The organism is Aphanothece stagnina RSMan2012 (assembly GCF_046764815.1).
Lineage (GTDB): Bacteria > Cyanobacteriota > Cyanobacteriia > PCC-6307 > Cyanobiaceae > NIES-981.
On record NZ_JBKOUC010000007.1, the window covers coordinates 53,797 to 107,968 of the forward strand.

Annotated in this window: 58 protein-coding genes, 1 tRNA gene and 1 pseudogene (2 of these 60 running past the window's edge); 28 read left to right on the forward strand and 32 right to left on the reverse strand. The window is 69.2% G+C overall.

What is annotated here, in order from left to right; genetic code table 11:
• A protein-coding gene (locus ACLNEE_RS06305; RefSeq protein ID WP_411421696.1) for an apolipoprotein N-acyltransferase crosses the window boundary here: on the reverse strand, window positions 1-560 show its beginning. It extends 1,036 nt beyond the left edge of the window; only the first 560 of its 1,596 coding nucleotides appear in the window; the start codon lies at window positions 558-560; its stop codon lies off the left edge, out of view.
• A 52-nt stretch (window positions 561-612) separates the two neighbouring features.
• Between ACLNEE_RS06305 and ACLNEE_RS06310 the strand changes: the two genes are divergently transcribed.
• The 3 genes from ACLNEE_RS06310 (at window position 613) to ACLNEE_RS06320 (ending at window position 2,313) form a co-directional block, all read left to right on the forward strand.
• On the forward strand, window positions 613-951 hold the full coding sequence (locus ACLNEE_RS06310; protein ID WP_411421695.1) for a phasin family protein: 339 nt from the start codon (window positions 613-615) through the stop codon (window positions 949-951).
• Between the two features lie 28 nt (window positions 952-979).
• Entirely contained in the window at window positions 980-1,606 is a 627-nt protein-coding gene (locus ACLNEE_RS06315) for an FKBP-type peptidyl-prolyl cis-trans isomerase (RefSeq protein WP_411421694.1), read from the forward strand.
• Between the two features lie 107 nt (window positions 1,607-1,713).
• Window positions 1,714-2,313, forward strand: a complete 600-nt coding sequence (locus tag ACLNEE_RS06320) for a superoxide dismutase (RefSeq protein WP_411421693.1) — start codon at window positions 1,714-1,716, stop codon at window positions 2,311-2,313.
• A 100-nt stretch (window positions 2,314-2,413) separates the two neighbouring features.
• Here the strand turns inward: ACLNEE_RS06320 and queA are convergent, their stop codons facing one another.
• From queA to lipB, 5 genes are all read right to left on the reverse strand, one after another.
• On the reverse strand, window positions 2,414-3,583 hold the full coding sequence (gene queA, locus ACLNEE_RS06325; RefSeq protein WP_411421692.1) for a tRNA preQ1(34) S-adenosylmethionine ribosyltransferase-isomerase QueA: 1,170 nt from the start codon (window positions 3,581-3,583) through the stop codon (window positions 2,414-2,416).
• Window positions 3,584-3,667: 84 nt separating this feature from the next.
• Window positions 3,668-5,035 carry a dihydrolipoamide acetyltransferase family protein gene (locus ACLNEE_RS06330; protein ID WP_411421744.1) on the reverse strand — a complete coding sequence of 456 codons (1,368 nt, stop codon included), beginning with the start codon at window positions 5,033-5,035 and terminating at the stop codon, window positions 3,668-3,670.
• Window positions 5,036-5,111: 76 nt separating this feature from the next.
• Entirely contained in the window at window positions 5,112-5,555 is a 444-nt protein-coding gene (locus tag ACLNEE_RS06335) for a YlqD family protein (RefSeq protein WP_411421691.1), read from the reverse strand.
• Between the two features lie 104 nt (window positions 5,556-5,659).
• Window positions 5,660-7,654, reverse strand: coding sequence for an AMP-binding protein (locus ACLNEE_RS06340; RefSeq protein WP_411421690.1), 1,995 nt, complete (start codon window positions 7,652-7,654; stop codon window positions 5,660-5,662).
• Between the two features lie 2 nt (window positions 7,655-7,656).
• Window positions 7,657-8,337, reverse strand: coding sequence for a lipoyl(octanoyl) transferase LipB (lipB, locus tag ACLNEE_RS06345; protein WP_411421689.1), 681 nt, complete (start codon window positions 8,335-8,337; stop codon window positions 7,657-7,659).
• A 54-nt stretch (window positions 8,338-8,391) separates the two neighbouring features.
• Here lipB and hpf point away from each other — a divergent pair, with 54 nt between their 5' ends.
• Genes hpf through ACLNEE_RS06370 form a run of 5 tightly spaced genes read left to right on the forward strand, consistent with a single transcriptional unit; the run spans window position 8,392 to window position 13,163 of the window.
• The gene (hpf, locus tag ACLNEE_RS06350) at window positions 8,392-8,979 is read left to right on the forward strand and encodes a ribosome hibernation-promoting factor, HPF/YfiA family (protein ID WP_411421688.1); all 588 of its coding nucleotides are present in this window, start codon (window positions 8,392-8,394) and stop codon (window positions 8,977-8,979) included.
• A complete protein-coding gene (deoC, locus tag ACLNEE_RS06355; RefSeq protein WP_411421687.1) occupies window positions 8,976-9,650 on the forward strand; it encodes a deoxyribose-phosphate aldolase in 675 nt (224 codons plus the stop codon). Before hpf ends, deoC begins: the two co-directional genes overlap by 4 nt.
• Window positions 9,651-9,657: 7 nt before the next feature.
• Window positions 9,658-10,452: a DNA repair protein RecO gene (recO, locus tag ACLNEE_RS06360; protein ID WP_411421686.1), complete on the forward strand. Its 795-nt coding sequence runs from the start codon at window positions 9,658-9,660 to the stop codon at window positions 10,450-10,452.
• On the forward strand, window positions 10,449-11,855 hold the full coding sequence (locus ACLNEE_RS06365; protein WP_411421685.1) for an MFS transporter: 1,407 nt from the start codon (window positions 10,449-10,451) through the stop codon (window positions 11,853-11,855). The genes recO and ACLNEE_RS06365 overlap by 4 nt, the downstream gene beginning before the upstream one ends.
• A 27-nt stretch (window positions 11,856-11,882) precedes the next feature.
• Window positions 11,883-13,163 (forward strand): glycosyltransferase family 4 protein, encoded by a 1,281-nt coding sequence (locus tag ACLNEE_RS06370; protein WP_412006909.1) that lies wholly within the window; start codon window positions 11,883-11,885, stop codon window positions 13,161-13,163.
• 36 nt (window positions 13,164-13,199) lie between these two features.
• On the opposite strand, the gene ACLNEE_RS06375 is transcribed toward ACLNEE_RS06370, so the two are convergent.
• Genes ACLNEE_RS06375 through ACLNEE_RS06390 form a run of 4 tightly spaced genes read right to left on the reverse strand, consistent with a single transcriptional unit; the run spans window position 13,200 to window position 17,015 of the window.
• Window positions 13,200-14,546 carry a 1-acyl-sn-glycerol-3-phosphate acyltransferase gene (locus ACLNEE_RS06375; protein WP_411421683.1) on the reverse strand — a complete coding sequence of 449 codons (1,347 nt, stop codon included), beginning with the start codon at window positions 14,544-14,546 and terminating at the stop codon, window positions 13,200-13,202.
• A gap of 15 nt (window positions 14,547-14,561) precedes the next feature.
• On the reverse strand, window positions 14,562-15,299 hold the full coding sequence (gene pyrF / locus ACLNEE_RS06380; protein ID WP_411421682.1) for an orotidine-5'-phosphate decarboxylase: 738 nt from the start codon (window positions 15,297-15,299) through the stop codon (window positions 14,562-14,564).
• A 59-nt stretch (window positions 15,300-15,358) separates the two neighbouring features.
• Complete coding sequence (gene tyrS, locus ACLNEE_RS06385; protein WP_411421681.1) at window positions 15,359-16,636, reverse strand: tyrosine--tRNA ligase; 1,278 nt, start codon at window positions 16,634-16,636, stop codon at window positions 15,359-15,361.
• 55 nt (window positions 16,637-16,691) lie between these two features.
• Complete coding sequence (locus tag ACLNEE_RS06390) at window positions 16,692-17,015, reverse strand: DUF1825 family protein (protein ID WP_411421680.1); 324 nt, start codon at window positions 17,013-17,015, stop codon at window positions 16,692-16,694.
• Between the two features lie 147 nt (window positions 17,016-17,162).
• Here ACLNEE_RS06390 and ACLNEE_RS06395 point away from each other — a divergent pair, with 147 nt between their 5' ends.
• Genes ACLNEE_RS06395 through ACLNEE_RS06415 form a run of 5 tightly spaced genes read left to right on the forward strand, consistent with a single transcriptional unit; the run spans window position 17,163 to window position 21,110 of the window.
• Window positions 17,163-17,864 (forward strand): LuxR C-terminal-related transcriptional regulator, encoded by a 702-nt coding sequence (locus tag ACLNEE_RS06395; RefSeq protein ID WP_411421679.1) that lies wholly within the window; start codon window positions 17,163-17,165, stop codon window positions 17,862-17,864.
• Between the two features lie 44 nt (window positions 17,865-17,908).
• The gene (locus ACLNEE_RS06400) at window positions 17,909-18,640 is read left to right on the forward strand and encodes a hypothetical protein (protein WP_412006910.1); all 732 of its coding nucleotides are present in this window, start codon (window positions 17,909-17,911) and stop codon (window positions 18,638-18,640) included.
• Window positions 18,641-18,643: 3 nt separating this feature from the next.
• Window positions 18,644-19,273 (forward strand): hypothetical protein, encoded by a 630-nt coding sequence (locus tag ACLNEE_RS06405; RefSeq protein WP_411421677.1) that lies wholly within the window; start codon window positions 18,644-18,646, stop codon window positions 19,271-19,273.
• Window positions 19,274-19,307: 34 nt separating this feature from the next.
• Window positions 19,308-20,825 carry a leucyl aminopeptidase gene (locus ACLNEE_RS06410; RefSeq protein ID WP_411421676.1) on the forward strand — a complete coding sequence of 506 codons (1,518 nt, stop codon included), beginning with the start codon at window positions 19,308-19,310 and terminating at the stop codon, window positions 20,823-20,825.
• A gap of 30 nt (window positions 20,826-20,855) precedes the next feature.
• Window positions 20,856-21,110, forward strand: coding sequence for a hypothetical protein (locus ACLNEE_RS06415; RefSeq protein WP_411421675.1), 255 nt, complete (start codon window positions 20,856-20,858; stop codon window positions 21,108-21,110).
• Between the two features lie 92 nt (window positions 21,111-21,202).
• On the opposite strand, the gene ACLNEE_RS06420 is transcribed toward ACLNEE_RS06415, so the two are convergent.
• The 9 genes from ACLNEE_RS06420 to ACLNEE_RS06460 form a co-directional block, all read right to left on the reverse strand.
• On the reverse strand, window positions 21,203-21,409 hold the full coding sequence (locus tag ACLNEE_RS06420; RefSeq protein ID WP_411421674.1) for a hypothetical protein: 207 nt from the start codon (window positions 21,407-21,409) through the stop codon (window positions 21,203-21,205).
• Between the two features lie 176 nt (window positions 21,410-21,585).
• On the reverse strand, window positions 21,586-22,302 hold the full coding sequence (msrA, locus tag ACLNEE_RS06425; protein WP_411421673.1) for a peptide-methionine (S)-S-oxide reductase MsrA: 717 nt from the start codon (window positions 22,300-22,302) through the stop codon (window positions 21,586-21,588).
• Entirely contained in the window at window positions 22,299-23,486 is a 1,188-nt protein-coding gene (gene lpxB, locus ACLNEE_RS06430) for a lipid-A-disaccharide synthase (RefSeq protein WP_411421672.1), read from the reverse strand. The genes msrA and lpxB overlap by 4 nt, the downstream gene beginning before the upstream one ends.
• Window positions 23,486-24,292 carry an acyl-ACP--UDP-N-acetylglucosamine O-acyltransferase gene (lpxA, locus tag ACLNEE_RS06435; RefSeq protein ID WP_411421671.1) on the reverse strand — a complete coding sequence of 269 codons (807 nt, stop codon included), beginning with the start codon at window positions 24,290-24,292 and terminating at the stop codon, window positions 23,486-23,488. The genes lpxB and lpxA overlap by 1 nt, the downstream gene beginning before the upstream one ends.
• Window positions 24,292-24,765, reverse strand: coding sequence for a 3-hydroxyacyl-ACP dehydratase FabZ (gene fabZ / locus ACLNEE_RS06440; RefSeq protein WP_411421743.1), 474 nt, complete (start codon window positions 24,763-24,765; stop codon window positions 24,292-24,294). The genes lpxA and fabZ overlap by 1 nt, the downstream gene beginning before the upstream one ends.
• A gap of 5 nt (window positions 24,766-24,770) precedes the next feature.
• Window positions 24,771-25,631, reverse strand: coding sequence for a UDP-3-O-acyl-N-acetylglucosamine deacetylase (lpxC, locus tag ACLNEE_RS06445; protein ID WP_411421670.1), 861 nt, complete (start codon window positions 25,629-25,631; stop codon window positions 24,771-24,773).
• Entirely contained in the window at window positions 25,631-27,883 is a 2,253-nt protein-coding gene (locus ACLNEE_RS06450) for a BamA/OMP85 family outer membrane protein (RefSeq protein ID WP_412006911.1), read from the reverse strand. Before ACLNEE_RS06450 ends, lpxC begins: the two co-directional genes overlap by 1 nt.
• A gap of 60 nt (window positions 27,884-27,943) precedes the next feature.
• Window positions 27,944-28,711, reverse strand: coding sequence for a phosphoribosylaminoimidazolesuccinocarboxamide synthase (gene purC / locus ACLNEE_RS06455; RefSeq protein WP_411421668.1), 768 nt, complete (start codon window positions 28,709-28,711; stop codon window positions 27,944-27,946).
• Window positions 28,708-29,691, reverse strand: coding sequence for a hypothetical protein (locus ACLNEE_RS06460; protein WP_412006912.1), 984 nt, complete (start codon window positions 29,689-29,691; stop codon window positions 28,708-28,710). Before ACLNEE_RS06460 ends, purC begins: the two co-directional genes overlap by 4 nt.
• A gap of 114 nt (window positions 29,692-29,805) precedes the next feature.
• Here ACLNEE_RS06460 and purD point away from each other — a divergent pair, with 114 nt between their 5' ends.
• The gene (gene purD, locus ACLNEE_RS06465; protein ID WP_411421666.1) at window positions 29,806-31,113 is read left to right on the forward strand and encodes a phosphoribosylamine--glycine ligase; all 1,308 of its coding nucleotides are present in this window, start codon (window positions 29,806-29,808) and stop codon (window positions 31,111-31,113) included.
• Entirely contained in the window at window positions 31,110-33,134 is a 2,025-nt protein-coding gene (locus tag ACLNEE_RS06470; RefSeq protein WP_411421665.1) for an ATP-binding protein, read from the forward strand. Before purD ends, ACLNEE_RS06470 begins: the two co-directional genes overlap by 4 nt.
• 33 nt (window positions 33,135-33,167) lie before the next feature.
• On the opposite strand, the gene kaiC is transcribed toward ACLNEE_RS06470, so the two are convergent.
• The 3 genes and pseudogenes from kaiC to ACLNEE_RS06485 form a co-directional block, all read right to left on the reverse strand.
• Window positions 33,168-34,709, reverse strand: a complete 1,542-nt coding sequence (gene kaiC / locus ACLNEE_RS06475) for a circadian clock protein KaiC (protein ID WP_411421664.1) — start codon at window positions 34,707-34,709, stop codon at window positions 33,168-33,170.
• A 169-nt stretch (window positions 34,710-34,878) separates the two neighbouring features.
• A pseudogene (gene kaiB / locus ACLNEE_RS06480) lies at window positions 34,879-35,172 on the reverse strand (circadian clock protein KaiB); the annotation flags it as partial.
• An 18-nt stretch (window positions 35,173-35,190) separates the two neighbouring features.
• Window positions 35,191-36,063 carry a circadian clock protein KaiA gene (locus ACLNEE_RS06485; RefSeq protein WP_411421663.1) on the reverse strand — a complete coding sequence of 291 codons (873 nt, stop codon included), beginning with the start codon at window positions 36,061-36,063 and terminating at the stop codon, window positions 35,191-35,193.
• Window positions 36,064-36,256: 193 nt separating this feature from the next.
• Between ACLNEE_RS06485 and rplU the strand changes: the two genes are divergently transcribed.
• Complete coding sequence (rplU, locus tag ACLNEE_RS06490; RefSeq protein ID WP_411421662.1) at window positions 36,257-36,616, forward strand: 50S ribosomal protein L21; 360 nt, start codon at window positions 36,257-36,259, stop codon at window positions 36,614-36,616.
• Between the two features lie 41 nt (window positions 36,617-36,657).
• The gene (rpmA, locus tag ACLNEE_RS06495) at window positions 36,658-36,921 is read left to right on the forward strand and encodes a 50S ribosomal protein L27 (RefSeq protein ID WP_411421661.1); all 264 of its coding nucleotides are present in this window, start codon (window positions 36,658-36,660) and stop codon (window positions 36,919-36,921) included.
• Between the two features lie 55 nt (window positions 36,922-36,976).
• Here the strand turns inward: rpmA and ACLNEE_RS06500 are convergent, their stop codons facing one another.
• On the reverse strand, window positions 36,977-37,717 hold the full coding sequence (locus tag ACLNEE_RS06500; protein ID WP_411421660.1) for a class I SAM-dependent methyltransferase: 741 nt from the start codon (window positions 37,715-37,717) through the stop codon (window positions 36,977-36,979).
• Between the two features lie 59 nt (window positions 37,718-37,776).
• The gene (locus tag ACLNEE_RS06505; RefSeq protein WP_411421659.1) at window positions 37,777-38,478 is read right to left on the reverse strand and encodes a queuosine precursor transporter; all 702 of its coding nucleotides are present in this window, start codon (window positions 38,476-38,478) and stop codon (window positions 37,777-37,779) included.
• A gap of 42 nt (window positions 38,479-38,520) precedes the next feature.
• On the opposite strand from ACLNEE_RS06505, the gene truB reads away from it, so the two are divergent.
• Entirely contained in the window at window positions 38,521-39,408 is an 888-nt protein-coding gene (truB, locus tag ACLNEE_RS06510; RefSeq protein WP_412006913.1) for a tRNA pseudouridine(55) synthase TruB, read from the forward strand.
• 40 nt (window positions 39,409-39,448) lie between these two features.
• Window positions 39,449-40,222 carry a YebC/PmpR family DNA-binding transcriptional regulator gene (locus tag ACLNEE_RS06515; RefSeq protein ID WP_411421657.1) on the forward strand — a complete coding sequence of 258 codons (774 nt, stop codon included), beginning with the start codon at window positions 39,449-39,451 and terminating at the stop codon, window positions 40,220-40,222.
• 49 nt (window positions 40,223-40,271) lie between these two features.
• Here ACLNEE_RS06515 and ACLNEE_RS06520 read toward each other — a convergent pair whose 3' ends face one another.
• The 3 genes from ACLNEE_RS06520 to ACLNEE_RS06530 are packed head-to-tail and all read right to left on the reverse strand — an operon-like array spanning window position 40,272 to window position 43,081.
• Window positions 40,272-40,934 carry a YqhA family protein gene (locus tag ACLNEE_RS06520; protein ID WP_411421656.1) on the reverse strand — a complete coding sequence of 221 codons (663 nt, stop codon included), beginning with the start codon at window positions 40,932-40,934 and terminating at the stop codon, window positions 40,272-40,274.
• A 51-nt stretch (window positions 40,935-40,985) separates the two neighbouring features.
• On the reverse strand, window positions 40,986-41,747 hold the full coding sequence (locus tag ACLNEE_RS06525; RefSeq protein ID WP_411421655.1) for a 6-phosphogluconolactonase: 762 nt from the start codon (window positions 41,745-41,747) through the stop codon (window positions 40,986-40,988).
• Window positions 41,744-43,081 carry a SpoIID/LytB domain-containing protein gene (locus ACLNEE_RS06530; RefSeq protein WP_412006914.1) on the reverse strand — a complete coding sequence of 446 codons (1,338 nt, stop codon included), beginning with the start codon at window positions 43,079-43,081 and terminating at the stop codon, window positions 41,744-41,746. Before ACLNEE_RS06530 ends, ACLNEE_RS06525 begins: the two co-directional genes overlap by 4 nt.
• A gap of 91 nt (window positions 43,082-43,172) precedes the next feature.
• Here ACLNEE_RS06530 and rnz point away from each other — a divergent pair, with 91 nt between their 5' ends.
• Both rnz and psbV read left to right on the forward strand, forming a co-directional pair.
• A complete protein-coding gene (gene rnz, locus ACLNEE_RS06535) occupies window positions 43,173-44,147 on the forward strand; it encodes a ribonuclease Z (protein WP_411421653.1) in 975 nt (324 codons plus the stop codon).
• Window positions 44,148-44,245: 98 nt separating this feature from the next.
• Window positions 44,246-44,779 (forward strand): photosystem II cytochrome c-550, encoded by a 534-nt coding sequence (gene psbV, locus ACLNEE_RS06540; protein ID WP_411421652.1) that lies wholly within the window; start codon window positions 44,246-44,248, stop codon window positions 44,777-44,779.
• A 60-nt stretch (window positions 44,780-44,839) separates the two neighbouring features.
• Here the strand turns inward: psbV and ACLNEE_RS06545 are convergent, their stop codons facing one another.
• From ACLNEE_RS06545 to serA, 4 genes are all read right to left on the reverse strand, one after another.
• The gene (locus tag ACLNEE_RS06545) at window positions 44,840-45,343 is read right to left on the reverse strand and encodes a hypothetical protein (protein ID WP_411421651.1); all 504 of its coding nucleotides are present in this window, start codon (window positions 45,341-45,343) and stop codon (window positions 44,840-44,842) included.
• Window positions 45,344-45,398: 55 nt separating this feature from the next.
• A complete protein-coding gene (locus tag ACLNEE_RS06550) occupies window positions 45,399-45,698 on the reverse strand; it encodes a ferredoxin (RefSeq protein ID WP_411421650.1) in 300 nt (99 codons plus the stop codon).
• 165 nt (window positions 45,699-45,863) lie between these two features.
• Window positions 45,864-46,793: a 50S ribosomal protein L11 methyltransferase gene (prmA, locus tag ACLNEE_RS06555; RefSeq protein ID WP_411421649.1), complete on the reverse strand. Its 930-nt coding sequence runs from the start codon at window positions 46,791-46,793 to the stop codon at window positions 45,864-45,866.
• Window positions 46,794-46,818: 25 nt separating this feature from the next.
• Window positions 46,819-48,405 carry a phosphoglycerate dehydrogenase gene (gene serA, locus ACLNEE_RS06560; protein ID WP_411421648.1) on the reverse strand — a complete coding sequence of 529 codons (1,587 nt, stop codon included), beginning with the start codon at window positions 48,403-48,405 and terminating at the stop codon, window positions 46,819-46,821.
• An 86-nt stretch (window positions 48,406-48,491) separates the two neighbouring features.
• On the opposite strand from serA, the gene ACLNEE_RS06565 reads away from it, so the two are divergent.
• From ACLNEE_RS06565 to ACLNEE_RS06590, 6 genes are all read left to right on the forward strand, one after another.
• Window positions 48,492-48,995 (forward strand): hypothetical protein, encoded by a 504-nt coding sequence (locus ACLNEE_RS06565; RefSeq protein WP_412006915.1) that lies wholly within the window; start codon window positions 48,492-48,494, stop codon window positions 48,993-48,995.
• Complete coding sequence (locus ACLNEE_RS06570) at window positions 48,995-49,810, forward strand: photosystem II S4 domain protein (RefSeq protein WP_411421646.1); 816 nt, start codon at window positions 48,995-48,997, stop codon at window positions 49,808-49,810. The genes ACLNEE_RS06565 and ACLNEE_RS06570 overlap by 1 nt, the downstream gene beginning before the upstream one ends.
• Before the next feature lie 180 nt (window positions 49,811-49,990).
• A tRNA-Val gene (locus ACLNEE_RS06575) sits at window positions 49,991-50,062 on the forward strand.
• Window positions 50,063-50,098: 36 nt separating this feature from the next.
• A complete protein-coding gene (gene murD, locus ACLNEE_RS06580) occupies window positions 50,099-51,508 on the forward strand; it encodes a UDP-N-acetylmuramoyl-L-alanine--D-glutamate ligase (RefSeq protein ID WP_411421645.1) in 1,410 nt (469 codons plus the stop codon).
• Window positions 51,509-51,548: 40 nt separating this feature from the next.
• On the forward strand, window positions 51,549-52,028 hold the full coding sequence (locus ACLNEE_RS06585; RefSeq protein WP_412006916.1) for an EVE domain-containing protein: 480 nt from the start codon (window positions 51,549-51,551) through the stop codon (window positions 52,026-52,028).
• Window positions 52,029-52,093: 65 nt separating this feature from the next.
• Window positions 52,094-52,807, forward strand: coding sequence for a hypothetical protein (locus tag ACLNEE_RS06590; RefSeq protein WP_412006917.1), 714 nt, complete (start codon window positions 52,094-52,096; stop codon window positions 52,805-52,807).
• On the opposite strand, the gene ACLNEE_RS06595 is transcribed toward ACLNEE_RS06590, so the two are convergent.
• Window positions 52,756-53,109, reverse strand: coding sequence for a DUF2811 domain-containing protein (locus ACLNEE_RS06595; protein WP_412006918.1), 354 nt, complete (start codon window positions 53,107-53,109; stop codon window positions 52,756-52,758). The genes ACLNEE_RS06590 and ACLNEE_RS06595 overlap by 52 nt on opposite strands.
• Window positions 53,110-53,422: 313 nt before the next feature.
• On the opposite strand from ACLNEE_RS06595, the gene ACLNEE_RS06600 reads away from it, so the two are divergent.
• On the forward strand, window positions 53,423-54,172 hold the 5' portion of the coding sequence (locus ACLNEE_RS06600) for an NAD(P)-dependent oxidoreductase (RefSeq protein WP_412006919.1). Its footprint extends 126 nt past the window's final position; only the first 750 of its 876 coding nucleotides appear in the window; its start codon is at window positions 53,423-53,425; its stop codon lies beyond the right edge, outside the window.

Genomic DNA, 54,172 nt, shown 5'->3' on the forward strand with positions numbered 1-54,172 from the left:
CCCCCCAGGGCGGCCAGGGCCGCCAGTGGAGGATCCTGCGGCAGGGCCGACGCCCCGAGCCCCATCCAGAACAGCGGGCCCTGGGCCAGCAGCACCTCCACGCACCCCCAGCTGCAGGCCAGCAGCACCGCGGTGCTGAATCTGCGGCCATCCAGGCGGGCGGCCAGCCGGCACCACAGGGCCACCAGCCCAGCCCCCAACCCGGCGCAGCTGAGCAGGAGCAGCCAGCAGAGCGGCAGGCTGAGCGGCAGCGGCACGCCGATCCAGTCCAGCGGGTGGAGACCCAGCAGCCAGCGGTGACTCACCAGCACCGCCAGCCCGCCCCAGAGCGCCCCGGCCCGGGCCGGGGCGGGGCCGGCGGCCGCGGCCCACAGCAGGGCGAGGGCGAGCCAGAGCAACGGCGGGCATCCCAGCGGCGGCAGGGCCAACCCGCCGGCCAGTCCGGCGACGCCTGGCCTGAGCCAGGCCCACCCCAGGCCGCCCGCGAGCCGATCGGTGGGATCCGAGGAGCGATCCGAGGAGCGATCCGACGAGCGACCCAACCGACCCTCGACCGCCATGGCCAGAAAGGGTAGGAAGCGCCAAGGTTGAAACAGCCGGATCGCCGTCCCGATGGACTCCTCGAACCCCCTGCAACAGCTCCTGCTGCGCGGACTGGGCACCACCTCCCTGGTGACCGATCGCCTGCGCTACGTGAGCCAGGAGTGGGTACGCAGCGGCAAGCTGGATCCGAGCCACGCCTCCGCCTTGGTGGAGGATGTGCTCAAGGCCCTGCGTGGCGAGACCCCAGGGCTGGAGGAACAGGCCGGACGGCAGCTCGAGCGCAACCGCGACCAGCTGCTCCAGGACCTGGGCATCCCGCTCCAGCGGGAACTCGACGAGCTGCGCGGCCGGATCGACCGGCTGGAGCAGGCCCAGCGGCAGCGTTCCGTCGACGCCCCCGGCGAGTAGGCAGAATCAGGCGGCATTCCGGGCCGCCATGCGCGACATCCTGATCTCATCCACGGTGTGCGTGGCCTGTCTCCTGCTGGCCCTGATCAGCCAGCTGGTGAGCCCCACCATCGTCGCGGCTGCCGGGCCCGGCGACACCCAGCCGGCCTCCATGAGCGCCGCCGCGGCCCAGCGCTCTGCCGCTGAGGCCAGCGCGGCCTTCAGCTTCGAGCTCGATCCCGACGACCCCAACCCCACCCTGTTCGCCATGGCCCCCGAGTCCTCTCCTGAAATCGCCCAGGCCAGTGCCCTCGGTGGGGACATGAGCGCCCCCAAGGAGCGGGTAAGCGCCAGCGGCCTGCGCATCACCGACCTGGTGGTCGGCGACGGGCCGGAAGCCACGGCCGGGCAGAGCGTGTCGGTCAACTACCGGGGCACCCTCGAAAACGGCAAGGAATTCGACAGCAGCTACGGGCGTGGCCCCTTCTCCTTCCCCCTGGGTGCCGGCCGCGTGATCAAGGGATGGGATGAGGGCGTCGCCGGCATGCAGGTGGGCGGCAAGCGCAAGCTCGTGATCCCCCCCGACCTGGCCTACGGCGAGCGCGGCGCCGGTGGGGTGATTCCCCCGAACGCCACCCTGATCTTCGAAGTGGAGCTGCTCGGGATCGGCCGCTGAGGCAGGCGCCGAACCGAGCTCCGAACCAGGGAATCTGTAGCGATCGTTAGGATCCCCCCATCCGTCGGGCACACCGGCGGGCATCATTCAGCACGTCAATCACATCCATGGCCCATACGCTGCCCGCGCTGCCCTACGGCCTCGATGCGCTCGAGCCCCATATCTCCCGCCAGACCCTCGAGTTCCATCACGGCAAGCACCACAACGCCTACGTCACCAACCTGAACAAGCTGGTGGAGGGCACCGACCTCGAAGGCAAGAGCCTGGAGGAGACCATCACCGCGGTGGCCGGTGACGCAGCCAAGGCCGGTGTGTTCAACAACGCCGCCCAGGTGTGGAACCACAGCTTCTACTGGCAGTGCATGAAGCCCGGCGGTGGCGGTCAACCCGACGGCGCCCTGGCCGAGAAGATCAATGCCGATTTCGGCAGCTTCGAAGCCTTCGTGGAGCAGTTCAAGACGGCCGGCGCCACCCAGTTCGGCAGCGGCTGGGCCTGGCTGGTGCTCGATGGCGGCACCCTCAAGGTGACCAAGACCGGCAACGCCGACCTGCCCCTGGCCCATGGCCAGACGGCCCTGCTCACCATGGATGTGTGGGAGCACGCCTACTACCTCGACTACCAGAACCGCCGCCCCGACTACATCACCACCTACCTCGAGAAGCTGGTGAACTGGGACTTCGTGGCCGCCAACCTGGCCGCTGCCTGAAATCCGCCTGAAGGCCTCCTGGAAGGCTTGGTCCCTCGGACCAGCCGGCCCCCGCTGCAGCGGGGGCTTTTTCATGGGCCTGGGCGGGGAGCTCTCGCCCTCAGGTTCGGGCATCCCGCGCCTGCGGCAGCACCGCCTCGGGGGCGATCCACATCGCATCGCCATAGGAGAAGAAGCGGTACTCCCGTTCGATCGCCTCGGCGTAGAGCGCCAGCAGCCGCTGCCGCCCGATCAGCGCGCTCACCAGCAGCAGCAGCGAGCTCCTGGGCAGGTGGAAGTTGGTGAGCAGGCCCTGCACCACCGCAAAGCGGAAGCCCGGCTGGATCACCAGGTTCACCGGCCCTGTGAAGGGCCGCAACTCCCCGTCGTGGAGCGCCGCCACCCCCTCCAGGCTGCGCACGCTGGTGGTGCCGATGGCGATCACCCGCCCGCCCCGGGCCCGGCAGGCCTGCACCGCCGCCACCAGCGCCTCACTCACCTCCACCCACTCGCTGTGGAGTTCGAGGTCGCGCAGGTCTTCCGTCTCCACTGGCCGGAAGGTGCCCAGCCCCACGTGCAGGGTGGTGGTGGCGATCTCGACGCCGCGGCGGCGGATCGCGGCGAGCAGCTCATCGCTCAGGTGCAGCCCGGCCGTGGGAGCGGCCACGGCCCCGGGACGGGAGGCATAGCGGGTCTGGTAGCGGTCGTTGTCACTGGCGTCGTGCGCGTGGATGTAGGGGGGCAGGGGGATGGCCCCGTAGCGCAGCAGCAGCGGCTCGAGCGCCGCCGCATCCACGCACGCGGCCGGGAACTGGATCACCCGCCCCCCCGTCTCCTGGTCCCGCGCCACCACCGTGACGGGCAGGGGCGGTTGCCCCTCCGCCACCACCTCCAGGCCATCGCCAGGGTGGAGCCGCTTGCCCGGCCGGGCGAGACAGAGCCACTGGCCCGGGGTCGTCCCACCCCCCCACGGTTCGATCACCAGCAGCTCCACCGCCCCCCCCGAGGGGCGGCGAGCCTGGAGCCGAGCCCGCAGCACCCGGGTGTCGTTGACCACCAGCAGATCCCCGGGCCGCAGCGCCTCCTGCAGGTCCCAGACCTGCCGGTGGTGCGACCCCTCCTGGGCGTCCACCACCAGGAGGCGGGCGGCATGCCGTGGCTCCACGGGCCGCTGGGCGATCCGCTCGGGCGGGAGGGGAAAGGCGTAGCTCGAGAGCCTCAGGTCCTCGGGATCGGCCGCATCCGCTGGTGAATCGGCTGGTGAAGGGAAGTGGTCGCAGTCGCTCGGCACCCGCAGCTGGCCGGAAAGGCGGATCAGGCTGGCCCGTACTAGCGCACCGACGGCCGGATGAACCGGCTGCCGGAGCGGCCCGGCTCAGAGGGCCAGGCTTTCGGGGTCGGTCTCGATCAGCTGCGCCAGGTCCTTGAGGAAGGCGGCGGCATGGGCCCCGTAGATCGTGCGATGGTCGCAGGTGAGGTTCACCTGCATCTGGTTGGCCACCCGCAGCGATCCGTCCTTGCCGGCCACCACGCAGGGCCGCGACGCCGCAACGGCCAGGATGGCTCCGGTCCCCGGGGGAAGGATCGCGTCGAAACGGTCGACGCCGAACATGCCCAGATTCGAGAGGGTGAACGTACCGGTGCTGTACTCCTCAGGCTGCAGCTGCTTGCTGCGGGCCCGGGCCACCAGATCGGCCCAGGAGCGGGCCAGGGCATAGATGTCGGTGCGGTCAGCGTTGGCCAGCACCGGCGTGATCAGGCCGCCGTCCTCCATGGCCACGGCCACCGCCACGTTCACGGCAGCCGGGTAGACCATGGCGCTGCCGTCGCCACTGGTGGCGGCATTCACCTGGGGATGGCGGGCCAGGGTGACGGCCACAGCCTTGGCCAGCAGGGCCGTCATCGTGACGCCCTTGCCCTTCACCTGCTTGTAGAAGGCATCCAGCCTGGTGGTGGTGATCGTGTAGCCCACCCGGAAGCAGGGCACCGCCAGGCTGGCCAGCATGGTGCGGTTGACCGCGTTCTGGAGGGTGTTGAAGCTCACGGCCTCCCCAGGACGGCCAAAGGCCTGGCCAGCGGGGGAAGGAGCCGGAGCCGCCGTGCCAGCGGCGAGGGCCGCGGCCGCAGCGACGGCCGGACCACTGCCCTCGGCCACCCGCGGCACGCTGATCGGCTGACCGGTGGCGGCGAGCACGTCCTCAGCCTGGATGCGGCCGTGGGGGCCGCTGCCGCGCAGGGCACCGAGATCCACGCCCAGCTGGCCGGCGAGTTTCCGCGCCCGGGGGGAGGCCACCACCCGGCCGCTGGCGGTCGAGGCTGGGGCGACCACGGCAGCCGGGGCGACCACCGCAGCCGGGGCGGCAACGGGAGCCGGGGCTGCCGGCGTGGCGGGGGCGACAGGCGCCGCAGCCGGAGGTGCAGCAACGGCTGGAGCCGGGGCTGCCGGGGCCGGGGTCGAAGCAGCCGGTGCGGCAGCGGCCGCCGGTGTGGGCGCCTTGGCGGCCGCCTCGGCGATCTCCGCCTCGCTCTCCACGATCAGCCCGATGGTCTCGCCGACGGGAGCGGTGCCGCCGGCCGGCATCAGCACGGCGGCGAGAAAGCCTTCCTGGAAAGCCTCCACGTCCATGTCGGCCTTGTCGCTCTCCACCACGAGCACCGATTCACCGCGCTCGACCCGGTCGCCAGGCTGCTTGAGCCACTCCACGATCTTGCCCTCCGTCATGGTGGAGGAGAGGGCGGGCATGAAGATTTCGTGGGTGGCCAACGGAGTCCGCCGCGCAAGTGGGCGGATTTTACGAGGCCCCTTCTCGCCGGCAGCCTCAGAGCGTGCCTTCGATCGCCTCGATCACCCCATCCCGCACCAGGACCGCGGCCTGGAGCTTCTCCACGAGGTTGTCACCCACCTGCACCTCGCAGAAGCTCTCGAGCTGCCCCTGCTCGACGATCTGCTCCATCTCCAGCTCACGCACCTGGCGCTGCTGCTCGAGGATCTGGCGCTTCTGCTCCTCCAGCTCGGCGCGCTTGGCGGCCACCTGCTGCTGCACCGAAGCCACCTGGTCCTGCACCCGCGGATCGAGTGGATTGGCGCTCTGTCGGCGGATCTCGTCGATCAGCTGCTGCCCCTCCTGCTCCAGCTGGGCCAGCTGGCCGTCACTGCCGGCCAGGGCATTGCCCAGTTCCCGTTCGGCATCCTCCTTCCAGCGCGGGGTCACCACGGCCCGCACCGTGATCGAGCGTTTGATCGAAAGGCTGCCGTTGGCCATGCGGAATGCGCTGCAGCGCCCAGGCTGTCAGGGGGGCCGGCCGTGGTCAACCGACGGTTGGCCGCACCCGTCACCCCGAAGACAGCGGCCCGCTGCGGGGCCCATCAGGGGGTCCCGTAGAGGCTCTCGATCGCCGCGGCATCGCGGTCCGCGATCCGGTCGCGGCGCTGCTTCAGGGTCTGGGTGAGCAGGCCGTTCTCGATGGTGAACGGCTCCACGATCGCCACCCCCCCGAGGCGCTCGTCGGGCCGGGAACCCGGGCGCTCCTCCAGCAGCCGGTTGCAGGCGCGGGTGAGGGCACGCAGCAGGGCCGGCTGGGGGGGCTCGCGCTCCGACCAGGCCAGGCCGGCACGTTCGGCGAAGGCCACCAGGGCTTCCGGCCGCGGCACCACCAGGGCACCGAGCTGCTTGCGATCCTGGCCCACCAGCATCACCTGCTCCACCAGGGGACTGGCCACCAGAGCATCCTCCAGGGGACCGGGCTCGATGTTCTCTCCGCTGCTCAGCACGATCGTGTCCTTGGCACGGCCGGTGAGCACCAGGGAGCCGTCATCCAGCAGGCGGCCCAGGTCACCGGTGTCGAACCAACCCTCGGCATCGAGCACCCGCGCCGTGGCCTCGGGCTTGCCCCAGTAGCCCGCCATCACCTGGGGGCCCCGGGCCAGCACCAGGCCCTTCTCGCCGGCAGGCAGGGGTTGATGGGTCTCGGGATCGGCGATGCGGATGGCGGTGCCCGGCAGGGGCTGGCCGGCGCTGCCGCGGCGGTTGGCCCAGGGGCGCCGGCAGGTGAGCACCGGGCTGGTCTCGGTGAGGCCGTACCCCACCAGCAGCTCGATGCCGATGGCCTCGAAGAAGCCATCGACGGAGAGCGCCAGGGCACCACCACCGCTGATGGCGGTGCGGAGCCGTCCGCCCACGAGCTGGCCGCGCAGCTTGGGCCACAGCAGCCGGCCGGCCAGGGCGTGCAACGGCCAGCGCAGCAGGGCCTCGGCCGCCGCCGCGATCCGTGTGGGCCGTGACGCATGCTCGAGGGTCAGGTCGCGGGCGCGGCGACGGGCCAGGGCGTGGGCCCGGCTGTTGCCCAGGGCGACCCGCAGCAGGCGCTGGCGGGACGGGGACATCCCGGCGAGGGCGTCCTCGAAGCCCGACTGCAGGGCTTCCCACAGCCGCGGCACGCTGATCAGGTAGTGGGGACGGACCCGCTGCAGATCGGAGCGGAGCTTCTTGAGGGTGGTGTAGGTCTGCTGGCAGCCGCAGGCCAGCAGGAAATATTCGGCACTGCGTTCGTAGGAATGCCAGATGGGGAGCACACTCACGACCCGTTCCCCGGGGTGCGGGGTGACCGCCACCCCCAGGTGGCGCAGCTGGTGCAGCAGATTGGCGTGGCTGAGCGGAACGCCCTTGGGCTGGCCGGTCGTGCCGGAGGTGTAGAGGATCGTGGCCAGGGCGGCCGGATCCGCCGGCGGGGCCGGTGCGGCGTCACCGGCCGCGAGGGCCGCCTTGCCCCGTTCCAGCAGGGCCTGCCAGCTGAAGCAGGGGAGTCCGGAGTCATCCGGGCCCGGGTCCCCCTCCAGCACCGCCACGAAACGCAGCCGGGCCCGCTGCTCCGCTCCGAGCCCGAGCTTCTCCAGCAGGGCGGCGGACTCCACCACCAGAGCGATGGCGCCGGAATCCTCGAGGATGTAGGTGAGTTCCTCTCCAGGTGCCCCGCTGCCCCGCACCGCATCGGCTGCACCGCAGCGCATCAGCCCCTGGTCAGCCAGGAGCCAGCGAGGGCCGTTCTCAGCGAAGAGCGCCACCACGTCGCCCGGCTGCACCCCGAGGGCCGCGAAGGCGGCGGCGAGCCGTTCGATGCCCTGATGCAGCTCCCGAAAACTCAGGCTGACCGGCGGATGGGCGTGCGGGGCCTCCAGGGCCGGGGCCTCGGCGTAGAGGCGATCCAGATGACCCCACAGGGCCCAGATGCCGTTGAGGTGCCCCCAGTCGGTGCGGAGGGCCAGGGCCTCCCGGTCCTGGGGGGTTCCGCTCCAGTGGATCTCGGCGACTGGGGCCCCAGGGGCGCGAACGGGCGACACGGCGGTGACGCAGCGGCTGCCCACGGTTACCACCCCTCGAGCCGTTCCTGGGCGGAAGGGGGGCGCAGATTCAGCTGGAAGTGCCGGGCAAAGGTCTCCAGGAGGGGTTGGCGCAGGGCGTTGGTGGTCAGGGCCGGGCTGGCGTCCACCAGCCTCCCCACCGGACGGTCGGCGATGCCGCAGGGCACCACGGCGGCGAAACCCGCCAGATCGATCTCCACATTCAGAGCCAGCCCGTGCTGGCTGATCCAGCGGCGCGCCCCCACGCCGATGGCGGCCAGCTTGCGGCCGTCCAGCCACACCCCGGTCAGACCGGCGACCCGTTCGCCCTGCAGGTCCAGCCCGGCCAGCAGATCGATCACCACCTGCTCCAGCCGGCGCAGGTAGAGGTGCAGATCGGCGCCGTGCCGCTGCAGGTTCAGCACCGGGTAGAGCACCAGTTGACCGGGGGCATGGTGGGTCACCTCGCCACCGCGGTCGATGCGGTGGAGAGGCAGGGGCGGGGCTGCGGGGTCGAAGCGCAGGAAGGCTTCCGAAGCGCCGCGGCCGAGGGTGTAGCAGGGTTCGTGTTCCAGCAGCAGCACGGCCTCCGGCCCGTCGGGGCTGGTCAGCAGGCGCTGCTGCAGCTGCCGCTGCGCCGTCCAGGCGTCCTCGAAGGGCACCGGTCGGTGCGCTTCAAAAAGGATTGCATCGAGCTGGGGGACCATCGGCAAGCCTTCCTAGCGTTGGGTCACCAGAGCAACGGAGGCGGCTGCCATCTGATGAAACTGCTGATCCATGGCCGCAATCTTGAGGTGACCCCGGCCATCCGGGAGTACACCGAAACCAAACTCACCCGCGCCATCAACCACTTCGAGGGGATGGTGAAAGAAGCTGATGTGCACCTGTCGGTGGCTCGGAACCCACGGGTGCCCCAGCAGATCGCCGAGGTCACGATGTTCGCCAACGGAACGGTGATCCGCGCGCAGGAGCGCAGCGACAATCTCTACGCCAGCATTGACCTGGTGGCCAGCAAGCTGACCCGCCAGCTCAACCGCTACAAGGAGCGCATCCACGAGCGGAGCCAGGGCCCGGTGCATCGCTCGGCCCGCGACGAGGAGGCAGGCGCCGCTTCGCTGCCGCCCCCCGGCAGCAGCCTCACCGACGGCAAGGAACCCGAGCTGCCCAGCCGTGGGGTGCGGCGGAAGTACTTCGAGATGGCGCCGATGAGCCTGGATGAGGCCCTGCACCAGCTGGAGATGATCGATCACGACTTCTTCGTCTTCCGCGACGCCGAGACTGGCCAGATCCAGGTCGTCTACCACCGCAACCACGGTGGGTTCGGGGTGATCCAACCCAAGGACGCGTGAGCCGCGACCTTCCGGAACTGGCTCCTCTGATCGACCATGCCCTGCTGGATCCCCACCAGGGCCATGAGGCCATCCACCGCTGCTGCGATGAGGCCCGCCACTTCGGCTTCGCCGGGGTGTGCGTGGCCTCCCGCTGGGTGGCCACGGCGCGGCAGCGGCTGCCCGTGACGGGCAGCGGTCGCGGCGCTTCTCCCCGACTGGTGGCGGTGGTGGGCTTTCCCTTCGGGGCCGTGCCGGCGGCGGTGAAGCGGGCGGAGGCGGAAGCCGCAGCCGCGGCGGGTGCGGACGAACTGGATGTGGTGCCTGACTTCGGGGCCCTGGCCGACCGGGATGGCCAGACCGTGCTGGACGACCTGGCTGGGATCTGCGAACTGGGCCTGCCGGTGAAGGTGATCCTGGAGGTGGCGCGCCTCGAGCCCGAGGCTCTGGAACTGCTGGTGGAAATCAGCATCGACGCCGGGGCCCGCTTCCTCAAGACCGGCAGCGGCTTCGGTCCGCCCGTGGGGGTGGACCAGGTGGGCCGGGTGCGGGACCTGGCCCGGGGCCGGGCGGGGGTGAAGGCCTCCGGGGGCATCACCGCCGTGGAGCAGGCGTTCGCCCTGGTGGAGGCCGGCGCCACACGCCTCGGCACCAGCCGCGGCGTGAGCCTGATGCAGGCCCTGAAGGACTGATCCGCCGGTGCCCGAGACCTCACTGGAAGGCCTGGCCCTCAGCAGCAGGCCCCTGGGCGAGAGCGATCGCCTGCTCACCCTCCTGAGTGAGCAGGCCGGCCTGGTCCGCCTCGCCGTTCCCGGCGCCCGCAAGCCCCGCAGCAGCCTGGCGGCCGCGGTTCCCCTGGCCCATCTGCGCCTGCAGGTGGGCGGCCGGGGCGACCTGCTGCGGGTGCGCCAGCTCAAGGTGCTGCGCAACTACAGCGGCCTGGCCGGCCGGCTGGACGCCCTGGCAGCAGCCCAGGCCCTGGCCGAACTCTGCCTGGCCCTGGTTCCCAGCCAGTCCCCCGCACCGGGCATGCTCGCGGACGTGCTGATGCAGCTCGGGCGCCTGGAGGAGGTGGTCCGGGACAAGGGCGAGAGCCTGGAGGTGCTGGCCCTGGCCGTGCAGGGCTCGGTTCACCTGCTCGCCCTGGGGGGCTATGCCCTTCCCCTGGGGCAGTGCTGCCGCAGCGGCGAGCGGCTGGATCCACCCCTGGGGAACTGGACCTGGCGCTGCAGTGTGCTGCCCAGCGAAGGGATCGCCATCGGGGCGGTGCCGGGTGCCCGCGTGGTGCTGAATGCCTCTGAGCTGGCCCTGCTGCAGCGCCTGGTGCGCCCATCGCTGCCGCGCCGCCAGGACGGCCAGCTGATGGGACCGCAGCCTGTCTGGCTGCATCTCCTGGACCTGATCGAGTGCTGGTGCGGCGAGCACCTGGCGAGGCGGCCCCGCTCCTTCCGCCTGCTGCGGCTGGGGCTGGAATCCGGGGCTGCGCGATCATGAGCGGCCCCCGTCGTCCCCGGCCCAGGTTGAACGGCAGTCCCCAAGGGAATCCCCACGGCAGTGGCATCGGTCCGGGAGCGTCGAGCGGCCTTCAGGCCGTCCTGGAACTCCCCGACTTCCGGCTGCTCTGGCTGGGGCAGATCTTCTCCCAGCTGGCCGACAAGTTCTACATCGTGCTGATGGTGTTCCTGATCGCCCAGACCTGGGTGCAGGGCACACCGGAGGCCAATCCGGCCCTGGCCGAGGCCGCTTCGGCGATCCGGGTGAACCTGCCCGAGACCCGGGCCCAGATGATCACCTTGCTGGCCACCGGGATCTACGTGGCCAACACCCTGCCGGCGATGCTGCTGGGGACCGTGGCCGGGGTGTGGGCCGACCGCTGGCCGAAGCGCACCGTGATGGTGGCCTCGAACGGACTGCGGGCTGCCCTGGTGCTGCTGGCACCGCTCTGTCTGCTGGAGGGGCCGGAGTGGTTCGGGCTCAGCTGGGGCTACTGGGGGCTCGTGGGGATGACCTTCCTCGAATCGGTGCTGACCCAGTTCTTCGCCCCGGCCGAGCAGGCCCTGATCCCCCAGCTGATGCCCGCCCAGCACCTGCTGGCGGCCAACTCGCTCTACCAGGCCACCAGCATGGCCGCCACGATCGTGGGCTTTGCGCTCGGTGATCCGATCCTGCGCCTGCTGCGCTCCGGCCTCGGAGCCCTGGGGATCCCGGGGGGTGAATTCCTGCTGTTGCCGGCCTGCTACGGCTTCGCCGCCCTTTCGATCGCCCGCATCCAGGCGCGGGAGCAGCCACGACCCACCAGTCGCAGCTCGGTCTTGGAGGAGATCCGCGAAGGCATCGCCGTCCTGCGCGAGCGCCCGCGGGTGGCCAGCGCCATGCTCCAGCTCGTCCTGCTCTACAGCCTGCTGGCCGCCCTCTATGTGCTCGCGATCAGCCTGGCCTCAGCGGTCAGCGGGCTGGGGCCGACCCGCTTCGGCACCCTGCTGGCGATGAGTGGCCTGGGTCTGGCGGTCGGCGCGCTCGCCGTCGCCCAGCTCGGTCAGGGGCTCAACCGGCGTGTGCTGGCCTCCGCCGGCCTCGGCCTGATCGGCTGGAGCCTGCTGCTGCTGGGCCAGCTGCGCGGCAGTCTCACCTTCACCCTGCTGCTCTGCGGGGTGCTGGGCGTCGGAGCGGCACTGCTGGCCATCCCCGCCCAGACCACGATTCAGGAGGACACCCCGGAGGAGCTGCGGGGCAAGGTGTTCGGTCTCCAGAACAACCTGATCAACATCGCGCTCAGCCTGCCGCTGGTGCTGGCCGGTGCGGTCGTCAGCCGCTGGGGGCTGCTGCCGGTCCTCTGGACCCTGGCGGCCATCGCCCTGCTGGCGGCCATCGTGGAGCGGCCCTGGCGACGCTGTTAGTTTGTGGGGACGGACGAGCGAGCCCGGGTGACCCACATTGCCTGGCTGGGCAAGAAATCCCCCTTCTGCGGCAACGTCACCTACGGCCTCACCACGACCCATGCCCTGCGGCTCCGGGGCCATGGCATCAGCTTCATCCACTTCGACACGCGACCCGGCCCGGAGCGACCGCTGACCCGCCGGGGGGCTGAGGGACGCCAACGGGACAGGGGCGGCCCCCTCCTGGCCTCCCCCCCGCTGGAGCTGAGCAGCAGCCCCGCCGGCGGAGCCCCGCCGGCCCTGGGGATCGCCGATCTGGACAGCCCGGGACCGGAAGTCTCCCTCCCCTACCTGGTCAAATCCCAGGTGTACACGATTCCCTCACCGGGAGCGCAACGGGAGCTGAGGGAATCCCTCGAGCGGCTGCGCCCCGACCTGGTGCACGCCAGCCTCACCCTCTCCCCCCTGGACTTCCGCCTGCCGGACCTCTGCCAGCAGCTGGGCCTTCCCCTCGTCGCCACCTTTCATCCCGCCTTCGACGCCAGCCTGCGCAACCTCACCGCCGGCACCCAGCAGCTCACCTACCAGCTCTATGCCCCCTCCCTGGCCCGCTTCGACCGGGTCATCGTGTTCTCCGAGCTGCAGGCTGAGGTGCTGATCCGCCTGGGTGTGGGGCCGGAGCGGCTGGCGGTCATCCCCAATGGGGTCGACACCAGCACCTGGCGGCCTGCCACCGAGGACCCCTCGCCGGAACTCTGCGAGCTGCGCCGGCGTTTCATGGGCCGGCGGGTGTTCCTGTACATGGGGCGTGTTGCCACCGAGAAGAATGTGGAGGCCCTGCTGAAGGCCTGGCGGCTGGTGCGCCCCAGCGGCTGTGTGCTGCTGATCGTCGGCGACGGCCCCCTGCGTTCTGCCCTCCAGGGCAACCACGACGAGCCGGATGTGGTGTGGTGGGGCTACGAGCCCAGCCTGCCGATGCGGGTGGCGCTGCAGCAACTGGCGGAGGTGTTCCTGCTGCCGTCCCTGGTGGAAGGCCTGTCCCTCGCCCTGCTGGAGGCCATGGCCAGCGGCACGGCCTGTGTCGCCACCGACGCCGGGGCCGATGGGGAGGTGCTGAACGGTGGCGCCGGCATCGTGATCAGCACCCAGGGGGTGACCACCCAGCTGCGCACCCTGCTGCCGGTGCTGCGGGATCAGCCGGTCCTCACTGCCGAACTGGGCCGACGGGCCCGCGGCCGGGTCCTGGAGCGCTACACCCTCGAGGGGAACATCGACGCCCTCGAACGCCTCTACGCCGAGGTGGTCGGCCAGGGCCATCTGGCCGCCTGAAACCACCCAGCGCCGGCGGCCCCGGGGGTGTGACGCTCACGCCGGGTCGGCGATGGCCTCCTCCAGGCCGCGGCCGACGGCTGTCGTCAGGTCCTCGACGGCCCGACGCCGGTCGCGGCGGTAGTCCCCCCGGCGGGCCGTCACATCGATCGGCGTTCCCAGCCGGATGCGCGCCTGGAGCGGCCCCAGATCCGGCGGCGGGTCCTCCGGGCGCCCCTCGATCCAGACCACGGCCCGCCAGAGAATCTGAAGCAGCTCGGCATAGCGGTCGGGGCTGGGCTTGGCGGCCACGTAGGTGCCGCTGATGGCGGCGAAGGGTTCGACCAGCCGCATGTGGCCCAGAGCCAGGGCCGCCTCAGCCGCGGTCCAGTCCGCCAGACTCCGGTCCACCGGCGAGAGGGCGTCCAGATCGGCGCGGTACATCCGCTCCCAGGCGGCCTGCTCGATGCGACGGCAACGGTCCTGGAGGCTTCCCTGGGAGCGGAGGCCGAAGGGCCGCTCGGCCATCTCCAGGACCCGATGCCGCAACGAGGTCAGGCGGTCCTGAAACGTGCCGGTCGGCTCCAGGACCAGCCCATGGGCCCGCCCATAGAACCCTTCCAGGGCGATCAGCAGCCCTTCGGCCACCGCCAGAAACCGCCCATAGCGCGCCTCTGAACCGTCACTCGCGGCCGCCGGCTTGGCCTCGAGGCCCAGGCGTCCCTCCAAAAGGGCCAGAAACCGGTCGATCCTGGTCCAGTCGGGCCGCCGCAGGCCATAGCGCAGACCGAGGGGCACGACCATCACCCGTTCCTCGCGGCCCTCGGCCTCCAGGTCCTCACAGGCCCAGAAGGCCATCTGGGCCAGACCGGGTTCGAGGGGACTGATCAGCTCGCCGTGGTCGTTGGTGGCCCCCTCCGGCGCGATCGCCAGGGGGAAGGGCCCGTGGACCGCCAGGTCGCGGGCGGCGCGCAGGGCCTGCCGATCGAGTTTGCCCCGCTGGATCGCAATGCCCCCCAGATGGCTCAGGACCCAGCCCACCAGGGCACCGGCCCAGAGGGGAATGCCCCGGTCGTAGAGAAACTGGCAGTGCACCGGACGGCGCAGCTCCAGTCCGATCCGCCGGGCGGCCCGCGGCAGGGCATGCCAGAGGAGCCAGGCCATCAGCAGGGGATCGCGGGTGCTGGGATGCCGGAAAGCCACCAGCAGCCGGATCCGACCCTGCTGCTGGGCGGCATAGAGCCGGGCCAGATCCTCCACCCCCTCCGGGCGGACCTGCTGCACGCCTCTGCGGCGCAGCAACAGCGGAATCAGCAGGCTGATGGCCCGCCGGAGCCAGGGGGTGTAGGCGGGCGGCACGAAGGCCAGGGATGGGCCGGCGCCCTGAAGCGTGAGTCTGGGCATGGGCGATGGCTCCGGTCAGGCCAGCTCGGCACAGCAGGCGGCAAAGGCGGCCGCGGGGTCAGGTGAGGCCGTGATCGGCCGGCCGATCACCAGATGGCTCGCTCCGGCGGCGATCGCCTGGGCAGGGGTGAGCACCCGGCGCTGGTCGCCGGCCGCCGAACCCGCCGGCCGGATGCCCGGGGTGACGAGCGTGAAGGGGGCCGGATGGGCGGCCCGCAGCGAGCTGACCTCGTGGGGTGAGCACACGGCACCGGCGATGCCGGCGGCGGCGGCCAGAGCGGCCAGCCGCGGCACGTAGTGCTCCAGGGGCTCCCCGATCGCCAGCTCCGCCGCGAAGGAATCGGCCTCCCAGCTGGTGAGCACCGTCACCGCCAGCAGGGTGGGCACGGGCAGATCCGCTTCCTGCGCCGCGTCCACCGCCGCCGCCTGGGCCGCCGCCAGGGCCCGGCCCCCCGCGGCCGCATGCACCGTGATCATCCGGGCGCCCAGCCGGGCGGCACTGCGGCAGGCTCCCGCCATGGTGGCGGGAATGTCGTGGAACTTCAGATCCAGGAACACCTGCAGACCGAGCTCCTGCAGGCGGCTCACGATCCCGGGGCCCGCGGCGACGAACAGCTCCAGGCCCACCTTCACCCAGCGCAGCTCGGGCAGCGCGCGCGCCAAGCGACAGGCCGCCTCGGGGTCCATGCCATCGAGGGCGACGATGATGGCGTCGGCCGGGGACGGTGGGGCCTGGATGGGTTCGGCAAGCATGGAGTCCGGGACCACCGGCACGGGCAGCACTACGGCGAACCCTAGGCAGGTCCAGGAGTTCAGCCGAGCACCAGGCGGCGGAAGGTCTTCTTGCCGAGCTGCAGCACCTTGCCCGCCAGCTCACTGGAGACCGCGAACTGCTGGTTGGGGTCGGCAAGCCGCACACCATCCAGTTTCACCGCGCCGCCCTGGATCTGGCGGCGCGCTTCACTGCTGCTGGAACAGAGGTTGAGGGCACTGAGCAGGTAGAAGGCCTTGGCGGGAAAGTTCACGCCGCTGAGGGAGACCTCGGGCACCTCCGCGGTGGCGGCACCCTGCCCGGCCGCTCCGGCCACCAGGGAGGCCGCGTCGTGCTGGGCCTGCCGGGCAGCTTCCAGACCATGGCGCTGCCGGGTGATGTCGAGGGCCATCGCCTTCTGCCGCTCGCGGGGATTGGCCGGCAGGGCTTGCGGATCGAGGTCCGTGAGCAGGGTCAGGTACTCCTCCACGGCCTGGTCCGGGACCTTCTCGAGCTTGGAATACATCGACAGGGGATCCTCCGAGAGGCCCACGGTGTTGCCGAGGCTCTTGCTCATCTTCTGCACGCCATCCAGCCCGGGCAGGATCGGCAGCAGCATGCCGAACTGGGGCCTCTGCGCGAAGTGGCGCTGGAGATCGCGGCCCATCGCCACATTGAACTTCTGGTCCGTGCCCCCCAGCTCCAGATCGGCCTGGATGGCCACCGAGTCGTAGCCCTGCAACAGGGGATAGAGGAACTCGTGCAGCGAGATCGGGGTGCCGGAACCGTAGCGGCGGGAGAAATCCTCCTTGGCCAGCATCTGGCCGACGGTGGACGTGGCCAGCAGGCCGATCACCTCCGGCAGCGCCAGGCCCGCCAGCCACTCGCTGTTGCGGCGCACCTCGAGGCGACCCGGGGTTTCGAAGTCGATCAGGGAGCGCTCCTTCGGCTGGCCCAGACCCAGCTGCAACAGGTAGGTCTCGGCATTGGCCTCCACCGCGGCGGCGCTCAGCTGAACCCGCGTGGCACTCTTGCCGCTGGGATCGCCGATGCGGGCGGTGAAGTCGCCGATGATCAGCACGGCGGTGTGTCCGGCGTCCTGAAAGGCCCGCAGCTTGCGGAACAGGATCGAGTGGCCCAGATGGATGTCAGCGCCGGTCGGGTCGATGCCCAGCTTCACCCGCAGCGGCCGGCCGGCCTGCTCGGCCTCCCGCAGGCGGTGCGCCAGGGATCCATCGGTGGCTTCGGGGCCATCCGATCCCGGCCCGGAGGGGGCCGGGAAGAGGTCCGCTACGCCGCGCTCGATCCAGGAGGGCAGATTCCATCCGCCGTCTGCCATCAGCTCCTCCCGTGGGCACCCAGCTCAGTGGCGGATCGTACGCAGCGGGGGCCCGTCAGGGCTGGGCCTCGAGCTGGCCCTTCATCCGCTCCAGGGTGCGGTGCATCTGATCGAACATCGTCTCGGGGGTCAGGCCGAACTGGCCGAGCTGGGTGCGCAGCTGCTCCACCGTGAGCTTGGCCTGGAAATCCTCGGAGAGCTCGAAGCGCTTCATGAAGACCCGGTAGCGCTCCATCATTTCCTCCATCCGCTCGATGTAGAGCTTCTTCCCCTCCCGATCGAACTTCCCGTACTCCCCACCGAGTTCCATCAGCTGCTGGTAGTCGAGGAACAGCCGCTTGGCCTCGTCCTGGACGATCTCGGAATCGAAGAAGGCCATCGGCAACCAACCGGCACAGTGCTGCGATCCACCAATTGTGAGGACTCCATCACGCCCTGGGGAGTGCGGATTGGCGTAATCCCGACAGAGCGGTGACACGCCCGGCTTCGCTCAGCAGCATGGAGGCGTTGGGGCCACTGGCCTGGCGTGGACTACACCCCTCTCCTCGATGGCATGCGGGACCGTGGCCGGCAGATCGGTGGCCTGCTGCACGATGCCCGGCTGGTGCTCTGCACCGCCAACCGGGTGGCCCTCAGTGTCTTTGTGGGAGGAGCCCAGAGCTCCAGCCGGGTCGTCGGGGCCGCAACCACCGCCGCCGAGGGGATCGGCCTGGTGGAACGGCTCAGCCCCACCCTGGTGGTCGCGAGCGATGTGCTCGAGCAGGGTGATGGCATCAGCCTCGTGATCGACCTGAAGGCCCGCTGGCCCAGCCTGCAGACGCTGCTGGTGGTGAGCCGGGAGCAGCGGCATCAGCGCATCCAGGCCGCCATCGCCGCCGGATGCGAAGGGGTGCTGCCGGAATCGCGGTTGGGGCAGGGGGCCGCGCTGGCGGCCCTGCATGCGGTCAGCGGTGGCGGCATCTACGTCGACCGCCAGCTGCGCCCCGCCTTCCGGAACGTCCACCGCGACTGTGCGCCGCTCGAGACCCTCACCGCACGGGAGCGCGACGTGCTCACCCTGGTGGCGCGGGGCAACAGCAACAGTGCCATCGGCCAGGCGCTGCATGTCTCCCCCGACACGGTGAAGACCCATCTGCGGCACGTGATGCGCAAGCTTCCGGCCCGGGACCGCACCCATGCCGCGGTGCTGGGGCTGTGCTGGGATCTGATCGAATGGCCCGATCCCTGATCGCCTCGCTAGGTTCGGCCCTGAGTCCTGGTTTCCATCCACCCATGGCCCGCCGCCACTGGCTGGATCCGCTGGCTCGCCAACTGCTCGTGGCCACGGGCCAGATCCCCCCTTCGCCTCCCCCGGAGCCATCCGGCCCGAGGGCCGATGGCAGGCCTGACGGCACCCTCCCGAAGCCCGGGGATCCCACCCCCCAGCAAGCCTGGGATGACCCGGACGACACGGTGGAACGGGAGCTGCTGGCGCTGAAGCTGCGCCAGAACCCCGCCCTGGGCCTCCAGGATGCCCAGGAGGTCCGCCACGCGGCAGCCCTGGGCTGGCGGCTGGATGTGAACCGCGCCACGGCGGCCGACTGGCTGCGCCTGCCGGGCATCACCAGGGACCAGGTGGATCTGCTGCTGCGGCTGCAGGACTGCGGCGTGCAGCTGAGCGGTCCCGAGGACCTGCACCGGGCGCTCGACTGGCCGCCGGAGCGCATCGAAGCCTGGCGGCCCATCCTGGAGTTCCGCTGGTACAGCGAACCGCCTCCGGCCCGGGAGCCCCGCCCGCGGATCGATCTGAACCAGGCCAGCCCGGCCCAGCTGGCCGACCTCGGGCTGACCCCCGCGCAGGCCGATCGCCTGCGGCGTGAACGCGGCCGTCGCCCCTTCCAGGATCTGGCGGACCTCCAGCGGCGCCTGCAGCTGCCGGTCCCGATGGTGGAGGGCTGGCTCGGCCGGGTGCAGTTCAGCACCTGCCCCCCAGGCCCGGTGCTTCCCCCCGCCCGCCGGGAGTAGGCCATGGCCAGGCAGGGCGAACTCTTCCCCAGCACCAGGCTCGCCCAGTTCCCTCCGGGTGGGGAGAGCCTGCCCCTGCTGGCCCACCAGCTGCTCGACTGGCAACGGCGCCTGGCGGACCACCAGGGGCCCCTGTTCGCCGGTGGCGGATCGGGGAGTCTGCAGCCCAGCCTGTTCGACGCGGGCCTCCAGGGGCGGCCCCACCCGCGGGAGGAGCCGGTGGATGCCGAGCAGGCAGGGGCCCAGCTCAATCCCCTGCTCCTGCAGGCCCAGTCGCTGTCCTTCTGGCGATGGCCCAGGGCGCCGCAACGGGGGGCGGCCCTCTATTTCGTGACCGATCACTGCCCGGTCCTGGCGGCGGACCTGCTGCTCTATGTGGGCGAAACCGGCCAGGCAGCCCAGCGCTGGAAAGGGGAGCACGACTGCAAGCACTACCTGGCGGCCTACAGCGAAGCCCTGGCGAAGGCCCAGCTCAGCGGCCAGCTGAGCATTCGCTTCTGGCTGGATGCCCCCCAGGCCGTCCGGCCCCGCCGGGCCCTCGAGCAGGCGCTGATCCGCCGCTGGCTGCCGCCGTTCAACAAGGAGACCCGGCAGCGCTGGGCGACGCCATTCACCGCCGGAGACGACCCCTGACGCTGGCTACGATCACGTTTCGATCGGCCGGCCCATGGAGTTTCGTTGCATCGCTGATTCCCTGAGCAGCTGCCTGGCTGGATGGGCGGGCGACTGTCTGGCGATCGGCCTGTTCAGCGCCGACGAGGCCGGGCCGGTTCACCCCGTCCGAGCGACCCTGGAGTCCGCCCTCGGTGCCAGCCTGTGGCCCAGCCTGGAGCGCCGCCGCTTCCTGGCCAAGCCGGGGGAGTGTGTCAGCTTCGAGCGGCTGGGCGAGGCGCCCCAGACGCTCATCCTGGTCGGCCTCGGCGGAGCGGCGGACTGCGATCTGGCCGTGGTCCAGCAGGCCGCGGCGGTAGCCGCACGGGCCGCGGCCGCCAGCGGTGCCAGCCATCTGGGTCTGGCCCTGCCGGTCGAGGGCCTTGAAGCGGGCCTGGCCGCCCGCGCCATGGCGGAGGCCGTGCGCCTGGGCCTCTACGACGACCAGCGCTTCAAGGGTGAGCCCCAGCCGAAACCGCAGCCCGACCGGGTGAGCCTGATCGGCCTGCCCGCCGCCGCGGCCGGCGCCCTGGCCTCGGTGGATGCCACCTGTGCCGGAGTGGAACTGGCCCGCCAGCTGGTGGCGGCTCCGCCCAACGTGGCCACCCCCCAGCACCTGGCGGACACGGCCGCGGCGATCGCCGCAGCCCATGGCCTCGATCTCAAGGTGCTGGAGCGCGCCGACTGCGAGGCCCTGGGCATGGGTGCCTACCTGGGGGTGGCCCAGGGATCCGATCTGCCCCCCAAGTTCATCCACCTCATCTACAGGCCCGAGGGCGTCGCCAGCCGAAGGGTCGCCCTGGTGGGCAAGGGCCTCACCTTCGACTCCGGGGGCTACAACCTCAAGACGGCCGGGTCCCAGATCGAGATGATGAAATACGACATGGGGGGCAGCGCCGCCGTGCTGGGCGCCGCCCGGGCCATCGGCCAGCTGCGACCGGCGGGCGTGGAAGTGCATGTGATCGTTGCCAGCTGCGAAAACATGATCAGCGGTGGTGCCGTCCACCCCGGGGACATCGTCACGGCCTCCAACGGCAAGACGATCGAGATCAACAACACCGACGCCGAAGGTCGGCTCACCCTGGCGGATGCGCTCGTCTACGCCTGCAGACTCGAGCCTGACGCGATTGTCGATCTGGCCACCCTCACCGGCGCCTGCGTGATCGCCCTGGGCGAGGAGATGGCCGGCCTCTGGTCCAACCATGACCAGCTGGCCCAGGCGCTGGTGGATGCCGGACGGTCCGGCGGCGAAGACCTCTGGCGCATGCCCCTGCGACCCTCCTACAAGAAGGGGCTGAAAAGCAGCTACGCCGACCTGAAGAACACCGGTCCCCGGCCGGGTGGTTCGATCACCGCCGCCCTGTTCCTGCAGGACTTCGTGACCAAGGGATTGCCCTGGGCCCACCTGGACATCGCCGGAACCGTATGGAGCGACAAGGGTCGGGGGGTCGATCCGGCGGGCGCCACGGGCTTCGGCGTCAGGACCCTGGTGCAGTGGGTCTGCGGCGGCGCTCCGCTGAAGGCCGACACCTAGGTTTGGGCGAGAGACCCGAGGCTGGAGCCGATGGCCGTCAAGAAGATTCGCTGGTACGTCAAGGCCCAGCTCGGGGTGCTCCTCCTGCCGGCCGGCCTGTGCCTGTTCGGCGAAGCGGTGATCCGCAAGGGCATCCAGGTTCTGGCCGCCTCAGGACGGGTGGAGGGGATGAACAACCCGGGGCCGTGGTTCTGGTACGGCACCTTCGGGCTGATCCTGATCAATGCCGGGGTGGGCCTGATGATCGAGAGTGGCTTGCTGCGGGGCTACCCGCGCCAACCCTGAAGCCAGAGGTGGTGCGGGCTGCCGGCCAGGCGCAGGGCTGAAGCCTTGAGCGCTGGAGGCACGATCGCACCGCGCTGGAGGGGCAACCTCCCTCAGGCTGCGACAGGACTCTGACGGTCGTCTCCACCGTCCAGCTGGTCCTGGAGATCCGCCGGCGACTCCAGGGCATGGATCTGCCAGCGGGCGCGGTCGCCGCACAGGGGCAGCAGACGATCCAGATCGTCGGCCGCCTGCTTGGGACTGCCGTAGGGCCCGATGTGCCGGGTCTGCAGACCTTCTCGGATGGTCAGCAGATACATACAGGGCTCTGCTCAGCTGCAGGGATCACGGTAAGGCCCCCGGACCGATCTGGGTAGGCCCCAGCGCCAGTTGCCGCAATCGTTCCGAACGGCCGTTCCGCCGTTGAAGGACCGGGGCTGCGCCGCATCTCCCCCGCCCTGACCAGCCGCAGGGCCACCCGCCGGTCAGGATCGGGTCATGGTCCGGGCGCAGGCCCCGCCGTCCAGGGGACGCCGGAGCGGGCCCGCGGCCCCCAGACCGCATCCAGACGGCGGTCACGGCCGCAGGCCCATCGGTAGTAGGTGTACTGGATGGCCTGGCGCTCGGCGTAGTTCTGGTGGTAGCCCTCGGCGGGCCAGAACCGATCCAGGGGTTGGATGGCGACCTTCAGGGCTGAGACCGGAACAGCCAGCTCAGAGGCCGCCGACTCAAGGCTCTGGCGGGCCTGGAGCTCCTGCTCGGAGCCGCGGGGAAAGATCACCGGTCGGTAGGAGTCTCCCCGGTCGCAGAACTGCCCGCCCGCGTCGAGGGGATCGATCTGGCGCCAGTAGTGGCGCAGCAGGGCGGCGTAACTGAGCTGCGCCGGGTCGAAACGCACCAGCACAGCCTCCTGATGGCCGGTACCGCCAGCCGACACCTGGGCGTAGGTCGGGCGCTCCAACCGTCCGCCGCTGTAGCCGCTGATCGCCTCCACCACGCCGGACTGCACCTCGAGATCGTGTTCCAGACACCAGAAACACCCCCCGGCGAACACCGCTTCCTGGAGCGGCGCCGCCGCGGCCGACAACGGTGCCAGCGTGAGCAGGGCGATCAGGCCGAGGATGAGCAGGCCGTGCCGAAGGGTGGCGGCCCAAGCCCGCAGGGGGCCTCTGTCCGGCAGGCGGCTCCCCGCCCGGCAGGGTGGCGCCCTCATGAGGGGGCCAGCACCTGGTCGAGGATGGCCGCCGCCGCCCGCTGGGTGACGCCGGGCTCCCCCAGCTCCGAGCGCAGCCGGCGGTAGCCCTCCAGCATGGTGGCGTGGGCGGCGCTCCCCGCCTGGAGCAGGGGCTTGGCCTCCCGCACGATCGCCTCGGGGGTGAGGTCGGCCTGCAGGAGTTCCGGCACGAGCCGTTCCCCCAGCACCAGATTCACCGGCGAGATGTGCGGCACGCTGAAGCGGAGGATGTGACGGGCCACGAAGGCCGTGGCCGCACTGACCCGGTAGACCACGACCTGGGGAACCCCTCGCAGGGCCAGTTCCAGGTTCACGGTGCCGGACTTGGCCAGGGCGAGATCGGCGGCGGCGCAGAGGGCCGGCTTGAGCCTGTCGGCGTCCACGGCGGAGATCACCAGCGCACGCACACCGGCCTTGTCCAGCTGACGGGTGATCTGGGCCTCGAAGCCCGAGAGTCCGGCGGGCACCACCACCTGCAGATCCGGCTGGGCGCGCTGGAGCTCCGCCGCCGCCGCGACGATCTGGGGGAGCATGTAGCGCAGTTCCTGCCGTCTGGAGGCGGGCATCAGGAGCAGCACCGGCGCATCATCGGCCAGGCCGAGTTCCGCCCGGGCCTCGCGACGACTCGGCGGATCGCCCACCGTGTCGAGCAGGGGATGGCCGACATAGGTGACATTCGCCCCGCGACAGCCGTAGTAGCGGGCCTCCTCCTGGAAGATCGCCAGGATCTGGTTGGTGAAGCGGATCAGATTGGTGCGCCCCTCATCCCCGAACTTGAAGGCCCATTCCTGGGGAGCGATGTAGTAGGTGACCGGAACCTCGGGGAACTTGCGCTTCAGTCGCAGCCCCAGATTGACGTTGGGCCCCATGTAGTCGATCAGCACCACACCGTCGGGAGCGGCTCCGCGGAACCAGCGCCTGAGCCGCCGCTGCAGCCGCAGCGTGGGCAGCACGAAGGGGATCGCCTCCAGCAGGCCGATCGCCCCCATGCGGGTGGTGTTCGCCAGCAGTTCCGCTCCCGCCCGTTCCATGCGCTCCCCACCGAGGGCCACCACCTGGAGTTCGAGCCCGCGCCGGCGGGCCTCCTGATGGAGGGCCTCCACCAGCAGGGCCCCCTGCAGATCGCCGGACACCTCGCCCGTGCTGACCAGCAAGCGCAGCATCAGCGCGCTCCGGGGATCGGACCCCGGCGCGAGGGCTGCAAGGATCCTTCCAGAAAGGCCACCAGGGTCTCAGCGGCAGCCGTCAGGGGCTCGGCCCTGAGCTGGCCGAGGGCCTCGGCCAGGGTCAGGCCTCGGCGGTAGAGCAGGGTCCAGGCCCGCCTGAGATCCTCGGACTGGCGACCGTCGTCGAGGTCCATGAGGCCGCTGCGGCGCAGCCCGATCTTGTTCAGGGCCCGCACGCGGGACGGATGGCCTTCCACCAGGCAGAAGGGCGGCACATCCCGTTCGATCCGGCTCATGCCCCCCACCATCGCCAGGGTGCCGATCTGAACGAACTGGTGGATGCCGAGCACGCCGCCGATCACCGCCCGGTCACCGATCACCACGTGGCCGGCCACGGCGACACCGTTGGCGATCACGATCCGATCCCCCAGATCGCAGTTGTGGCCGAGGTGGCTGTAGGCCATCAGCAGGTTGCCGTCACCCACCCTGGTCTGCTGGTGGTCGGTGGTGGCACGGTTGATGGTGACGCATTCGCGGATGGTGTTGCCATCACCGATCACCACCTCGGTGGGATCACCGGTGTACTTGAGATCCTGGGGTTCGAGTCCGATGCAGGCACCGGGAAAGATGCGGTTGTCCCGCCCGATCCTCACCCGTCCGTCGATCACCACATGGGGGCCGATGCGGCTGCCGCTGCCGACCCGCACCTGCGGACCGATCACCGCGTAGGGCCCGACCTCCACGCCCTCCGCCAGTTCGGCCCGCGGATCGACCACCGCAGTGGGATGGATCATGGTGGCCATCAGTCCACCAGCGAAAACATCAGTTCGCCGGAGCAGGCCAGCTCCCCATCCACCGTGGCCTCGGCCGCCACCTTGCCGAAACGCTTGCGCTTGAGGCTCAGCAGTTCGCAGCTGATCAGCAGCTGATCCCCGGGTACGACGGGACGACGAAAGCGCACCCCGTCGATCCCGGCAAACACGAAGAGCCCCTTGGGCAGATCGGGCATCTGGGTGACGATCAGCCCCCCCACCTGGGCCATCGCCTCGACGATCAGCACCCCGGGCATCAGGGGGCGGCCGGGGAAATGCCCCTGGAACTGGGGCTCATTGAAGGTGACATTCTTGATCGCCACCGCGCGCTTGCCAGGCTCGTGGGCGATCACCCGATCCACCAGAGCGAAGGGATAGCGGTGGGGCAGGAGACCCTGGATCTGCTCCGCATGGAGCACGATGCCCGGGGAGCTGGCAGGAGCCGGGGAGGAGGAGGCGGACAAGGGGGTCAAGCAGAGAACGGCGAACGGGGAAGGTCCGCCAGGGCAGCGGCCAGGGCGGTATGGAGGCCATGGGAGCCGCGGTAGGCAAACACATGGGCCCTTGGCAAACCGACCAGCGCCAGATCACCCATCAGGTCGAGGATTTTATGGCGCACCGGTTCATCGGCAAATCGCAGGGGGGGATTCAGCCAGCGGTCGCCGTCGCACACCAGCGCATTATCGAGGGCGCCCCCCTGGATCAAGCCGGCGGCGCGGAGCTGATCGACCTGGGAGCGCAGACCGAAGGTCCGGGCCGGCGCGATGGCTTCCACAAACGCAGCAGGGGTGAGCTCCAGGGAGAACAGCTGGCGGCCGATGGCCGGGTCCGTGAACTCGATGGCCGCGCCCAGCCGCAGGCCCGCAGCGGGGATCGCGGTCACGAACCCCGGCCCCCGGCTCACCGTGAGGGGCTCACGCAGTTCCGGCATGGCGGAGGGAAGCTCCAGGGGCTGACAGCCGGCTTCCGCGATGGCCTCCACCCAGGGGAGGGCCGATCCATCCAGCAAGGGGATCTCATGGCCCTCGACCAGGATCTCTGCCTGGGTGATGCCCGTACCGGCCAGGGCCGCCAGCAGATGTTCCACGGTGGCGAGGCGCCGCTGGCCCAGCTGCAACGCGGTGCAGAGCGTGGTGTCCTGCACCCTTCCTGGGTGCAGGCGCACGAGGGGCAGGTCGGGCTGATCCAGCCACCCGAGCCAGTAGCCGGGCCGCTCGGCGGGCTGGAGCCTCACCCGACCCTCCTGACCGCTGTGGAGGCCGACACCGTGCCGCTCGGCCGTGCCGGCCAGGGTGAAGGTCCCGGCGTAGTCAGCTGGCCATGGCCCCACTAGAACTTCCAGCCCACACCAAGGTTGAAGCGCCAGTTGTCGGTGAAGTCCTCTGTCGCCACTTCCAGCCTCAGGGGGCCGACAGGGGTGGTGACGATCACGCCGATGCCCGGCGAGAAGCCATCGCCCTTCTTGCCCAGCAGACCGCCGGGGTTGCCCGGGATGTCCCCCTGGGTGCCGAAGGTGGTGCCGGCGTCGAAGAAGACGGAACCGCTGACGATGCTGAACAGGGGAAACCGGTACTCCGCCGTGAACTCGCCGTAGGCCTTGCCGACCCCCAGATCGCAGTCGGCGTAGCCACGCACCGAATTGCCGCCTCCCAGGCAGAAGGCCTCGTAGGGAGGGATCTCGTCACCGATCAGGGCGCCGCCCGAGACCTGGAAAGCCAGGGCCTGCTTGCAGTCGCGGGTTTCGCCGGGCTTGGGACGGCAACCCTTGTAGATCTTCAGCCAATTGACCGGGATGTACTGGGTGAAGGTGGTGCGGACCCGGTTGAAGGTGGGTGAATCGTTGCCCACGGAGAGGAACTGCTCGGTGCCCACGCTGAAGAAGTTGCCGCGGGTGGGGTTGCGGGGATCATCGAGGGAGCTGTAGGTCGTGCCGACCCTGAAACTGAGCAGCTGGTTCTCCGAGGCGCAGTTGTAGGCCAGACAGATGACCTGGCGGCTGGGAACCCTCACCGGCTGGCGGAGGTCGTCGTCCACACCGATCACGGCCTGGGAGTACTTGTCGCCCGAGAAGTTCATCGGGGTGACTTCCTGGCCGCCGAAGGCCAGGATCAGGTTCCAGGGGGCTTTCTTGTAGGGATCCCCACCGTTGAAGGGCCGCACGAACTGGACATTCGCCCCAACCCGCTGGATGGCGACGCTGTCGAAATTGGTGCGGACCTCCGCGAACGGTCCGGAGGTGTCGACGGGGCTGTTGGTGACGACATCGAAATCAGCCCCGCTGAAATCCTGCCGGTTGAAGTTGAGGTCCGTGTCGTCGCTTCGGAAGATCTGGGGCACTTCCCGGCTGAAGAAGATCCGGGTGCGGAAGGAGGTCCGGAAGCGATCCCCCTTGATCCAGGGGTCCGTGAAGGTGATGTCGCCGAGGCCGCCGTACTGTCCGTAGGAAAAGTTGGTGCCGAGATTCCAGGCCCGCCCGGCCAGGTTGCTTTCCTGCAGCTGGATCTGACCGAAGACCCCCTGGTTCTGGCTGTAGCCCACACCACCTGAGATCGAGCCGGTGGATTGCTCGACCATCCCGAGCACGATGATGACCTTGCCCGGCTCGGCAGGCACGGGCTTCAGGGTGACCTTGACATCGCCGAACAGCCCAGTGCCATACAGGCGACGGATGTCTTCCTCCAGCTTGCGGCGGTTGAAGAGGTCCCCGGACTTCATCGAGATTTCCCGGGTGATGACCCAGGGCTTGCTCTTGCCGCGGATCGGCTCGCCCTTCTCATTGGTGGCGGAGCCCTCCTTGTTGAGGAACTGCACCTCCACCCCTTCCACGGTGCCTTCGCGCACCAGCAGTTCAACCGTGCCGTCGGGACTGACCCGGCTGGGGCCGGTGACCCGGGCCAGGGAGTATCCCTGGTCGGCGTACCACTTCTGCAGCTCCTGCATGCGGGACTGCAGGGAGTTGAGGTTGAGCGTCTTGCCGTAGTCCGCCGCGAAGGTGTCCTGGAGCACCTGGTCGGGGAGCTGGAGCTCAGCGGGCTCCAGGCTGATCCGCTGCAACACCGGGTTGGCCACCACCGCAACGATCAGCCGCACCCCGAGCGGGCCGTCAACCGGCTGGATGCGCACGTCGGAGAACCAGCCGGTGGCATAGATCGCCGAGAGGTCGGTCTGCAGTTCACTGCGGGTGACCTTGGTGCCGGGGGTCACGGCCATCGCGGCGTAGGCCGCCAGCTCAAGACGCTCCCGCTCGGGGTGGTCATCGAGGCCCTCGATGACGATCTCGGCGATCTGAACCCTGGGCTCGGCGGGGGCCTCTTCACCGACCTCGGGGGAGGCGGCACCGGGTTGATCGGTCCCGGCCGGGGGCTCCGCAGCAGCAGGGGCGGCGGCCGGGGGATCGGCAGCAAACGGGTCGACGCCCGGGGAGGTATCGGCCGGCGCCTCTGCGGGCGCATCCGCCTGGGGGGCTACCGCTGGGGTGTCCGCGGGTTGTTCAGCCGGAGCCTCCGCTCCGGGCTGGTCCTGCGCCAGGGCCGGAGAGGCCACCAGAAGCGCCGCACCCAGCAGAGGCAGTGCAGCCTTCAAGCCCAGCGAACCGACCATGAGTGTCACGAACGGAGCGGCTGGGCCGCAAATGCGGTGACCTTACCTATAGAACCGCGGTTCGGGACACACCCCTTGGATCCGTTTGAGAACCTGCCCATAGGCCTCGACAACCCCGCCGAGGTCCTGGCGGAATCGGTCCTTGTCGAGAATGCGGTCCTGCAGGTCGTCGGTGGCCCGATCCCAGAGGCGACAGGTGTCAGGGCTGATTTCATCGGCAACGACCAGCTGCTGATCGGCGGTCAGCCCCAGTTCGATCTTGAAGTCCACCAGCTCCAGATCGATGCGGCCGAAAAGCTCCAGGAGGGCGGCGTTCACCTGGCGGGCCAGCTGCTCGAGGCGATCCCGCAGATCGGTGTCGAGGATGCCGAGCAGCGCCAGCCGGGCATCCGTGAGCAGCGGATCGCCCAGGGCGTCGTCCTTGTAGTACAGATCCAGCAGGGGGGAGGGCAGGCGGGTTCCGGAGGCGACCGGAAGCTGCTGGCAGAGCGAACCCGCCGCCAGGTTGCGGATCACCACCTCGATGGGAATGATCTCCACGGGGCGCACCAGCATCCAGCGCCGGGAGGCCTCGCCCTCGGCCAGGCCCAGGTAGTGGGTGGGGATGTCGCGACTGGCCAGCCATTCGAAGACCAGGGCCGAGATCCGGCAGTTGAGGGGCCCTTTGCCCTCCAGCTGGGCTTTCTTGAGGGCATTGAAGGCGGTGGCGTCATCCTTGTACTCGACCGCCACCAGGTCGGGCCGATCCGTGCGATACACCCGTTTGGCCTTGCCCTCGTGCAGCAGCGGACCGATGGTGTAGGTGCTCATGGCAGGGGAGTCGGGGAGGTGCCGGCGGCGTGGCCTCCGGGATCGCGGGGCGAGCGCAGCTGGGTCTCCAGATCGCGGGTCCGGGCCGGATCGGAAGCCAGTCTTCGCCGCAACAGCCACTCACCGTACGCATCGTCGATCCGGGCGCTGAGGCGCAGCCGCCGCTCCAGGGCCAGCGTGGACTCCGGTCCCGATCCGGCCTCCTTGCCAAACTGGCCCGTGTCAAGCCGCCCCGTGCCCAGCTGCTGGTCGAGCAGCTGGGCGACCAGCCCCCAGGCACCACTGTCGGCCGCCTGCTCGAGCGCCCGTTCGAGCAGGGTGTCGCGGGTCTCGCGGTCGAGCTGGGCCGCCAGGGCCACGGCGCGACCCCAGCGGGCGGCCGTCGCCTCACCCGGAAGGCGGCTGGCCAGCAACACTTCGGCCGCCTCGGCGGGCCGACCGAGGCTCTCGAGATGATCCGCCAGCACATCCAGGGCGGGACGGGTCACCGTCCGGTGGCCGGAGGACGCGACCAGCGGCAGCTGCAGAGCTTCGAGATTCGCCGGATCACCCTCGGCGAGCCAGCGGAGCGCCTGGGCCGCCAGGCGGTGGTCCAGCCCCGCATCGGCTGCCTGCCACTGCAGAAGAAGCCAGATCCGGCGGTCCGGACCGGGGGCAGGACTGTGCCGGCTCAGCACCTCGAGGGCCCCCACGGGGGCCTGGCAGACGAGCAGGGCCTCGGCCGTGGTGAGCACCTCGAGCAGGGTGGAACGGGGCGACCGACGGGACAGCAGCTGCTCCTGCACGTCGCGCAGCCGATCGAGGTCCCTGGCGCCGATCGCCTCGCGGCAGCTGGCCACGGCCGCCATCCCGGCCGTGTCAACCGGAAGACCGGAGGGCGCCGTCCGGCCCGGGGATCCCAGCAGGCCGGAGCCCAAGGCCAGGAGGGCCACCCAGCCCCTGCAGGCCAGGGCCGAGGATCGCAGAAGGCCAGCCGCCATGCCGGGGAAGACGTGCAGGTGAAGATGGTCGTGGGGTCTGCCGGAATCGCGCAGACATCCCGCACAACCTAGGGGAGTCCTGAGCTCCCGTTCCACCCGCACTCCCTGAGCCCGATGGCCCCTGAGGCAGCACCGCAGCCGCTCCGCATCCTGGTCGTGGGTGGCGGCGGACGGGAGAACGCCCTGGCCTGGGCGCTGCGGCGCTGCCGTGGTGTCGAGGCCGTCTGGGTGGCCCCGGGGAACGGCGGCACCCCCGATCTGGCGAGCTGCGGCCAGCTGGCCATCGCCGAAACCGACCAGGACGGGCTGCTCGGGGCCTGCCGGGAGCACGCGGTCAACCTGGTGGTGGTGGGTCCGGAAGCCCCCCTGGCGGCAGGGCTGGCCGACCGGCTGCGCGCGGCGGGCATGCCGGTGTTCGGCCCGGGGGCGGAGGGTGCCCGGCTCGAGGCCAGCAAGCAGTGGGCCAAGGCGCTGATGCAGGAGGCCGGGGTGCCCACCGCCGGCCATTGGCCCGCCGCCAGTCGGGAGGAAGCCCACGCGATCCTGGCCGCCCAGGGCCGGCCGCTGGTGGTGAAGGCCGATGGTCTGGCCGCCGGCAAGGGCGTGACGGTGGCGGAAACCCTCGAGGAGGCCCGGGCTGCCATCGATGCCATCTTCGCCGGGCGCTTCGGCCAGGAGGCCACGCTGGTGCTGGAGGAGCGCACCCATGGGCCGGAGATCTCCGTGTTCGCCCTCACCGACGGGCAGCGCCTGGTCCTCCTGCCAGCGGCGCAGGACCACAAGCGCATCGGGGAGGGCGACACCGGCCCCAACACCGGCGGGATGGGGGCCTACGCGCCGGCTCCGCTCCTGGATGCCGCAGGCCTCGACCAGGTGAGGCAGCAGGTGCTGGAGCCAACCCTGCGGGCCCTCAGGGCCCGTGGCATCGACTACCGCGGAGTGCTCTATGCGGGGCTGATGCTGACCGAGACCGGGCTGAGCGTGATCGAGTTCAACTGCCGCTTCGGCGACCCTGAGTGCGAAACGCTGATGCCCCTGCTGGGCCCCGAGCTGGCCCAGGTGCTGCTGGCCTGTGCGGAGGGCCGGCTGGACCAGGCCCCTGAGCTGACCATCGCGGCGGGCTGCAGCGCCTGCGTGATTGCCGCGGCCGAGGGGTACCCCGGCACGATCCGCACGGGGGATCCGATCGAAGGGGCGGCAGCGCCGGCGGAACGCCTCCAGATCTTCCATGCGGGAACCCGCCGCGATGCGGATGGCACCTGCCGCAGCAGCGGCGGCAGGGTGCTGGCGGTGGTGGCCCAGGCCGACGGGTTCGACGCGGCCTTCGCCCAGGCCTATGCCGGCCTGGAGCAGGTGCACTTCGCCGGCATGACCTACCGCCGCGACATCGGCCATCAGGTGCGCACCCCCCAGAGCCCATGAACAGCGACGCGCCCAAGGACCAGCTGAGCGCCTGGCGGCGGGCCCTGGCCCGGTGGTGGGCCGAGTTCAGTCTCCAGACCAAGCTGCTGGCCGTGGCCACCCTGGTGGTGAGCCTGCTGATGACCGGGATCACCTTCCTGGCGCTCAACGGCATCCAGCGGGATGCCCGCATGAGCGACACGCGCTACGCCAGGGATCTGGGTCTGCTGCTGGCAGCCAATGTCAGCCCGCTGGTGGCGGAGGGCAACGACCGGGAGCTGGCCTCGGTGGCCGAACGGTTCTGGCGTTCCAGCCGCAGCCTGCGTTACATCTTCTTCGCCGACCCCGACGGGATCATCTACCTCGGCATCCCGATCGGCGGAACATCCGGCGGGAGTGAACTGCTGCTCAGCCGCCGGCTGGAACTGCCTCCGGACATCCAGCGGCGCCCGGAGAACCCGCTGATCCGCCAGCACCTCACCCCGGACGGCCAGGTCACCGACGTGTTCGTGCCGATGGTGAGCGAAGGGCGCTACCTGGGGGTGCTGGCCCTGGGCATCAATCCCAACGAAACCCTCCTCGCCAGCGCCGCCCTGACCCGGGAGGTGACCGTGGCCGTGTTCATCTCGATCTGGGTGCTGGTGATCCTGGGGGCGGTCTTCAACGCCCTCACGATCACCCGCCCTGTCAAGGAATTGCTGCGGGGGGTGCGCCAGGTGGCCGGCGGCAACTTCGAAGCCCGCATCGCCCTGCCGATGGGGGGCGAGCTCGGTGAGCTGCTCGAGGGCTTCAACACCATGACCGCACAGTTGGAGGCCTACAAGGCCGCCAACATCGAGGAACTCAAAGCGGCCCAGGTGAAACAGGAGTCGTTGATCGCCACCATGGCCGATGGGGCCGTGCTGCTCGACGCCTCAGGCGCCCTCGTGCTGGCGAACCCGACGGCACGGCGCCTGTTCCGCTGGGAGGGGCGCAACCTGGAGGGCAATCAGCTGATTCCCGAACTGCCGGAACGGCTGGCCCTCGAACTGAGCGCGGCGCTCGACAATGTGACGAGCAGTCAGCAGGATGCCGCTGACGTGCGCTGCAGCTTCGGCGAGCCGCCCCGCACCCTGAGGATCGTGCTGCAATCCGTGCGGGACGCGAGTGGGGAATCCCTCAAGGGGATCGCCATGACGATCCAGGACCTCACCCGCGAGGTGGAGCTGAATGCTGCCCAGAGCCGGTTCATCAGCAACGTCTCCCACGAATTGCGCACCCCCCTCTTCAACATCAAGAGCTACGTGGAGACCCTCCACGACCTCGGGGATCAGCTCAGCGAGGAGGAGACCAGGGAGTTTCTCGGTATCGCCAACGCCGAAACCGATCGACTCACCCGCCTGGTCAACGATGTGCTGGATCTCTCCCGACTGGAATCCGAGCGGGAATGGAATTTCGAAGCCATGGAGGTGGGTCCGGCCATCGAGCAGACCCTGCGCACCTACCGGCTCAATGCCCATGAGAAAGGCGTGAATCTGCTGTTCGAAGCCGATTCCCAGCTGCCGCGCGTGCTGGGCAACTGGGACCTGCTGCTGCAGGTCTTCGACAACCTCGTGGGCAATGCGCTCAAGTTCACTCCCAAGGACGGCCAGGTCGTGCTGCGGGCTTACCCATGGCCGGACCTCTGCCTGCTCAGTCCGGCCGGTCAGCCGGAGGAGGATCATCCCCGCTGCGAACTGACCTCCCCGCTGCCGCGCCTGAGGGTCGAGATCGCCGACAGCGGCTGCGGCATTTCCGAAGCCGACCAGGAGAGGATCTTCGAGCGCTTCTACCGGGTGGAGAACGCGGTTCACATCGAGGCGGGTACAGGCCTCGGCCTCTCCATCGTTCGGGGCATCCTGGAAAAACACGGCACCCAGGTGAAGATGGCCAGCGAGCCGGGCGTCGGAACGGCGTTCTGGTTTGACCTCCCCCTCGAGGACTCCGATACTGACGAACTTCGCCTGATCACCGAGCGCCGCGGTCAGGAACGGGCGCTCGACTGGAGCACCGTGGCGGGCTGAACCCAGCCCCAGCCCAGGCCAGATCACAAGGGCTCAGCGGTCGTCGTCGGCCACCCCCCGCACGATGCGGGAGAGCTCACTGCGCTCATCCGTGTTGATCCTGTGGGGGACACCACTGATGATCCGCTCGAAGTTGGAGAAGGAGTCCTTGATCTCCGGACCATTGCCGGTGATCACGAACTCGCGGATGCCCTTGTCATGCCAGGAGCCTCGCATCTTGAACACGTTCAGGGCACGGGCCATCTCGCCACGGATCTCCACGTACTGGAGCAGCAGAATCGTATCGGTGATCGTGGAGATATGAGAGTCGGTGATTGAATGGCTACCCATGAACTCCTCAGAGGTGTTCGTGAAGAAACCGGCAATCTCCTCCTGCTTGGCATAACCGGTCACTCCGATCACGAACTGCCGAAAGGCATTGTGACTCACGCCGCGGGCCAGGGCACTGAGGGAATCGATCGCCATCCGGGACGGCTTGAACTGACCGATCTCGGTCTTGATGATCTGGAGATGGTCTTCCAACCCCGTGGACTCGGGGTAGGCACAGATGATCTTCAGCAGACCGTCCTGCTCCATCTGCTCGAAGTCGATTCCCCAGCTGGTGGCGTTACGCAGCAGCTGGGCCCGCGACTCCTCATAGGCGAACAGGATGGCGCGCTGCTTGCTGCGGCAGGCGTCCTCGACGAACTTGGACACCAGCAGGGTCTTGCCCGTACCCGTGGCTCCGGTGGCCAGAATGATGGAGTCCTTGAAGAAGCCTCCGCCACACATCTCATCCAGCTTGGGCACCCCGGAGCTCAGCCTCACGTTGGAGGAACGCTGGGTGAGGCGCATGGCCCCGAGCGGGAAGACGCTCATGCCATGGCTTCCCATGGTGAAGGGAAATTCACCCTTCATGTGCGTGGTGCCCCTCAATTTGAGGATCTCAACTGTTCGCCTTCTGCGCTCTCCCTCCAGGACATTCCGAAGAATGACGACATTGTCCGAGACGAACTCCTCGACTCCATAGCGGGCGATTGGACCGTATTCGTCAATGCGCTCGGTGGTCATCACCGTGGTGACGCCGATCTCCTTGAGCCTGGCAATCAGACGGAAGATTTCCCGACGCACCACGGATACGGCATCGTATTGCTGGAAAACAGCGGTGATCGAGTCAATGGCAACACGACGTGCTTTGTACTTGCGAATCGCGTAGTTGATGCGCTCAATCAACCCTGAGAGGTCAAAGTTTCCGGCCACATCCTGGCCATCTGGGTCTGGCGACGCATCAAGAATGAAGAGCTTGTCCTGCTCCAGCATCTCCTGGAGATTCCAGCCAAAACTTGCAGCATTACGAAGAATATCGAGAGGAGACTCTTCGAAGGTGATGAAGATGCCTGGCTCCTTGTACTGGCGGATCCCGTTATAGAGAAAGTTCAGGGACAGAACCGTCTTGCCAGTGCCGGATGTACCGCTGATCAGCGTCGAGCGACCGATCGGCAGGCCTCCATGGCAAACATCATCGAATCCCTCGATCCCCGTGGGGAGCTTCTGCACCTGCATCAGGGCATCATCGAGGGGACTGGGTTCCTGCATTGCCGGCGGGGGGATGGGGAGAGGGAAAGGGTCAGGGTCGGGGGTTGAGGCCATCATCGGGCCGGTCACCATCAGGAGGCGTGGGTGACTGCAGTTCATCGGGCCTGTCCTCCACGTCCTCGGGAGCCTCCAGGCCCGACTCGAGGGCCAGCTCGTCAAACTGGGGATCGTCGGTCAGTTCGTCGTAGAGCAGATCCAGTCCGATCAGCACCCGTTCCCGGTCACTGAGATCCCCGATGATCCGCCGCACCGGCGGGGGCAGGATCTTGGTGAGGGTGGGCGTGGCCAGAATCTTGTCCTCTTCCGCGAGCTGGGGGTTCACCAGCACATCAATGACCTTGAGGGCGTAAACGCCCTTGAATTCAAGATCCAGGATGTTGCGCAGGGTCTTGAGTGCCCGCATCGAGTTGGGCGTATTACCTGCCACATAGAGCTTGAGGATGTAAGTCTTTCGGGGTGTCATGATAGGGAGTTGTAGGTTTCAGGCATCTTTAGGAAGGCGAACAAGTGGCACATCAGGGGGCACGGAGCGTCGATACATCTCACACAAATGAGCCATCACATCGAGCAGGGCAAGGCGATAGTCCTGAAGGAAGTCGCTCTTGTGGCCTTCGAAGCTGAGCTTCTTTGAGAAGGAATCGATGAGATCCATGTGGATCTGCACCGTTTTTGTAATTGGAAGGTCGCTGAAAAACGCAGTGTTAACAAAACTCTCCAGCGCCTGATTGGCAACGGATGGATTGCGGAAGTAGCTCAGCAGAAGATCCCGATAGGTGCGCTGCAGTGATTGCAACAGTTCCTCGCTCTCCGATGGCGGCAGATTGCGCAGAAATCTCGATGGGTCCCGCTTGTAGAAGACACCGAGCAGCCCCAGCCGGTCCCGAAGGCGATCGTCCAGGCGCCAGGCCATGGCCGCCGCGGGCTGGTCGCCGACGTCCGCGCCCCCTGCCGGAGCCCCGGCCTTGGCAGCCGTCTGGCCCGGGCTGGCCAGGCCCTGGCGCAGGAAGCGGGACACAGAGGCATCCAGGCTGTAACTGAGCTGCTCGAGCTGGTCCGGGGGCAAGCGCACCTCGGCCTCGTGGAAGGCGATCTCGCCGTTGACCTCGCCGATCACCACCGCGGGCCACACCAGCCCATGCTGGGTGAGGCCCTCGAGCTCACGCGGCGGGATCCCCCCCTGCTCGATCAGGAGGGCATCGACGTCCTCCCGCAGCCGATCCAGCTCCTGCACCGGATCGCCAGCGGGGTCGACAGGCACCAGGGAGTAGCGGCTGCTGGATAACCCGCGGGCCACGGCAGCCGCCAGGCTGGGATCACGGACGAGCAACGCAACGGTGAGGGCCGATTCGGGCATGGAAGAGCTACCCCGGTGGGAAGCGCCCCCGAGTGGATGCCCCCCATGTTGACGAAAGGCAGCCTGAAACCGGAGGATTTGACATTGTCTTCTGATTGTGCGTCTGGCGTAATCGGTCGATGCCAGTCCCCGTCCGGGTTTTCCCCCTCGCCGGGCCTCTGCCATCCCCAGCCTGACCACGCCCCAACAGCCCATGACCCAAGCCAACGCCGTCAGCAGCGGCCCCTACGCCATCGTCGAGGCCTCCGGCCAGCAGTTCTGGCTGCAGCCCAACCGCTACTACGACCTCGACCGCCTCAACGCCGACGTCGATGACACCGTCACCCTGGATACGGTGCTGCTGGTGAACGACGGCAAGGCGGCCACCCTCGGCCAGCCGTACGTGAGCAACGCCAGCGTGGAGCTGAAGGTGCTCGCCCATCGCCGCGGTCCCAAGCTGATCGTCTACAAGATGCGCCCCAAGAAGAAAACCCGTCGCAAGAATGGCCACCGCCAGGAGCTCACCCGGGTGATGGTCCAGGCGATCAACATCGGCGGCAAGGCGCTCGCCTGATCCCTCACCTCACTGTTCACCCCCTTCGCACCCTCCCCTCCATGGCCCACAAGAAAGGCACAGGCTCAACCCGCAACGGCCGCGATTCCAATTCCAAGCGCCTCGGCGTCAAGGCCTACGGCGGTGAGGCCGTGAACGCCGGCTCGATCCTGATCCGCCAGCGCGGCACCTCGGTGCTGCCCGGGGTCAATGTGGGCCGTGGCTCGGACGACACCCTGTTCGCCCTCATCGACGGGGTGGTGAGCTTCGACACGATCAAGCGCGGTCTGCGCACCCGCAAGCGCATCAACGTCGCCCTGGGCTGAGCTCCTTCCTGGCCGTTCCGCCGGACCCGTCCAGCGCCCCCCCCAGCAAGGGCACTCAGGCCAGCCGGTAGGCACGGGTCGTGATCAGGTAGGGGTGGAACACCTCCAGGAACCGGTGCTGGAGGGTGCGGAAGAACCGCTCCACCAGCACGGGCTCGTCCAGGTGGAACGGGTACTCCCCTTGGAACCCCTTGAAGAAATACCAGTTCAGCAGCGCCGTGGCGCCAGGGGCCATGCGCCCGGCGAATTGTTCGAGCTGATCCGACGGATCAGCCAGGTGCTCCAGCACGTCAAGACAGACGATCGTGTCGAACCGATCGGGCAGGCTGGGATCCGCCAGATCCCTGTGGCAGGAGAGCTTCTTTCCAAGCCCGAGCCGAAGGGCCCTGGACTCCACACAGGCGCGGTTGTGGGGGTTCAGATCCACGAACCACACCTGGTCCACCTCGGGCAGAGCCGCCGCTGCAAGCGCGTGGCTGCCGATGCCGCCTCCGAAATCCAGCACCTGGCCGCGGGCGAAGCGCTGCTGCAACCGCAGCGTATCGGCGATGTAGTCGGCGCTGCCCAGATGCCAGGCGGCCAGCTCCAGAAGGTGCACGGTGCCCACGGTGTCCTCATAGAAGCGGGTGGCCTGCTCCAGGTCAAAGCCGCCCGGATGGAGGGCGGCCAGGGTCTCGGTGCTCTGGGGCAGACGGCGCTCCAGCTCTTCGGTGTCGATGCCGAGGTAGGTGGCGAGATGCTCCTTGAGGGCAAAACCATCGGCCAGGAACCGGTCTACTCCCAGTGCCGCTGCCACGGTGTCCTTCCCACTGCTGGCGCCAACCTACGTGCCCATCCGGCCCCGGCTCCCGCCGTTCAACCCAGTTCCGCCCCGTCACCAGGCACCTCCAACCAGCCCCGGAGCCAACCCGTGAGCGCGTAGAAGGGCAGCGTGTCGGCCAGCGCCGCCATGGCCTTGAACAGGTAGCCGCTGGCGATGTAGCTGACCAGCTGGGGCAGCACGGCCTCCCCGTCCCGGATCGGCAGCACATGGTTGGCGTAGTGGCTGATCAGCACCACGGCCGTGGTGTCCACCAGCTGGCTCACCAGGGTGGAACCGTTGTTGCGCAGCCAGAGGGCACGGCCGCTGCTGAGGCGCTTCCAGAAATGGAACAGGCGCACATCGGTGAACTGGGCCGCCAGGTAGGCCACCATCGAGGCCCCCACGGCGCCGAAGGCCAGGCGCTGCACCTCGAAGAAGGTGGCCTCCGGTGCCCCGGCCAGACCCGGCAGGATCCCTCCGAGCCAGAGGATCAGCACGATCCAGCCGTTGAGGGCCAATCCCACCCAGACCAGCTGGCCCGCCTTCTGCTCGCCCCAGATCTCGCTGATCAGATCGGTGCAGAGAAAGGTCACCGGGTAGGGCAGGGCCCCCACGGCGACCACGATCGGCCAGGAACCGATCGAACCGAGCTGCAGGAAGCGCGTCAGCCCCAGGATGTTCAGCATGCCCATGCTCCCGAGGAAGATCCCCGCCAGCACGAGGAACGCCAGGTCACGGCGCTGCTGCAGGGTCATCGGAGCGGGGCATGGGACCCTTCCAGGCTGATGGAGGTGCCCATGGCTGACCAGTGCTGCGGATTTCTGGTGCTCGACAAGCCCGCCGGACTCACCTCCCATGGCTGCGTGGCCCGGATCCGGCGGGCCTATGGCCTGCGGCGGGTGGGCCATGGCGGCACCCTGGATCCCGCGGTCACCGGGGTGCTGCCCATCGCACTCGGGCCGGCCACCCGGCTGCTTCCCTACCTGGTGGGGGACAAGGCCTACGAGGGCACCGTGCAGCTGGGGGTGCGCACCGGCAGCGACGATCTGGAGGGGGAGGTGCTGGAGCGGCGACCCGTGCCCCCCCTGGAGCCCGCAGATCTGGAGGCAGCCCTGGCCCTGTTCCGCGGAGCGATCCTGCAGGTGCCCCCCCAGATCTCGGCGGTGCACCTCAACGGAGAGCGGGCCTACGTCCGCGCCCGCCGCGGCGAGCAGCTCAGCCTGGCGGCCCGGCCTGTGACCATCACGCAGCTGGAGCTGCGCCACTGGGATCAGGCCACCGGCCTGCTCAGCCTGGCGGTGCGCTGCTCCGCCGGCACCTACATCCGCTCCCTGGCACGGGATCTGGGGGAGGCCCTGCACTGCGGCGGCAGCCTGGCCACCCTGCGGCGCACCGAGGCGCTGGGCTTCCGCCTGGAGCAGGCGGTTGCACTCGAAGCCCTCGCCTCGCCGCCCCTCCCGCCCCTGCTCGACCCCCTCGTCGCGCTGGGGCATCTGCCGCGGCGGCGGCTGCAGCCCAGCGAATGGGCGGGCTGGCGCTGCGGACGGGCCCTCGAGGCCGAGGCGCTCCACCCTGCGGAGCAGGCCGTGGCCGTGCTGGAGCCGGATGGCAACCTGGCAGGGCTGGCACTGGCCACAACCGACGGCCGACTGCAACCCCGGTTGGTCTTCGACGCGGCCGGCTGACCGCCAGCCGCTCCTGCACTCCGTCCCCCTGTTCGTTCCGATGGCCGGCCACAGCAAATGGGCCCAGATCAAGCGCACCAAGGCCGTCGTCGACGCCAAGCGCGGGGCCGTGTTCACCCGTCTGGGTCGGGAGATCACGGTGGCCGCCCGAGGCGGCCCCGACCCCGCCGGCAACTTCCAGCTGCGCACGGCCATCGAGAAGGCCAAGGCTGCCGGGGTGCCGAACGGCAACATCGAGCGGGCGATCCTGAAGGGCTCAGGCCAGCTGGGGGGAGAGGGCGACCAGTTCGAAGCGGTTCGCTACGAGGGCTACGGGCCGGGGGGGGTGGCCGTGCTGATCGAGGCGTTCACGGACAACCGCAACCGCACCGCCGCCGACGTTCGTCTGGCCTTCAGCAAGCACGGCGGCAATCTGGGCGAAACGGGCTGCGTGGGCTATCTGTTCGAGCAGCGCAGCGTGGCCCGGATCACCCAACCTGACCTCAGCGAGGACAGCCTGCTCGAGGCGCTGCTGAGCCTTGAAAATGAGACCGGGGTCCAGCTGCTCGGCTACGCGTTCAGCGGCGACGGCGCCGAGGTGTTCGCCCCCTTCGCCCAGCTCGAGGCCCTCCAGGATGGACTGCGGGCCCGGGGCCTGGTCGTGGAGACCTGGGAACACCGCTGGATTCCTCAGACCCTCTGCAACCTCAGCGATGCCGAGCAACTCCGCAGCAGCCTGAAGATGCTGGATGCCCTGGAGGAGCTCGATGACGTCCGCAGCGTGACCTCCAATCTGGAAGCCGATGAGGAGCTGATCGAAGCGGTGGTGGCCTGAAAGGCGAACTGCATACCCCTTGGGCAGAAGCCGGCATGCCCAGCAAGGCTCAGCTGCCCAGCCTGCCGACCAGGAAGGAACTCAGAGATAGCAACAACAATGAAATGCAGTAATAGAGCAAACTCATGCCATCAGAGAGCGGCAAGGCCAGCATTGCCTTGAACGCAAATACCACCAGGGCAATCACGAGCACCTTGACAAGCTTTTTCTTGAGGTCATCAAGGCTGGCCACCTCAAGCACACCCTTGAACCCCTTGGATTCCTCATTCCTTGCAGGATCAATCGCCGAGATCAGCAACTCATATGTTCCATAGCTGAAGATCAGCAAGGCTATGCCAATCAAGTACAGATCAACACCACCGATAAAGCCACCCAGAACGCGCGCAAGCACTTTCTGCTCCGTACCGGAGCTCTGCAGCATCACCTCAAGGGCATAAAAGGTTTCCCTCGTTCCCAGGATGAAGGTGGCCAGGCTGCTCAAGGCCGTCATCAGGACAGGCAGAATGCCAATGAGCCTGAAGCGCCAGAATATCTTTTCAAACCTGGACTCAAGCCAACCGATGAAGCGCGACGATCGGACCACAGGGCCATCCAAGTTTCTGCTGATTGGATCATGACACCGACCTGAAGCCCCGCCTGAGCGCGATCGCTGCCACCCTCCACAGGCATGGCGTCCAGGCTGATGTTGTGCGCTGTGAGGCGTCCCGGTCATGAGCGTGGGGCTGGGGTCGGCGGCCCCGGGGCCGGGCGGGCGACCATGCCCTCAGGCGCCAGTGAGCGCCGCCCGATCGGCCAGCACCGTGACGCAGGGGTGCTGCCTGAGCCAGCTGCCGGGCAGAGCCGCCGAGGGCGACTCGGTGAGCAGGCGACGCAGCACCGGGGCCTTCGCCACACCGGTGACCACCAGAAGGATGCGGCGGGCCGCCAGGATCTCGGCCATCCCCAGGCTGATCGCCCGGTGGGGCACGGCAAGCGGATCCCCGCCGAAGGCCGCTGCGTTCTGCCGCCGGGTCATGGCACTGAGCTCGACGCAGCGGCAGGGAGCGTCGGCGGCACAGGGCGGCTCGTTGAATCCGACATGGCCATTGAGTCCCAGGCCGAGCAACTGCAGTCCGATCCCCCCGTTCCGGGCCAGCTCGGCGGCATAGCGCCGGGCTTCGGCCGCAGGGTCCGGCGCCAGGGCATCCGGAAGCCGCACCCGCTCGGACACCAACCCGAGGGGCTGGACCAGCCGGCTGGCCATGAAGGCCGCGAAGGAGCGTGGATCAGCCGGAGACAACCCCACATAGTCATCAAGGTTGAAGCTGAGCCAGTTCCGCAGCACGGCCCGGCGGTCCGCCTCGGGCTGGGCGTGGATCAGACTCACCAGGGCCGCGTAGACCGGCTCCATGGTGCGGCCCGTGGCCAGACCGAGCGGCAGCTGGGGGCCTTCGCTGCGGGCCTCGAGCAGACGCTTGGCGGCCAGTTGGGCGGCGGCGGCGGGGTCGTCCAGCTGGATCAGCTCCAGCTGAGGAGTCGGGCTCAAGGGGTGGGGTAGCGGCGCAGCTGGGTGCCTCGAAAGTAGTGGCTGAGGATCCGCTCGTGGTCCTCGCCCCGCTCCGCCAGGGCCAGGGCCCCCCACTGGCTCATGCCGACCCCATGGCCGTAGCCCCGGCCGATCGCCACGATCAAGGGCTGGGCGGTGGGGCGGGATCCGGTCCTGGGCGTCCAGCGTCCTGAAGCCCCGGGGGCCGTTCCCCCTCGCTGACCCGACGCCATCGGCATGCCGGTCGCCGAGTCCACCAGGGGTTCCGGCACCACCGGCGGGGGCGTGAGCGGCGGCAGGCCCGCCGCTGGCCTGGGCTCCAGCACCTCGAAGCGCACCTGGGTGCTGCGGAGGCCGAGCCGGCTGCGCAGCTGGGGCCCTGTCACCACCAGGGTTCCCGCGGGGCCGATCACCCGGGCCTGGCGCACCCGCCCGGTGGCTGTGGAGGCGACGATGTCGATGCGCTGAACGCCACCGATCTCTCCGAAGGCCTTGCGCAGCAGGTCGGGAGCCAGGGGCTGTTCCCACTGGTGCACAGGGCTGTTCTGGTCATAGTCCGGAACGCTCACCAGATAGGGCAGCTGCTGGCTCCAGAGATCGCCGCTGTTCTCGGTGCGCCCACCGCTGCTGCTGTGGAACACCGTGTTGGCAAGTTGGTCGCCATACATCAGCACCTGTCCACGGGTGCTGGCCACGGCCTGGCGTGTCGAGTCGGTTTCGGCCTCGACACCCTTGTACACCTGGCTCGACACCGTCGCCGTGAGGTCAAAGGCCGCGGCAGGCTTGCGCTGCCGCAGGGCATAGGTCCGCGCGGCGACGGCCTGGGCCCGCAGGGCGGCCTGGGGCCAGCGGGCCGGCATCTCGCTGGCCACCACGCTGGGCAGGTAATGCTCCACCCCGATGTGGTTGATGGCCTGGATCCGGCCGTCGATCAAGCGGAGCTGGAGGCGTCCCCGGTAGCGCCGCTCCTGAAGCCGGAAGACGCCGCCGTCGGCAGCTGTCTGGGCAGGCTTGAGATCGAGCCAGATTGAAGCGGCAGCCGGCAGAGCCGTGGTTCCCTCCCGGCCCCTGGCCTGGAGGCGGCCCTGAACCAGCCGCAGCTCCAGCGGGGAGCCGGGGGACAGTTCGATCCCTGCCGCCGATGGCCCCTCGGGCCTGAGCACCAGGGTGCGCTCCACCGCGGCCAGGCTGAGCACAGGCCCCTCCGCCAGCAGCACCCGGACGTCCGCTTCCCCCTGCTGGGCCTGGACGACCGGGGAGGGCAGAACGGCCGCCAGTGCCGAGAGGGACACCCCCACGGACAGCAGGGGCGGGATGCGGAACGGGAACGGCACGGTGGACCCGGCGCAGGGCGGTTCATTGTGACGGCGGTCCTGGGTTGGTGCCAGCGCCGACGTGGCAGCATGCGCCGGAGGCACAGGGGTCGTGCAGGTCACGTTTCTCGGCACCAGTTCCGGGGTGCCCACCCGCAGCCGCAATGTCTCCGGCGTGGCCCTGCGGCTGCCGCAGCGCAGCGAGCTCTGGCTGTTCGACTGCGGCGAGGGAACCCAGCACCAGTTCCTTCGCAGCGAACTGCGGGTGAGCCAGCTGCGGCGCATCTTCGTGACCCACATGCACGGCGACCACGTCTTCGGTCTGCCCGGCCTGCTCGCCAGCCTTGGGCTGGCCGGCACCTGCAAGGGCATCGATCTCTACGGCCCCGACCGCCTCCGGGACTACATCGAGGGGGTGCTGCACACCAGTTCGACCCGGATCGGCTACCCCGTGCGCCACCACCGGGTCCACCGTGCCGCCGAGGGCGGCACGGTCCTGCTGGACGATGCCGATCTGTCGGTGCGCTGCGCCCCCCTCACCCACCGGGTGCCGGCCTACGCCTACCGGGTGGACCAGAAGCCCCGGGCCGGGCGATTCGATGTGGAGCGGGCCCGGGCCCTGGGCATCCCCCCCGGGCCGATCTACGCCGACCTCAAACAGGGCCGCACCGTCACCCTCGAGGACGGACGGATCATCCGCGGGGCCAGCCTGTGCGGCCCCAGCCGCCCCGGGGCCAGTGTGGTGTATTGCACCGACACGGTCTTCTGCGAGGCCGCCGTCCGGCTGGCCGAGGGAGCCGACCTGCTCATCCACGAGAGCACCTTCTCCCACGCCGAGGCCGACCTGGCCTACCAGCGCCAGCACTCCACCAGCACCATGGCCGCCCAGACCGCCCTGGAGGCGGGGGTCAGGCAACTGGCCCTCACCCACCTCAGTCCGCGCTACGTGCCCGGCAACCCGATCGGTCCGGACGATCTGCTGGCGGAGGCCCGCGCCATCTTCGCCAACACCCTGCTGGCCCGGGATTTCCTGAGCATCACCGTGGTGCCGGAGGAACCCGAGGCCGCCACCGTGCCCACTCCATAGCCCTGCAACAGTTCGCCCGATTCCGCTCCGGAGCCCCCTTCCCCCGTGATACAAGGTCTCCGATGCGGTCTTCCCCGCCATACCGCCGGCTTCTCCCAATGGCCTCCACCCTTTTCACTTCTGCCCTCCGCAGAGCGCTTCGGGCCACCGCCCGTACCCTGCTGGCCCTGCCCCTGGCCCTGCTGCTCTGCCTCGGCTTCAGTGGCCAGGCCACAGCCGCCCAGTGGAGCACCGACCAGCTCACCGTTCCGGCCGGCCCCGATGGCAGCACGGTGACCTTCACCGAGCAGGAGATCAAGAGTGGCCGCAAGCTGTTCAACACCAGCTGCGGCGAATGCCACGCCGGCGGCATCACCAAGACCAACCAGAACGTGGGCCTGGATCCGGAGACCCTGGCGCTGGCCACCCCGTCCCGTGACAACCTCGAGGCCCTGGTGGACTACATCAAGGATCCGACCAGCTACGACGGGGAGTACAGCATCGCCGACCTGCACCCCAGCATGCGCAGCAGCGACATCTTCGTGAAGATGCGGGATCTCGACGACGAGGATCTGCGTCTGATGGCCGGCTACATCCTGGTGGCCCCCAAAGTGCAGGGCATCCAGTGGGGCGGCGGCAAGATCTACTTCTGACCCCTGCGGCCCTGCTCAGCTGATCCCAGCCGGTGTCCACGGACACCGGCTTTTTCATGCTCAGCCTGGGGTCTCCGGGCCCGCGGCTGGCGGTGACGGTGGTGATGACGGCGCGGTCGGTGGGGGTGGCCGATCATTGGAGGGGTCCAGGGACGCCGGCTGCTTGCTGTACCACCATTCCTGCAGGGCCGGACTGAGGCGCACCGGAAAGAGGGTGATCACGGTGCGGGTCGGCCGGGCCCCAGGCTGGAGCAGTTCCACCGCGTAGGAGGGACAGCGGCGGGCGGCCAGGTCGGCCACGAGGCGCCGCCCGACCCGTCGCCAGCTCGGCTCCTTGCTGCGCCAGGCAAGCCGGCAGCAGGGCCAGGGAAGCTCCTCCCGATCAAACAGGCGGCAGCAGGCCCCGAGCACCCGGTAGCTGTACTGCCCCCCCAGGCTGGTGTGCTCGCTGCCGGCAGGCAGGAGCAGCTGATCGGGCCCCGGCTGCTGCGATGGCTCCCGGCCGACGGGGTTGGCGCTGCCAGGGGCAGAAGGCACGGCGGCGAAGGGCGTCAGAGTGGACATGAAAAAGCCACCCCGCAGGGTGGCAGAGGGCCATCAGGCGTTGAAGCCGGGGCGCTCAGTAGAGCTCCTCTTCGGCGTGGGTCTTGATCGTGCAGTCACTGGTGGGGTAAGCGACGCAGGTGAGGACGAAACCTGCTTCGATCTGGTCGTCGTCGAGGAAGCTCTGGTCGGACTGATCAACGGTTCCGGCGGTCAGCTTGCCGGCGCAGGTGCTGCAGGCACCGGCGCGGCAGGAATAGGGGAGGTCGATGCCCTGCTCTTCAGCGGCGTCGAGGATGTACTGATCGTCAGGAACCTCGATGGTCTTGTTGAGGCCTTCGCTCTCGTTGATGAGGGTGACCTTGTAGGAAGCCATGGAAGGGATTGGGGCTCACAGGCACCCGGGCAGCCGGGCCTGTAGGACCCGCCCTTCATACATCCGCCACGGGCCATTCCTGCCGATTTTGGGGGGAGGAGGCTGGAAGGCCAATCAAAGGCACAGCACAGATCAGCGTGCCTTATGCAACTTCGGCGGGCTTCGTCAGGCCTTCCAGATCCGCAACAGCCCCCACTGGCTCTGCTGGGCGGCCAGCTCCGCATGCCATCCCTCCCCGGCCAGAACCCCCTCCAACCGCGGTGCCTGGTGAACCAGCAGACCGCTCAGCAACCCCACCCCACCGGGGGCCAGAACGGTGCTGAAGGCCGGGCAGAGGGCCTCGATCACCGGCGCCAGGATGTTGCACAGCAGCAGGTCGGCAGGGCCGGCGGTCAGCAGAGGGACCAGCTCCTCCACCGAGCCCTGCCGGGCAGCGAGGCGATCCTGGAAGCCACTCACGGCCGCGTTCTCGCGGGTGGCGCGCACCGCCAGCGGATCGACATCGACGGCCGCCACCCGGGCCGCCCCATGGAGCAGGGCGGCGATCCCGAGGATGCCGCTGCCGCAGCCCAGATCGGCCACCTGCCACCCCGCCAGCCCGGCAGGAGCAGGGCCGCCGTCGCCGCGCTCGAGGGCCAGCTCTTCGATCGCCTCCAGGCAGAGGCGGGTGGTGGGGTGGCTGCCCGTGCCGAAGGCACTGCCAGGGTCCATGCGGATCACCAGCCGATCGGCATGCTCCGGGGGCAGCTCCAGCCAGGCCGGCAGGATCAGCAGCCGCCGGCCCACCGGGTCAGGCTCCCAGTGCTCCTTCCAGCTGAGGCTCCAGTCCTCGTCGTCCTGACGCTCCCAGCGGACGGGAGCCGGCTCCAGGCCAAACGGTTCGGCCAGGGAGGCCAGGGCCTCCACCAGCCGGCGCCGCTCCGGCTCCGGCCAGTCGGCTTCGGGCAGCCACGCCACCAGCTGGCGCTGGGAGGGCTGCTCGGGCCGGTAGCGGATCGCCACCCGGGGGATGCCGAGCTGCTGGAGTTTCCAGAGGAGAGACTCCTCGAGCTCGGGGAGAGCCTCCTGCTCAAGGCGCCACCAGGAGAGGGGCATGGGATCGGCAGAGCGGGGGCTGGCTTCAGAGGGTGACGGGATGGGCTTCCTGAATCCCGTTGATGGCGTGGACGCAGGCCAGCAGGCTGGGGGGAATGGGGTCGTCCAGGCTGAGCACCATCACGGCATCGCCGCGCACGATGCGACGGCCCACCTGCATCGAGGCGATGTTCACGTTGTGCTCGCCAAGCACCGAACCGATCTGGCCGATGATCCCGGGCATGTCGCGGTGACGGGTGAACAGCATGTGACGGCTGGGCGTCACGTTCACCGGGAATTCGTCGATGCTGGTGACCCGCAGCTCCCCGTCCGCGAAGACGGCACCGGTGACGCTGTGGTTGCCCTTGCTGCTGCGGGAACTGAGCTGGAGCGAACCGCCGGCGTAGTCACGGGAGGCGGCGTCCTTGACCTCCAGCACATGGATGCCGCGGTCCTTGGCCTCCAGGCTGGCGTTCACGTAGTTGATCGAATCGCCGAGGGCGGTGGAGAGCATGCCCTTGAGGGCGGCCACCACCAGGGGCTGGGTGGGATGGGAGGCGAACTCCCCCTGGAGACGCACCTCGAGCTCGCTGATCGCCCCGCCGGCCAGCTGGCTGACCAGCTGGCCCAGGGTTTCGGCGAGCTGCAGATGGGGCTTCAGCTGCTCCATCACCTCGGCGTTCAGACCGGGGATGTTGACGGCGCTGCGGGCCGGCAGCCCGAGCAGCACATCGCGGATCTGCTCCGCCACGTCAATGGCCACGTTTTCCTGGGCCTCCGTGGTGCTGGCCCCCAGGTGGGGGGTGAGCACCAGCCGCTCACGCACCGTCCGCAGGGGCGAATCGGCCGCCAGGGGCTCCTTGGCATAGACATCCAGGGCGGCGCCGGCGATCACCCCCTGCTCAACCGCCTCGGCCAGGGCCGCCTCATCGACGATGCCGCCGCGGGCGCAGTTCACCAGCCGCGCCGTGGGCTTCATGGTGCGCAGCAACGCCGCGTTCACCAGGTTCTCGGTGTCGGGCGTGCGCGGCAGATGGAGGGTGATGTAATCGGCCTCGGCGAACAGCTCCGCCAGGGGCAGCAGCTTGACCTGCATCTGCTGGGCCCGCTCGGGTGAGACGAAGGGGTCGTAGGCCAGCAACTCCATGCCCATGGCGGTGGCCACCCGGGCCACGTGGGAGCCGATCTTGCCGAGACCCACCACGCCGAGCTTCTTCTTGTAAAGCTCATTGCCCACATAGGTCTTGCGGTCCCAGCCCCCCGCCATGGTGCTGGCGTGGGCATGGGGCACGTGCCGCGAGAGCGAGAGCATCAGGGCCAGGGCATGCTCGGCCGCGGCGATGGTGTTGCCCTCCGGCGAATTCACCACCAGCACCCCGCGCTTGGTGGCGGCCGGGACATCGACGTTGTCGACTCCCACACCGGCGCGCCCGATGATGCGGAGTTTGTCGGCAGCCTCGATGATGTCGGCGGTGACCGTGGTGCCCGAACGGATCATCAGGGCGTCGTAGTCGCCGATGATCTCCCTGAGCTGCTCGGGGGGCAGGCCGGTGCGCAGATCGACCTGGGCCACCTGGGACAGGATGTCGATCCCCGCCTGGTCGATGGGATCAGAAACGAGAACCTTTGTCATGCCCGGCGGGTGGGGAGGGGAAGCCGGAGGTGCAGTGTAGTGAGCAGCGAGAATCGGGGACAGCACGATTCTGAAGGGCAGGCAGCGTGGGAACGAGCGTGGTGGTGGTGCTCAACGACCGCAGGCGGCTGCAGCAGCTGCGGCAGAAGCTCTCCGAGCTGCAACCGCCGATGCTGGAGCTGGTGGCGATCGGCGAGCAGGAGACCCCCCTGACCGCCGTCGAACGGCTCAATCCGGCCGCCGCCCGGCGCAACCGCCAGCACAGCATGGCCCGCTGGCTGATCCCCTTCGGTTTCCTCGCCGGCCTCACCTTCACCTACATCACCGATCTGGACACCTTTGCCTTCGCCGGTGCCTGGAGCCAGCACCTGATCGGCGCACTGCTGGGCATGGGCTCCGGCTGGATGGGCAGCTTCGCGGCGGCCGCCAGCGTCAGCTCTGACGAGGACGACCGCATCCGCGGGCTGCGGAACCGTCTGGAAGAGGGCAGCTGGCTGCTGCTGGCCGAGACGGCGAACGGAGTCGAGATGCCCTGGGTCACGTTGCAGCAGGCCCGGCCCCAGGCCGTCGTCCGCCTGGCGGATCGCTGATGCTGCCCCGCCGTGAGCTGCTGGAGGGCAGCCGCAACCCCTCGGCCCTGGAGCCCGTGATCGCCGCCGCCGAGCAGGCGCTGCGCACCTGGGAGCCTCAGTGGACCGGTTTCCTGGAGGGGGCCGTTCGGGAGGAGGCCGAACAGCGCCTCGGCCAGCTGGCGGAGCTCGAGCTCCATGCCGAAGGGGGTTATCCGGGCGCCGAGCGCTGCCGGCTGCTGCTCCGCCGCCGCGATGCAGGGCTGGACCCTGCCCAGCTCCCGATCACCCTGACCGGTCTGGACATCCGCGGCAACTTCCTGTTCGATCCCTGCCAGCCGGATGACTTCCGAGCCGCCCTGGCGGCCTCGGGCCTGCCCGAGGCCGCCATCGGCGACGTGTGGGTGCGGGGGGACCGGGGAGCCCAGGCCATCGTCGACGCTGCTGCCGCGGCGCCGCTCTCGGAGGCGCCGCTCTCGGAGGCGCAGAGCCCGGTGGCGCAGAGCCTGGTGCGGGGCGTGGAGGTGACCGTCGAGACCGTGCCCCTGGAGCAGCTTCAGCTGCCCGTGCGCCGCCAGCCGCGCCGGTTCCACACCGTCGAGGCCTCTCTGCGACTGGATGCCGTCGCCTCAGCCGGCTTCGGACTCTCGCGCAGCCGCATGGCGGAACTGATCCGCGCCGGAGAGGTCAGGGTGAACTGGGTTCCCGTCACCGGCGCCAGTCGGGAACTGGCCTGCGGCGACCGCATCCATCTGGCCGGTCGGGGGGAACTGCTGCTGGAGACGGTCAGCCCCACCAAGCGGGAGCGCTGGCGGCTGGGGCTGATGCGCAGCTGAGCGGGTCTGCGGCAATGGGCTGCTGCAATGGGCCGCTGAACGGCAGGGGTCAGCCTGCTGCGAGGCCTGGGGAGCCGGCTGCTAAGTTGCTTGGGCTCCAGGGTTCGTCAAGCCCAGGGGATCGGTGGCTTCGTGATCAGCGAAGCCATCGGGATGACCACCCGGCTTTAGGTGAGCCACGGGCGATTAGCTCAGAGGTAGAGCACTACCTTGACACGGTAGGAGTCACTGGTTCGATTCCAGTATCGCCCACTTTTCATTCCTTCCGACAGGAAGTCTCCACGCCCCATGTCAGCCACGGCCCAGGATCTCACCGTGGTCATCGGCCTGGGACGGTCGGGGCGAGGGGCAGCCCGACTGTTGCAGAGCCAGGGGAAGCAGGTCTGCGTGGTCGAATCCTCACGAACCACCAGTCTCGAGCGGAGCGCCGCCGAGCTGGTGAACCAGGGCATCGATGTCCGCCTCGGCATGCCGCTGGAGCTCGCGAGCCTGGAACAGCTCGGCAGCCCCATCGGCAGGGTCATCGTCAGTCCCGGGGTCCGCTGGGACCACCCCACCCTCGAAGCCCTGCGGAAGCAGGGCATTGCCCTGGGTGGAGAGCTGGTTCCGGCCTGGGAAGCCAGCCGCCCCGTACCCTGGATCGGAATCACCGGCACGAACGGCAAGACCACGGTCACCCATCTGGTGAGCCATCTCCTGCAGGAGTGCGGCATCGATGCGCCGATGGCCGGGAACGTCGGCCGGTCGGCCGCAGAACTGGTTCTGGAGCGGCAGGATTCCGCGGCCGGCCTGCCGCCCTGGATGGTGGTGGAGCTGAGCAGCTACCAGATCGAGGCCGCGCCCGCGGTGGCTCCCCGGATCGGCATCTGGACGACGCTGACCCCGGACCATCTCGAGCGGCATGGCACCCTGACGGCCTACCGCGCCATCAAACGCAGCCTGCTGGAGCGGAGCGAGGTTCGGCTCCTGAACGCCGACGATCCCGACCTGCGTGCCCATGCAGCCAGCTGGGACCGGGCGAGCTGGATCACCGCCGGCCCGCGGGAGGCGATGCCCGAGGCCATTCGGCCCCGCCTCTGGATTCAGGCGAACCGGGTCTGGCAGGACAAGGGCGGGGAGCACCACGACCTCATGGCCGCCGACTGCCTGGCCATGCCCGGCGACCACAACCGCCAGAACATGCTCCTGGCTGCCGCCGTCGGCCTGGAAGTCGGCCTGAATGGCCCCCAGATGGAGCAGGCGTTCCGCCGGTTCCCTGGCGTTCCTCACCGCCTGGAGCGCATCCGTGAACTGGGCGGCCTCCTCTACTACAACGACAGCAAGGCCACCAACTACGACGCCGCCGAGGTGGCCCTGCGGGCCCTGGCAGGCCCCCTGGTGGTGCTCGCCGGAGGCCAGGCCAAGATCGGCGATGCCAGCGGCTGGATTCAGGCCCTGGAGCGGAAAGCCAGGGGCGTGGTGCTCTTCGGCCAGGCCAGCGCGGCCTTCCGGACCCTGCTGGAGCAGGGGAACTACAGCGGCACGATCAGCTGCTGCGACGACCTGGACGAGGCCGTACCGCTGGCCCACTTTCTTGCCAGACAGCTGGAGTGCAAAGCCGTGCTGCTCTCGCCGGCCTGCGCCAGTTTTGATCAATACGCAGACTTTGAGGCCCGTGGCGACCACTTCCGGGGGCTGGTTCTGGCACTGCGCGACTGAATCCCTGCGACTCAAGGCACCACCGAGCAAGGCCCTTAGCATGGCCTTGCTCGGTGGGAGAGCCATGGCCTACTGGTTGATGAAGAGCGAGCCCGAGGTCTACGGGATCGACGACCTCAGGGCCGAGGGGACGACCCTGTGGGATGGCATTCGCAACTACCAGGCCCGTAATTTCATGCGCAGCATGGAACCTGGTGACCTGGCATTTTTCTACCACTCGAATAGCAAGCCTCCGGGAATCGTGGGTCTGATGGAGGTCATCGAGACCCGATTGATCGATCCCAGTCAGTTTGATCCTCAGTCGAAATACTTTGATGCCAAGTCGAACCCAGACCAGCCCCGCTGGGACTGCGCCCGTTTGCGCTACAGCCGCACCTTCGCGCAGCTGCTGAGTCTCGAGGCGCTGAAGGACTCCTTCTCGGAGGAGGAACTCGGGGTCGTCCGCCGGGGCAATCGGCTGTCCATCCTTCCGGTTTCCGAGGCCACCGCCACCCGTCTGCTGAGGATGCTGGAAACCTGATGGAGAGCCCATCGCCTCTCCGATCCCCACGGCCATCGCCTCCGGCCATCTCGATCCGGCAGGCCGTGGAAGAGGGATGGGCGGCCTTCAGCAGCGCGCCGATACCGTTCGTGGCCTTCAGTGGCGTCGCCGGTGGGATCAACCTGATCTGCCAGCTGGCCATCGGCCATCTCAGCAGCCATCGGATCACCCCCTTCGGCCAGCCCGATGGAACCGTGGACCTGCTGCTGCTGGTGGGCTGGATGGGCTGGGGAATCAGCAACCTCTGGCTGGCCGTGGGGCTGCTGCATGGGGCTGACACGGCTCTGGCCCATGGCCGCCCGAAGCTCTCACGGATGCTGCGACCCGATGCCCGGGCGATGCTGCGGGGGGCCGGGACCCTGGGCCTGGTCCTGCTGGTGCTGGCGGTGATCGCCCGGCTGGGACAGGCCAGCGCTTGGCTCATGGCCCTGCTGCAACCTGCCCTGGCGGGCCTGCCCCTGCTGGCCGGCCTGGCGGTGGGGGTCTATCTGGCCACGGACCAGGTGCTGTGCCTGCCCATCGCCGTGCTGGCAGAGGTGAACCCCCTGAGGGCCTTTCGGGAAGGCCGTCGGGCGATCGACCCCCACTGGCTGCAGGCGCTGGGGCTGACCCTGGTGCTCGCCCTGGTGGTGCTGGCGGGGTTTCTGGTACTGCTCGTGGGCCTGAGCGTGGCCCTGCCCGTGGCCACCTGCATCCAGGTCGCCTCCTATCGGCAGCTGTTCGTGGAGGAGGGGCCCGACACCCGGAAGCTCACCTGAGCCGGGAAGAGATTGGCCAGATAATGCCGGGTGAGGTCCCGGTTCTGGATCCCGTTCTGGACCAGAAAGCCGGCGAGGGCGGCCTGAATCAGGCGGTACTGGTCCCAGTTGGGATGCCGCTCGATGAACCGGCGCATCGCCAGGGCGAGAGGCTCGGGCACCCGGGCCTGCAGGCTCACCACAGATTCGTCGTCGCTGGACCCGTACTCCGCCGTGCTCATGGTCACCCCCGTACCGCGCACCAGTACTCCACATCGGCGTCGCGGGGTCAAATCGCTCCAGAAGCGGCCTGCCCATCCCATCGCAGGATGAGACTCCAGACCTCCACAAGCCGTCGGCGCCACCCCCTCGCCGCAGGGCTGACGGCAGAGCCCCCGCCCGGCACTGTCAAGTGGCCCCGGCCACAGCCGAAGCCACTTCCAGCGTTCTCCCCAGCCGCCAGGAGGTCCCAGCGGCACCGGCAGAACGGACGGGGAAAACATGCGGAAAAGGGCCCTCCCCGCTGGGGTATCGGCCCGATCCCCCCAATGATCAGCAGGTCTGATTCCGTCCGATGACGGCCGATTGTCTTACGTGGGAACGCCATCCCAAGCTGGAAGCCGATGCCCCGCTGCCATGCCCATCGCCCTGCTCGGCACAGGCCTGCTCGGTACCGCCATCGGCCAGCGGCTGCTGAGCCAGCAGCAGCCGCTGCAGGTCTGGAACCGTGATCCCGACAGAGTGCAGCCCCTGCTGGCCCTGGGCGCTCGTGCCGCCGCCACGCCTGGGCAGGCCGTCAGCCAGAGCGACTGGGTGATCACGGTGCTCAGCGATGGGGCGGCGACGCGCTCGGTGCTGCTGGATCAGGTCGGGGCGGCGCTGGCCGGCTGCAGGGTGGTGCAGATGGGGACGATCGGACCTGGCGAGAGCCGGGAGCTGGCCGACGCCATCCAGCAGCGCGGCGGCGCCTACCTCGAGGCGCCCGTGCTGGGCAGCCGAGCGGAAGCCCTGGCCGGCAGGCTCCAGATCATGGCGGGGGGAGGCGACGAGCTCTTCCAGCAGGCCCTGCCGCTGCTGTCGCTGCTGGGCGAGGAGCCCCAGCTGATGGGACCGCTGGGTGCGGGCCTCGAGACCAAGCTGGCGCTGAATCAGCTGATCGCCAGCCTGACCCACGCATTCAGCCTGTCGCTGCATCTGGTGCAGGCCGCCGGGGTGGATGGGGAGCGCTTCATGGGCCTGCTGCGGCAGAGCGCGCTGTATGCGCCCACCTTCGACAAGAAACTCGCCAAGCTCCTGGCCCACGACTACGCCAACCCGAATTTCCCCACCGCCCACCTGCGCAAGGACCTGCGCCTGTTTCAGGAGGCTGCCGCCGCCTACGGACTG

Coding starts and splice junctions, on each gene's coding strand:
- ACLNEE_RS06310 (WP_411421695.1), top strand. CDS start 613: ATGGACTCCTCGAACCCCCTGCAACAGCTCCTGCTGCGCGGACTGGGC.
- ACLNEE_RS06315 (WP_411421694.1), top strand. CDS start 980: ATGCGCGACATCCTGATCTCATCCACGGTGTGCGTGGCCTGTCTCCTG.
- ACLNEE_RS06320 (WP_411421693.1), top strand. CDS start 1,714: ATGGCCCATACGCTGCCCGCGCTGCCCTACGGCCTCGATGCGCTCGAG.
- ACLNEE_RS06330 (WP_411421744.1), bottom strand. CDS start 5,035: ATGCCCGCCCTCTCCTCCACCATGACGGAGGGCAAGATCGTGGAGTGG.
- ACLNEE_RS06335 (WP_411421691.1), bottom strand. CDS start 5,555: ATGGCCAACGGCAGCCTTTCGATCAAACGCTCGATCACGGTGCGGGCC.
- lipB (WP_411421689.1), bottom strand. CDS start 8,337: ATGGTCCCCCAGCTCGATGCAATCCTTTTTGAAGCGCACCGACCGGTG.
- hpf (WP_411421688.1), top strand. CDS start 8,392: ATGAAACTGCTGATCCATGGCCGCAATCTTGAGGTGACCCCGGCCATC.
- ACLNEE_RS06365 (WP_411421685.1), top strand. CDS start 10,449: ATGAGCGGCCCCCGTCGTCCCCGGCCCAGGTTGAACGGCAGTCCCCAA.
- ACLNEE_RS06375 (WP_411421683.1), bottom strand. CDS start 14,546: ATGCCCAGACTCACGCTTCAGGGCGCCGGCCCATCCCTGGCCTTCGTG.
- pyrF (WP_411421682.1), bottom strand. CDS start 15,299: ATGCTTGCCGAACCCATCCAGGCCCCACCGTCCCCGGCCGACGCCATC.
- tyrS (WP_411421681.1), bottom strand. CDS start 16,636: ATGGCAGACGGCGGATGGAATCTGCCCTCCTGGATCGAGCGCGGCGTA.
- ACLNEE_RS06390 (WP_411421680.1), bottom strand. CDS start 17,015: ATGGCCTTCTTCGATTCCGAGATCGTCCAGGACGAGGCCAAGCGGCTG.
- ACLNEE_RS06400 (WP_412006910.1), top strand. CDS start 17,909: ATGGCCCGCCGCCACTGGCTGGATCCGCTGGCTCGCCAACTGCTCGTG.
- ACLNEE_RS06405 (WP_411421677.1), top strand. CDS start 18,644: ATGGCCAGGCAGGGCGAACTCTTCCCCAGCACCAGGCTCGCCCAGTTC.
- ACLNEE_RS06410 (WP_411421676.1), top strand. CDS start 19,308: ATGGAGTTTCGTTGCATCGCTGATTCCCTGAGCAGCTGCCTGGCTGGA.
- ACLNEE_RS06415 (WP_411421675.1), top strand. CDS start 20,856: ATGGCCGTCAAGAAGATTCGCTGGTACGTCAAGGCCCAGCTCGGGGTG.
- ACLNEE_RS06420 (WP_411421674.1), bottom strand. CDS start 21,409: ATGTATCTGCTGACCATCCGAGAAGGTCTGCAGACCCGGCACATCGGG.
- msrA (WP_411421673.1), bottom strand. CDS start 22,302: ATGAGGGCGCCACCCTGCCGGGCGGGGAGCCGCCTGCCGGACAGAGGC.
- lpxB (WP_411421672.1), bottom strand. CDS start 23,486: ATGCTGCGCTTGCTGGTCAGCACGGGCGAGGTGTCCGGCGATCTGCAG.
- lpxA (WP_411421671.1), bottom strand. CDS start 24,292: ATGGCCACCATGATCCATCCCACTGCGGTGGTCGATCCGCGGGCCGAA.
- purC (WP_411421668.1), bottom strand. CDS start 28,711: ATGAGCACCTACACCATCGGTCCGCTGCTGCACGAGGGCAAGGCCAAA.
- ACLNEE_RS06460 (WP_412006912.1), bottom strand. CDS start 29,691: ATGGCGGCTGGCCTTCTGCGATCCTCGGCCCTGGCCTGCAGGGGCTGG.
- purD (WP_411421666.1), top strand. CDS start 29,806: ATGGCCCCTGAGGCAGCACCGCAGCCGCTCCGCATCCTGGTCGTGGGT.
- ACLNEE_RS06470 (WP_411421665.1), top strand. CDS start 31,110: ATGAACAGCGACGCGCCCAAGGACCAGCTGAGCGCCTGGCGGCGGGCC.
- kaiC (WP_411421664.1), bottom strand. CDS start 34,709: ATGCAGGAACCCAGTCCCCTCGATGATGCCCTGATGCAGGTGCAGAAG.
- ACLNEE_RS06485 (WP_411421663.1), bottom strand. CDS start 36,063: ATGCCCGAATCGGCCCTCACCGTTGCGTTGCTCGTCCGTGATCCCAGC.
- rplU (WP_411421662.1), top strand. CDS start 36,257: ATGACCCAAGCCAACGCCGTCAGCAGCGGCCCCTACGCCATCGTCGAG.
- rpmA (WP_411421661.1), top strand. CDS start 36,658: ATGGCCCACAAGAAAGGCACAGGCTCAACCCGCAACGGCCGCGATTCC.
- ACLNEE_RS06505 (WP_411421659.1), bottom strand. CDS start 38,478: ATGACCCTGCAGCAGCGCCGTGACCTGGCGTTCCTCGTGCTGGCGGGG.
- truB (WP_412006913.1), top strand. CDS start 38,521: ATGGCTGACCAGTGCTGCGGATTTCTGGTGCTCGACAAGCCCGCCGGA.
- ACLNEE_RS06515 (WP_411421657.1), top strand. CDS start 39,449: ATGGCCGGCCACAGCAAATGGGCCCAGATCAAGCGCACCAAGGCCGTC.
- ACLNEE_RS06520 (WP_411421656.1), bottom strand. CDS start 40,934: ATGACCGGGACGCCTCACAGCGCACAACATCAGCCTGGACGCCATGCC.
- psbV (WP_411421652.1), top strand. CDS start 44,246: ATGGCCTCCACCCTTTTCACTTCTGCCCTCCGCAGAGCGCTTCGGGCC.
- ACLNEE_RS06545 (WP_411421651.1), bottom strand. CDS start 45,343: ATGTCCACTCTGACGCCCTTCGCCGCCGTGCCTTCTGCCCCTGGCAGC.
- ACLNEE_RS06550 (WP_411421650.1), bottom strand. CDS start 45,698: ATGGCTTCCTACAAGGTCACCCTCATCAACGAGAGCGAAGGCCTCAAC.
- prmA (WP_411421649.1), bottom strand. CDS start 46,793: ATGCCCCTCTCCTGGTGGCGCCTTGAGCAGGAGGCTCTCCCCGAGCTC.
- serA (WP_411421648.1), bottom strand. CDS start 48,405: ATGACAAAGGTTCTCGTTTCTGATCCCATCGACCAGGCGGGGATCGAC.
- ACLNEE_RS06570 (WP_411421646.1), top strand. CDS start 48,995: ATGCTGCCCCGCCGTGAGCTGCTGGAGGGCAGCCGCAACCCCTCGGCC.
- murD (WP_411421645.1), top strand. CDS start 50,099: ATGTCAGCCACGGCCCAGGATCTCACCGTGGTCATCGGCCTGGGACGG.
- ACLNEE_RS06585 (WP_412006916.1), top strand. CDS start 51,549: ATGGCCTTGCTCGGTGGGAGAGCCATGGCCTACTGGTTGATGAAGAGC.
- ACLNEE_RS06595 (WP_412006918.1), bottom strand. CDS start 53,109: ATGGGATGGGCAGGCCGCTTCTGGAGCGATTTGACCCCGCGACGCCGA.